We start from the raw sequence: 57,671 nt of genomic DNA, 5'->3' as shown, positions 1-57,671 counted from the left end.
TTCTGGAAGAACGCCGCGATCTCGCCGCCCCCGAATTGTCCTGGCGGCAACGAAATGTTGTGCACCACGAGCAGGTCGGTCGGCGTGTCCGCCGGACGCGCATCGAAGTTGGGGGACGGCAGTCGCTCGGCTTCGCTTACCCAGCCTTCGGCATCGAGCGTGAGCATCGGGACTTGGGTCGGCGCGCTCATGCGTCACCTCGCCGCGGCAAGGCACACGTCGTGACGCGATGACACGACCGGAGCGCAATGTTGGCGCACGCGAATGACTGGGGCATGACGGGCACAGCGGGCTCCCGTAGAGCGAGGGGCGCCATTGTAGCCCACTTGGCGTGACGCCGTCGGCGGCATGTCCGGCGCGGGCAACGCTCGGCCCGTTCGCAAGTCGCCGGCGTTTCGTCAACCGTCGTCATGCGGTGAAAGGGAGTGCCCAATGAAGAAGCCTCCCGCCTTGCCTGGCCGAGAGGCTTCTGTAGGCGTGACCACGCCCAGGGATGATGTCGCTCGCGCGTCGATCGACACGCTCACCATCCCGCGCCGCTCACAGGTGCGACGCTCTTGGCCGTTCCCGGCCGGTGACACTTATCGTCTTCGCCAACGCTGTCATCGCTTTCGATACGGTGCCCTCGCTTATTGCCATGATCGCCATCGATCAAGGAAAGGCAGGAATGGCGGATTCCACCCCTTCCATGTGCGCTTCAGGGTGATGGGCCTTGAGCATCTCGCGAATCTCATCGACGCGACCGTCGCGCACATCCACCATCAGCAGAATCATGCCGCGCTCGAGCGGCTCACGAAACGTCTTGAGTCGCGAGTTCGGCACCGAAACGCCGATCATGCTCGACACCCAGGCGCCAAAGAGCGCACCGAGCGGTGCCGTCACAATCATCAACTCCCACTGGGGACGTGTGCCCACGATGGGGAAAAAGGCGGCGACTGCACCGACTGCCAGACCACAGAACCCGCCGATGACGAGCCCGGCTTCGGCGCCGTGCACGATATCGGAAGTCTGTAGCAGGTTAGCCTCGTGCAGTCCCTCCAGGTCCATTTCGTCACGTGCCATAAAGTGGATGTGACGCTCCTCAACCCGGGCGAGCAGTAAATCGCTCATCGTGCGCTGGGCACTCGCCAGATCGGGAAGCAGAAAATACATCCGTCTGCGCATTAGCATATTGCGCCCTCCTGTCGTCGCGCCCCTCGATGATTATTCTGTTTATGAGCGGGGCCGGTTACTGTGTTTTAGTGCATGCAGCAGGCATGCGCAAGCCGACACGTGCAAGTGCCACGGCGCGAAGGACGGGAGAACGGGATCATCGCTGCGCAGCGTGGCTGCGCAGCGCGACTCAGATGCGGTGTTCGCGCATCCGATAGGCGTCGCGGTGTTCAGCGCTGCAAAAATGCTGGCCGCCTGCGCCAGCGACGGATTCACTCTCGGGAAGGTAGGTATCGCACTCGCTGCATCGCACCATGCGTTCGGCGGGCGGCAGCGCCTGACGCGCCGTCGTGCGCGCATCGTTTGCGCCTGGCGGGCGCATGCGCTCGGTATTGCGCTTGCGCTCGTTGCTTCGCATCCACCACGTGCCAACGATCAGGAGCACCAGTAACAACAGGATATTGCGCATCGCGCTTCAAGTCTCCGTCATGCGATGCAGCACCACCTCAAGCACGAAGCGAGAACCGACATACGCCAACAAAAGCGCCACGAACGACGCCAGAACCCAACGCAGCGCGACCTTGCCGCGCCACCCATAAAAATGCCGACCCAGCAGCACCGCGCCGAACATCAGCCACGACACCCCCGCGAACACGGTCTTGTGATCGATGCGCACCGCGCGCCCGAACAGCGCCTCGGAGAACATCACGCCGGAGATCAACGTCAGGGTCAGCAGCACGAACCCGGCGCCGATCAGCCGGAACAACAGTTTTTCCATCGTGAGCAGCGGCGGCAGCGTCTCGAGCCAGTGCGCCAGCCAGCCGGTCGTCTCGCCGCGTCGCGACGGATGCAGTTGCCGCTCGGCGTAGAGCATCAGCAGCGCGTGCAGCGCCGCGAGCGCGAACAGCCCGTAGGCCATGTTGGCGATGATGAAGTGCGCCTTGAAAATCGGTTCCGCCGCAAAGCCGAGAATGCGCACATCCGGAAAAATCATCGGCAGCACACAGGTCACCGCGGCCACGGGGGTGACCATCAGCCGCAGGCTGTCCAGCGGAAAGAAGAAACTCTCGATCCAGTAGATGCCGACCGAGAGCCACAACATGGCCGAGAGCATGTACGCGAAACCGAAGTGCATACTGTCCGAGCGGAAGATCGTTTGATGCAGCAACACCCCGTGCAGCACGAGCGTGACGAACAGCGAAAGCTGCATCGGCCAGCGCGACGGCGTGCCCGCGACCGGCGCAGGCGCGACCTGCCCGCCCGCCAGTGCGAGCGCAGCGTTGCGTCGGTAGCCTTGCCACGAACAAACCGCCAATCCGGCATAGAGGATGGCGGTCAGCGCATACAGTAAAATAGTCATGTTTGAAGTTTACACCAGCCCATGACGGGCGCGCTGCCGTCCCCGCCACCGCCCCCCTCCGGGGCCGAACGGCAGGGCGAACGGGGCCGCTGCAGGTCTTACAGGATACGTTTCATGCTCGACAATCTCACTACGCGCCTCGCCAAGGTCGTCAAGACGCTGCGCGGCGAAGCCCGCCTGACCGAGGCCAACACGCAGGAAATGCTGCGTGAAGTGCGTCTCGCGCTGCTCGAGGCCGACGTCGCCCTGCCCGTGGTGCGCGATTTCGTCGCCAAGGTCAAGGAAAAGGCGCTCGGCGAGGAAGTCATTTCCAGCCTCTCGCCGGGCCAGGCACTTGTCGGCGTGGTGCAACGCGAACTGACCGCACTCATGGGCGGCGACTACGAAGGCCGCGCCGCCGAACTCAATCTCGCGACCACGCCGCCCGCCATCATCCTGATGGCCGGTCTGCAGGGCGCCGGCAAGACCACCACCGTCGGCAAGCTCGCCAAGCTGCTGCGCGCGCAGAAAAAGAAGGTCCTCACGGTCTCGACCGACGTCTATCGCCCCGCCGCTATTGCCCAGTTGGAGACAGTGACGAAGCAGGTCGACGCCGACTTCTTCCCGTCGCAACCCGATCAGAAGCCGGTCGACATCGCCCGTGCGGCCGTCGACTGGGCGCGACGCCATCACCATGACGTGCTGCTCGTCGATACGGCGGGCCGTCTGGGCATCGACGAAGCGATGATGCAGGAAATCAGCGCCCTGCACGCCGAGCTGAAACCGATCGAAACGCTGTTCGTCGTCGACGCCATGCTCGGCCAGGACGCCGTCAACACGGCCCGCGCCTTCAACGACGCGCTGCCGCTCACCGGCGTGGTGCTCACCAAACTCGACGGCGACTCGCGCGGCGGTGCGGCGCTGTCGGTGCGTCACATCACCGGCAAGCCGATCAAGTTCGTCGGTGTGGGCGAAAAGCTCGACGGCCTCGAGGTCTTCTACCCGGATCGCATGGCGAACCGCATTCTCGGCATGGGCGACATTCTCGCGCTCGTCGAGGAAGCGCAACGCGGTGTCGACGTGCAGGCTGCGCAGAAGCTCGCCGATAAGGTCAAAAAGGGCGGCGACTTCGACCTGAACGACTTCAAGGCGCAAATCGGCCAGATGAAGAACATGGGCGGCCTGTCGTCGCTCATGGACAAGCTCCCCGCGCAATTCCAGGCCGCCGCCAGCCAGACCAATATGGATCAGGCGGAGAAGCAGGTGCGCCGCATGGAGGGCATCATCAACGCGATGACGCCTTCCGAGCGCGCCAAGCCGGAACTGATCAAGGCGAGCCGCAAGCGCCGCATCGCCGCCGGTGCGGGCGTTCAGGTGCAGGAGGTCAATCGCATGCTCAATCAGTACGACCAGATGCGTACCATGATGAAGAAGCTCAAGGGCGGCGGCATGATGAAGATGATGCGCAGCATGAAAGGCATGATGCCCGGGATGCGCTGATCGGATCCGATGCCCGGTTGCCCCTCGTCACGCGGGCGGGCATTCCGTATATACTCCGGGCCGCACATAGCGACATCTCCCCGCAACACGTTCCCCAGGGTCGCCCCATATGAACCGCGAAGAAGCCCTCGAAGTTTTCCGTAATTCCGAAGAGATCGTCTCGGCCGACGAGGTGAGCCAGTCCGTCGACACGATGGCCAAGGCCATCAAGGAGGCCGTTGGCGACGAATTCCCGATGGTGCTCTCGGTCATGGGCGGCGCGGCCGTCTTTACCGGCATGCTGCTGCCGCGCCTGGACTTCCCGCTGGAGTTCGACTACATCCACCTCTCGCGCTACAACAACACCACGACGGGCGGCGCGATGCAATGGCGCGTGGCGCCGCGCGACTCGGTGCGCGATCGCGTGGTGCTCGTGCTCGACGACATTCTCGACGAAGGCGCCACCATGGCGGCAATTCGCGATCGGATCCTGGAGATGGGCGCCTCGAAGTTCTACAGCGCCGTGCTGTGCGAGAAGATCCTGACGAAGGACAAGCCCTCGCATCCGGATTTCTGTGGCTTTACGGTGCCGGACCGCTACGTCTTCGGCTGCGGCATGGATGCCAAGGGCTACTGGCGCAACCTGCCGGCGATCCGCGCCTTGACCACGCCGCGCTGAGCGCCGCCGGCGGGACAACGTTCCGTATCCACCAAACGACAAAGGGGCCTGCGAGGCCCCTTTGTCGTTTGGGTGCGCCGGCGAGCCCTCGCCCACCGGCATGACACCTGATCAGATCGTCTTGGCGACGCGCACCTTGTCGACGACGACATCCGCCACGGCGGCGACGTCGAGCAACTGCGCTTGTGCGTCGCGGCGGCCCTGATACTCGAGCTTGCCTTCCTTCAGCCCCCGGTCGCCGATCACCACGCGATGCGGCACGCCGATCAGCTCCCAATCCGCGAACATCACGCCGGGACGCTCGCCACGGTCATCGAGAATCACGTCGACGCCAGCAGCCACCAGGTCGTCATAAAGCTTATCGGCCGTCGCACGCACGGCGTCGCTGCGGTCATAGCCCATCGGGCACAACACGACTTCGAACGGCGCAATCGATTCCGGCCAGATGATGCCGCGATCGTCGAAGTTCTGTTCGATGGCCGCGCCAAGAATTCGCGTGATGCCAATGCCGTAGCAGCCCATTTCCATCGGCGCAGGCTTGCCGGTCTCGTCGAGGAAGGTGGCATTCATGGCATCCGAATACTTGGTCCCCAACTGGAACACGTGCCCCACTTCGATACCACGGCACAGGGCAATCTCGCCCTTGCCATCCGGCGACATGTCGCCAGGCACGACGTTGCGCAGATCGGCCACGACTTCCGGCTCGGGTAGATCGCGCCCCCAGTTCACACCGGTGATATGGAAGTCGACCTCGTTCGCGCCAACCACGAAGTCGCTCATCTTTGCGACCGTGCGATCGACCACGAGCTTGACGGGCTGCTTCGTACCGATGGGGCCCAGGTAGCCCGGCGGTGTGCCGAACCGATCGACGATCTCGGCCTCGCTCGCGAAGCGGAAGTCCGCCAGTCCCGGCACCTTGCTCGCCTTGATCTCGTTCAGTTCGTGATCGCCGCGCAGCAACAGCAGCCAGACCGTCGTGCCGGCCTCTTCACTGTCGGTGGCGAGCACAATCGACTTGACCGTGCGCGCCAGCGGGATCGAGAGCAGTTCCGCGACGGCTTCGCACTTGGCCTTGCCCGGTGTGGCCGTCTTGGCCAACGCCTCGGCGGGCGCGGCGCGCTCGCCCTGCGGGGCAAGCGCCTCGGCCATTTCGACGTTGGCCGCATAGTCAGACGCCGGGCAGTAGGCGATAGCGTCTTCACCGGTATCGGCGATCACGTGGAATTCGTGCGAGCCCGACCCGCCAATCGAGCCGTTGTCGGCCACCACGGCGCGAAACGCCAGACCCAGACGCGTGAAGATGCGCACATAGGCATCGAACATTTTCTGATAGGAAACCTGCAGGCCGGCACGGTCCTTATCGAAGGAGTAGGCGTCCTTCATGATGAACTCGCGCCCGCGCATCACGCCGAAACGCGGACGAATCTCGTCGCGGAACTTCGCCTGTACCTGATAGAAATTCACGGGCAGTTGGCGATAGCTCTTGATCTCGCGGCGCGCGATGTCCGTCACCACTTCCTCGTGGGTCGGGCCGACGACGAAATCGCGATCGTGGCGATCCTTCAGTCGCAGCAATTCCGGACCGTACTGCTTCCAACGCCCCGACTCCTGCCACAGTTCGGCGGGCTGCACGGCCGGCATAAGGAGTTCGAGCGCGCCGGCACGGTTCATTTCTTCGCGGACGATGGCTTCAACCTTGCGAATCGAACGCAGGCCGATCGGCAGGTAATCATAGATACCGCCGGCCACGCGGCGAATCATGCCGGCGCGCATCATCAGCTTGTGGCTGACGATCTCGGCGTCGGCGGGCGCTTCCTTGAGGGTGCCGATGAAGAAACGAGAGGCTTTCATGCAGATTTCCGGGAAAAATGAGGGTCAACGGCGCGCACAGCGGTTCGGGGTGTTGCCGGGAACGGGGCCGGGGCACGCCCCGACGTCGCGACGGCGCCCAAGACACCCGCCGGCCGTACGCGCCGCCCCGGTCACCCGAGCCGCCGCCGGCCGCCGCGCCGGTGATTATCTGTTTATAATCGAAGCAATTTTAAAGGATTCAAGGGTGGTTGTATGCTTGACCGTGAAGGCTTTCGCCCGAACGTCGGCATCATCCTCTTAAACGCACGCAATGAAGTGTTCTGGGGCAAGCGGCTGGGCGAGCACTCCTGGCAGTTCCCGCAAGGCGGCATCAAGTACGGCGAAACGCCCGAACAAGCCATGTTCCGAGAATTGCACGAAGAAACCGGGCTAAAGCCAGAACACGTCAAAATCATCGGTCGCACGCGCGACTGGCTGCGTTATGAGGTGCCGGACAAATTCATCAAGCGCGAAGTGCGCGGACATTACCGGGGCCAGAAGCAAATCTGGTTCCTGCTGCGCATGGTCGGTCGCGACTGCGATATCTGCCTGCGCGCGACCGAGCATCCGGAGTTCGATGCCTGGCGCTGGAACGAATATTGGGTGCCGCTCGACGCCGTGATCGAGTTCAAGCGCGAGGTCTACCAACTCGCGCTGAACGAACTCTCGCGCTATCTGCGACGCTCGGCGGCGCGCGCGCAGCAGGATCGGCGACGCTTTCCGCGCGCCGGGGCCCGGGTCGGCGAATTGCCGCCGGGCGCGAGCATTGCGGATGACGACACCTGCGACGGCGGCAGTTGTGTCGACGAGGCCGGCGAAATGGCAGGTGCCGCCAGTGTCGGCACACCGCCTCGGGAGCACTGAACCGGGCCGCCGCCGGTTTGTCCCATCATCGGTCGCGGGCGTCATGCCCGCGCCCTCCTTTTGACCTGGCATCCTCCGGGATGCCGCGCGGATCGTCCGCCATCGTTGATCCACTGCCCAACCGACTTCTCGATCCCATTCCATGCGTCTTTCCCTCGCTCGCCGCGCCCCGCGCCTGACCGCCCTGGCCCCTTTGGCCGCACTGGCGCTGATGACCGCCTGTAGCAGCATGATGCAGCCCGTCCAGGACTACGACGAATACGTCGCCCAGCAGGAAGCCTCCAAGGGCAAGTGGAAGGAAGCTGAATTCGCCCTGCCGGCCAAGGCCCCGCAAGACGCCGATCTCGTGAGCTTCCCCACCCTGCCGAGCGCCACGCTCGACTACGCCATCGACACGAAGTCGGTGCAGGTGACAACGGATGGCGTGGTCCGCTACGTCGCTGTGATCCGCAGCAAACAGGGGGCGCGCAACGTCTCGTTCGAAGGCATTCATTGCTCGTCGTTCGAGTCGCGTCTGTACGCAACGGGCCGACCGGATGGCACATGGGTTGCGGCGCGCAACAGCGAATGGCGTCCGATTCGTCCTTATGGTGCCACGGCCTATCAGGGCATCCTGTACCGCGACTATCTCTGTCGGGACAAGGCCCCATTGGGGGATGCCAAGGAAATCGTGCAGAACCTGCGCTACCCGAAGTTCGATCAGAACCAGAACTATCGTTAAGCCGCCGACGCACGGTCGATAACGATTGGCCGTCGAGATGAAAAACGCCGGTCACGCAGTTCGCATTGCGTGCCGGCGTTTTGCCTGTCAGGCGCGAGGCCATCGCCCCGCCGTGGGGCTCAGCGCAAGATCAGATTGTCGCGATGGATCAGCTCGGGCTCGTTCGCAAAGCCCAGCACCTGCTCAATGTCGCTGCTTGGGTGACGCCGAATCAGACGCGCCTCCGAGGCGCTGTAATTCGACAGCCCGCGCGCGACTTCAAGGCCGCCCTCGTCCACGCAAGCAATCACTTCGCCGCGGGCAAACGTGCCTTCGACATCGATCACACCGATCGGCAGCAGGCTCTTGCCCTCCTGCGTCAGCTTCTTGCACGCACCCGCATCGATGACCACGCGACCGCGCACCTGCAAATGATCGGCCATCCATTGCTTGCGGGCGGTGAGCACGGCCGTGCGCGCGACCAACTGCGTGCCGATGGCCTCGCCGCTCGCCAGACGCACAAGCACGTCGTCCTCGCGCCCCGACGCGATCACGGTATGCGCGCCGCTGGTCGCTGCGCGCTTGGCCGCCAGGATTTTCGTCAGCATGCCGCCACGTCCGATATTGGTGCCCGCGCCACCGGCCATCGCTTCGAGACGCTCGTCACCCGCTTCGGCCTCGTGGACGAACTCGGCCTTGGGGTCCTTGCGCGGATCGGCCGTGTACAGGCCCGATTGATCGGTCAGGATGACCAGTGCGTCGCCGTCGATCAGATTCGTCACGAGTGCACCCAACGTGTCGTTATCGCCGAACTTGATTTCGTCGGTCACGACCGTGTCGTTCTCGTTGATGATCGGCACCACGCCCAGACGGAGCAACGTGAGCAAGGTCGTTCGCGCGTTCAGATAGCGTTCGCGGTCGGCCAGATCGGCGTGCGTGAGCAGAATCTGCGCGGTGCGCACGCCGTGTTCGGCGAAGCGCGTCTCATAGACCTGCGCGAGGCCCATTTGTCCCACGGCCGCCGCCGCCTGTAATTCGTCGATGGCGGTCGGACGGCGCGCCCAGCCGAGGCGCTGCATGCCCTCGGCAATGGCCCCCGAGCTGACGAGCACCACCTGCTTTGGCGGGCGAGCATCGCCACCATGCCGCAGCGCGGCGATCTGTTGCGCCCATCGCGCAATCGCGACATCGTCCAGCCCGCGACCGTCGTTGGTCACGAGACTGGATCCCACTTTCACCACGAGCCGCTTGGCATCGGCGATGACCGAACGCATGGAACTGGATTCTCCTGCGAATGTATTGGGAAGTCGGCGCTACCGCAGCCGGATCGCTGGCATTGGCGCGATGACAGGCAGCGCCATCGCCAGCGTTTGAGTGAGACGGAGTTTACGCCTTTGGCACGTCGTCCGGGGGCGTCTGCGGGGCGACGTCGGCCGCCGGGGCGGCACTGCCCGCGCGAAAACGCGGATCCTGCGCAGCGTCTTCCATCGCTTCTTCCACGGCGCCGCGTTGTTGATACAAATACTCTTGCACGGCCAGACACAGCTTCTCGCAACCTTCGCCGGTCAAGGCGGAAATCTCGAACGTCGGGCCGTCCCAGGCGAAGCGCTTCTGGAAGTCGGCAACGCGCTCGGCGCGTTCCGCTTCCGGCACCATGTCGACCTTGTTGAGTACCAGCCAACGCGGCTTCTGGAACAGTTCCTCGTCGTACTTCTGGAGCTCAAGGATGATGGCCTTGGCATCCGCCACCGGATCGACACCCTCGTCGAACGGCGCAATGTCAACGATGTGAAGCAACAGGCCCGTGCGTTGCAAGTGACGCAGGAACTGGTGACCGAGGCCGGCCCCATCGGCCGCGCCTTCGATCAGGCCGGGAATATCCGCAATCACGAAGCTCTTGCCCGGCGCGGTGCGCACGACCCCCAGATTCGGGTGCAGCGTCGTGAACGGATAATCGGCAATCTTCGGGCGCGCGTTCGACACCGAAGCGATGAACGTCGACTTGCCCGCATTGGGCATGCCGAGCAGACCGACGTCCGCGAGCACCTTCAGCTCGAGCTGGAGCATGCGACGCTCGCCCGGCTTGCCGTCCGTCTTCTGACGGGGCGCGCGGTTCGTGCTCGACTTGAAATGGAGGTTGCCCAGACCACCCGCACCGCCTTGTGCGAGCACGACTTCCTGACCGTGCTCGGTCAGGTCGGCGATGGTCTCGCCGGTGTCCATGTCGCTGATGATGGTGCCGACCGGCATGCGCAGGTAGACATCCTCGCCCCCCTTGCCATAGCAATCTGCGCCTCGACCGGATTCCCCGTGCTTTGCGAGGTGCTTCCTCGCGTAGCGGTAATCGATCAGGGTGTTGATATTGCGATCCGCCACGGCAAACACGCTGCCGCCACGACCGCCGTCGCCGCCGTCGGGTCCGCCGAACGGCACGAATTTCTCGCGGCGCATCGATGCCGAGCCGTTGCCGCCGTTCCCGGCGATCACCTCGATACGCGCTGCGTCAATGAATTTCATGGGGGTCCGTTCCGCTCAATCGACCGTCCGCAGACGATCCTAACTCTGTGTAATGGCCCGACCGACGCGCAAAATGCTCGCCGCGCACCGGCGGGAAAAACAAAAAAGGCTCCGCATGGGAGCGGAGCCTTTTGGTGGCAAAAGGCTTAGCTTACGCTGCCGGCACCACGCTAACCACTTGCTTCTTCGCTGCGCCCTTGATGGCGAATTGCACGTGGCCGTCGGCCAGTGCAAACAGCGTGTGGTCCTTACCAATACCGACATTTTCGCCGGCATGCATACGAGTACCACGTTGGCGAACGATGATGCCGCCAGCCAGGATCGCCTGACCGCCGTACACCTTCACGCCGAGGCGCTTCGACTCTGAATCGCGGCCGTTACGGGACGATCCGCCTGCTTTTTTGTGTGCCATGACTTAACTCCTTACCTAGCTCGATCGATTAGCCGTTGATGCTGTCGATACGCAGCTCGGTGTAGTTTTGGCGATGGCCTTGACGCTTTTGGTAGTGCTTGCGACGGCGCATCTTGAAAATCTTCACCTTGGGGTGACGACCCTGGGCGATAACGGTAGCCTTGACGGAAGCCCCACTGACCAACGGCGCACCGAACTTAATCGATTCGCCCTCGCCTACGGCGAGAACCTGGTCGATGGTGATTTCAGCGCCAATGTCAGCCGGTATCTGTTCTACTTTAAGTTTTTCGCCAGCAGCAACCTTATATTGCTTGCCGCCGGTTTTTATGACCGCGTACATTGTTGAACCTCACTCATAAACAAGAGAATTTTCCGCGCAGGCCGAGGGTCCCGAAAGGACTCGACTTACCAGCCCATCGCACCGCCGCAGACCGTCATACCCAGGTATTCTCGGACTTGACGCAACGAATGCGCGCACGAAAAGCGGGAATTATACAGACTTTCTCCTTTTGCGTCAAAGACTTCCGTGAAACCTGTCAAACCGCGGGGCTGGTCCCCGAAAGTCGCCGCGCCCACTATATAATTTGGGGCGAAATTTTCCTCACCCGAGCCTTGTCTTGACTGCTTCGACTTCTTCCCAGAACGTACTGGCCGCCATCGCCGACGACATGCGTGCCGTCGACCAGCTTATCCGCCACCGGCTGGCCTCCGAGGTGGTCCTGATCAATCAGATCTCGGAATACATCATCAATTCGGGCGGCAAACGGCTGCGCCCGGCGTTGCTGCTGCTCGTGTCCGGCGCGCTTGGCGTGAGCTCGCCGCATCGCTTCGAGTTGGCGGCGGTCATCGAGTTCATTCATACCTCGACACTGCTTCACGACGACGTCGTCGACGAATCCGACCTGCGTCGCGGCAAGCAAACGGCGAATGCGCTGTTCGGCAACGCGGCTTCGGTATTGGTGGGCGACTTCCTGTATTCACGCTCCTTCGAAATGATGGTGAGCGTGGACAACATGCGCGTGATGCAAATTCTCGCGCGCGCCACCAACGTGATTGCCGAAGGCGAAGTGTTGCAGTTGCTGAACATGCACGACCCGGACGTCGACGAAGCGCGCTATCTGCAGGTCATCCAGTACAAGACGGCCACGCTGTTCGAAGCGGCAACGCAACTCGCTGCCGTGCTCGCCAACGCCGACGCGCAAACCGAAGCGGCCGTGCGCGAATACGGCGGACGTCTCGGCACCGCATTCCAGTTGATGGACGATTGGCTCGACTACGCAGGCGACACCGACGCGATGGGCAAGAACGCCGGCGACGATCTGCGCGAAGGCAAGCCGACGCTACCGCTCATTCACGTGCTGCAACATGGCACCGACGACGAGCGTGCACTCGTGCGTGAAGCCATCGAGAATGGCGGCACCGACAAGTTCGAACCGATCCTCGCTGCGATCACGCGCACGGGCGCGCTCGATTACACGCTGGCACGTGCCAAGGAAGAAGCCGACGCTGCGGCACAAACAATTTCAGCGCTACCCTCTTCCCAATACAAAAATAGCCTGCTAGAATTGTGTTCTTACTCGATAGCGCGACGCACTTAACGGCGAAGTAGCAGTATCGAAAGCGGGGTGTAGCTTAGCCTGGTAGAGCGCTACGTTCGGGACGTAGAGGCCGGAGGTTCGAATCCTCTCACCCCGACCAGAATGACCTTTGCTCGCGAGCAAAGCAAAAAAGCCGCCGGACGTGTCCGGCGGTTTTTTTATGCCTGTTGCACACGTCATCGACGCATCATCGCGATGCGTCCAGGCATCAAGTGCAGTGCGCGAATCGCTTGGCGTCCAACGCATCAGGCTTGCACAGCGCACCCGGTGCCCGACGCGGCCGACCGCCGCATCCCCTCTGCTATAGTGGCAACTCATTGCCACCCGCCCGTGCCATTTGCGCACCCAAACGCTTGGAAGCCCTGCCCTTGTGGGCGCAGATTTGCGCCGTCGCCCTCCTGATCATCTGTTCGGGATTCTTCTCCATTTCCGAAACGAGCATGATGGCGCTCAACCGCCATCGCCTGAAACACCTCGTCCGGATGAACGCGCACGGTGCCAGGACAACGCAAGGCCTGCTCGCTCGCACCGAAGACCTGCTCTCGACGATTCTCGTCGGCAATAACGTCATCAATACCGTCGTCCCCGTGCTCACCACGTCGATCGCGGTGCGCTACTTTGGCAACGACGCCATCACGCTCTCGGTCGCGACGGCACTCATTGCGCTGCTCATCATCATCTTCGCCGAGATCGGGCCAAAGATTGTCGGTGCGACGTATCCCGAACGCATTGCACTGCCGACGAGCCGATTGCTCAAGCCGATCGTGACGCTGGCCGCGCCGCTCGTGTGGGTGCTCAACGGCTTCGTGCGCGGCATGCTGCGCGTGCTGCGCATCGACACACGTCGCGCAGCCGGCGAAGTTCGTCTCACGACGGAAGAACTGCGCACCATCGTGCTCGAGGCCAGCAACTACATGCCGACCAAGCCGCGCAGTGTGCTGCTCAATCTGCTCGATCTAGAAAACATCGCGGTCGACGACGTGATGGTGCCGCGCGCGCGCATCGAGGCACTCGACATCTCGGCACCGCTCGACACGCTGCTCTCGCAGCTCGCGACCTGCTATCACAACAAGCTGCCGGTCTACGACGGCGACATCGATCGCGTCATCGGCATTCTGCCGGTGCGCCGCACGCTGGCCGCCCTGCAACACCCGGACGATCTCTCGGCCGACACGTTACGCGCGTTGCTCGTCGAGCCGTATTTCATCCCGAGCGACACGCCCGCGTTGCGGCAACTGCAGTATTTCCAGGAGAACCATCGGCGCATCGGGCTGGTCGTCAACGAATACGGCGAAGTCGAAGGACTGCTCACCACCGAGGACATCATCGAGGAACTCATCGGCGAGTTCACGACGAGCACGCCGGGTACGGGCGGGAGCCGGTCAGGCTGGACCTCGGATGACGATTGCCTGGTCAGCGGCGGCGTAGGGCTGCGCGACCTGAATCGCCGGTTGAACCTGCATTTGCCGACCGACGGTCCGAAGACGCTCAATGGACTGATCCTCGAAGTGCTGCGCGAGATCCCCGAGGCCACCGTCAGCCTCGAGATCAGCGGTGTTCGTATGGAAATCGTGCAAATCGACAATCAGGCGATCAAAATGGTGCGCCTGTTCAAGCCGGGCACACGAACGCCGTCGCAGGATTGAGTCGCCCTCGTTCACTGCACGTGACACCCGCCCATTTTTCGGGCAATTCCGATTGAGCCGCTCCAGGGTTTTGACGAGACTGACGTTTCACGCAGCACTCGTCAGACCCTGTCATGTCATTTCATTCTTCTGAAGTCTCCGCCACGGCGACAACCACCGAGCCGCTCGCGTCAACGTCGCGCGCATCGCACGACGCCACCACCCCCTTGCAGTTTCTCGAACAGATGCTGGGCGAGGCGGTTCGGGCTGGCGCGTCCGATGTGCACTTCGAACCGATGGCACAACGCTTTCGCATTCGACTGCGGATCGACGGCCACCTTTACGAGCACTGCGATGTGCCGCTGCCGTGGCGCGACATGCTCGTCTCACGCCTGAAGGTGCTCGCCAATCTGGATATCGCCCAGAAGCGTCTGCCGCAGGACGGGCGCATGGTGTGGCGCGAAGCGGGCGAACCCGTGGAGTGCCGCGTCAGCGCATTGCCCACGCTGCACGGCGAGAAGCTTGTCGTGCGTCTGCTCGATGGCGCGAAGGTTCCGCTCTCGCTGGAAGGACTCGGCTACACGCCAAAGCAGTACCTCGCGCTCACGCGCGCCATTGCTCGGCCACACGGCATGATTCTGCTGACCGGCCCAACCGGCAGCGGCAAGACCGTCTCACTTTACAGTTGCCTCAAGCGGCTCAACGACACCTCGCGCAATATCGTCACCATCGAAGACCCGGTCGAAATCCGCTTGCCGGGGGTCACGCAGGTCAATCTCAACGAGCGCGCCGGGCTCGACTTCGCGACCGCCTTGCGCGCGTTTCTTCGACAGGATCCGGACGTGCTCGTCGTCGGCGAGATTCGCGATACCCAAACCGCCGAGATCGCCGTGCAGGCGGCGCAGACCGGACACCTCGTATTCGCAACCGTCCATGCGAACGACGCGACGAGCACACTCGCCCGACTGTTCGATCTCGGGGTCGCACCGTTCAATCTGTCGTCGACGCTGCTGCTCATCAGCGCACAGCGCTTGCTCAGGCGTCGGTGCCCGGCGGGTTGCGAACCCGGTCGTGCGCCAGAGGACATCGTCCGGGCCGGCCCGCCCTGCATGCGCTGTCACGGCACGGGCTTCGCCGGGCGCATCGGTGCGTTCCAGGTCATGCCGATCAGCGCGGTGCAGGCGACCAACATTGCACAGGCCCGAAGCCCGCACGCACTCGCGGCGCAAGCGCAGCGCGAAGGTGTGATGACCCTGCGCGAAGCCGGTCTCTGGCATTGCGCAACAGGCACCGTAAGCGAGGAGGATGTCGATGCGACCACGCCCGCCTGATGCTCAGCTACCGCGCGCGCGGCATAACGCGTCGATTCCATCGGCACATGCCGCGCGTCACAGTGCGCAGGGGTGAACCATGTCGCGTATAGCGCAGCCCCGCCGCTGGCACTGGCAAGGTCGCGATGCCCAGGGGCAATGCCGGCGCGGCGAGGTGCTCGCCCACGGCGAAGCCGCCGCGCGTTTGCTGCTGCGCGGCCAGCCCGTGACGATCACGCATTTGCGGCCGGGTCGCCGGCATACGCCCTCCAGACGCGTCGGAACCGCCGATGCCACCGATCTGGTTCGGCGCCTCGCCACATTGCTCGGTGCGGGGGTGCCGCTCACGTCAGCCCTCGACGTACTCGCGCGTGGCGCCCATACGCGAGGGCTCAAGCGGCTCGCGTCCGATATTGGACTGGACGTCGGGCGCGGGCATCCGTTGGCGCACGCTATGGCGCAGGCCAGCCGCCGTTTCAGCGGCGTCGACTGTCAATTGATTGCCGCCGCCGAACTGAGCGGTCAGCTCGGCCCAACGCTGGCACGTCTGAGTGCGCATTACGATCACACGCGAACGGTGCGAGAGAAGCTCCAGCGCGCGCTTGCCTACCCGCTGACGGTGCTGGTCGTCGCACTGGCCGTCGTGATGGCGCTGCTGCAGTGGGTGATCCCGGAGTTCGAGCGACTGTTCGCCAGCGCCGCCGGTGGCGGCATGCCCCTGCCGCCGCTCACGCGATGGCTCATCGACCTCTCGCGAGCGTCGCTGACAAACGGCCCGTGGCTGCTGGTCGGCCTGGGCATCGCCGGGCTGGTCGTCGCGGCGGCATTGCGCCGCAGTCCCCGAACGCGGCGTCTCCGGGATCGCCTGCTCTTGCAACTGCCCGGCGCCGGACGCATCCTGTGCATGCTGAGCGCTGCCCGGTGGGCCAGAACCCTTGGCACGTTGCTCGACGCGGGCGTCGCGCTTCCCGACGCGATGGACGCCGCCGCGAGCGCATGCGGCAACCTCGTCATGCAGCGCGCGGCGCACGACGTGCACCGGGAAGTCGCCCGAGGTGCGCGTCTGGCGACCTCGCTCGAGGCCGATGCACACTGGCCCCTGATCATCGCGCAACTGACCGTGATCGGGGAGGAATCGGGTACACTCGGGCGCATGCTCAACCAGGCCGCCGGCCTGCTCGACGAAGACGCTTCGCACGCGCTGGTCAGTGCCTGTGCGGCGCTCGAACCCATCATGATTACGTTTCTTGGCCTGCTGATCGGCGGCATGGTCCTCGCCATGTACCTGCCGATGTTCCAACTCGGATACGGTGTCGCATGAACGGTTACGCAGAGCTGCTACCGGTCGATTGGCTGGCGCAACTGGCACCTCACTGGCGCTTTGTGCTGTTCGCCGCCTTGGGCGTCGTCGCCGGGCTCGGTCTCGATGTCGTCGTGCGGCGCGTGCCCGCGGCGATCGAACGGGCGTGGCTGGAAGAGATGCGGGCGGTCGATGCCACGAACGCATCGGCCCTGCGCGCTCCTTTTCATCAAGCTGCCCCGCCATCCGCCTCGATGGCGCTCAGCGCCCCACTCGCAGCACCTCCCGCCCCGTTGGCGGACGCTGCCGCGCCTCGCCGCTGGCAACTCTCGCTCCTCAGCGGCGCGCTGAGCGTCGCCGTGGCGTGGCGCTTCGGCCCGACCTGGCAGAGCCTCGGCGCACTCGGACTCGTCTGGACACTCGTTGCGCTCGCATACATCGATCACGATACGCAGCTCCTGCCTGACATCCTCACGCTGCCGCTGTTGTGGGCAGGCCTGCTGTGCAACCTCGGGCACTGGTTCGCCGCGCTCCCGGCGGCGGTCGTCGGGGCCGCGACCGGCTACCTGAGCCTGTGGGCGTTGTATTGGGTGTACTGGTGGCTGCGTCGGCGCGAGGGCATGGGCTTCGGCGACTTCAAGCTCTACGCGGCGCTGGGTGCGTGGTTCGGTTGGACCGCCCTGCTACAGATCCTGCTGCTCGCCTGTGTGCTCGCCATCGTGATTGCCGGCACCGCCTGGCTCACCGGACGACTGCGCAGCGATCAAATGTTTCCTTTCGGCGCCTTTCTCGCCGCCGCGGGCATCGCCACGCTGTTTGGCGGCAATGGCCTGTTGATCTGGATTGGAGGAACGCCATGACTTACGCCATCGGCCTGACCGGCGGCATCGGCAGCGGCAAGACGACGGTCGCCAACCTGTTCGCCACGCACGGCATCGCCATCATCGACACCGATGCCATCGCGCACAGCATCACCGCTCCGGGCGGCGCGGCCATGCCCGCGATCCGGCGCGAGTTCGGCGACGCCTTTGTTGCCCCGGACGGAGCGCTCGACCGCGCACGCATGCGCGACGCCGTCTTCACGGACGATGCGGCCAGAGCACGTTTGGAGGCCATTACCCACCCGTTGATTCGCACGGAGTGCGAGCGTGCCGCCAGCGACGCCAAAGGGCCCTATCTGATTTTCGTCGTGCCCCTGCTGGTGGAATCCGGGAAGTGGCGAGAGCGCGTGCAGCGCGTGCTCGTCGTCGATTGCACTGAGCAGACGCAGATCGCGCGCGTCATGTCCCGTAACGGCTTCACGCGCGACCAGGTGCAGGCGATCATGGCGCGTCAGGCAAGTCGGGCGCAGCGGCTCGCCGCCGCCGACGACGTCATCGACAACGATGCCCAGCATGCCCCACTCGCCCCACAGGTCGACCGTTTGCATGCGGCGTATCTGAAGTTTGCGGCGCAGGCCGAAGGGCGTTGATCGACGCCGGCGTTCGCATGAACAGCGCCGCTCGCACGCCCCACCTTCGAATGAGCGCCCATGCGCGTTGCGCCTCGACAGATTCCGGCATTAGAATGTCGCCATTACGCTGAAAAGCGCCAACTTCTGGGCCACCGCGCTTGATCCTGTACGAATATCCGCTCAACGAACGCATTCGCACGCTGCTTCGGCTGGAAGAGCTGTTCGGGCGCTTTGCCTTTTTCGTCGGGCAGGATCAGCCGCTCGATCATCACGCGGCGCTGATCACGATGTTCGAGATTGCCGACATCGCCGGACGCACCGACCTGAAGAACGAACTGGTCAAGGAACTCGACCGGCAACGTCAGACGCTGACCACCTATCGCGGCAATCCCGATATCGCCTCCGACGCGCTCGAACAGTTCATCGGCGAAGTCGAGGTGGCGATCGCGAACCTCAACCAGATTCCCGGCAAGCCCGGCCAGCATCTGAACGACAACGAATGGCTAGCCAGCATTCGCAGCCGCTCGGTGATCCCCGGCGGCACGTGCCGCTTCGACCTTCCGTCGTATTACGCCTGGCGTCACAACGATGCCGAGCAGCGCCGTCAGGACATCGATAAATGGATCGGCCCGCTGTTTCCGATACGCGACGCCCTTGGCATCGTGCTGGGGCTCGCCCGGGAGTCCGGTCACGCCAGCAAGGCGATGGCGCAGCAAGGCAGCTACCAGCAGATGCTGACCGGCCGTGTCTATCAACTGATGCAGGTGAGAGTGGCGCCCGAGTTGCGGGTCATTCCCGAAGCCAGCGCCAACAAGTACATGCTGTGGGTGCGCTTCACCACTCAGGACGGCGATCTCAAACCGCGTCCGGTCGACAGCGACGTGCCGTTCCTGCTCACGCTCTGCAATCTCTAAATCCATGACGACCGTCGTCAACTGCCCGACCTGCGGCAAGAAAGTGGTTTGGGGACCCGAGGCGAAATTCCGCCCGTTCTGCTCGGAGCGTTGCAAGCAGATCGACATCGGCGCTTGGGCGGCAGAGAAGTACACGATCCCCGCCGACTCGCCCGACGATCCCTCGCAAGACGCCCCGCTCGATCCGACGCAGCGCTGATGCGCTGATGCCGCACAGCGCGCACGGACGACCATCATCCCACCCAACGCAAAAGGCACCCTCGCGGGTGCCTTTTGTGCGTCTGGGAGCGCGCTCGGAAGCGCGGCGACCAGTCAATCGGTCAATCGGCAGCGTCGCGATCCGCCGCTACGGCCGCCCTCGACGACTTCGTGGCGAGCTCCTCCGAGAGCCAGCTCAGCGGCGGCAGAGCCGCCGGCAGCAACGGCTCCACGCTCACCGGCGGGCGCTGCCATGCCAGTGCCTGCCCTTCCTTGCCGTGCGGCTCGCCCTGCCATGCGGTGACTTTGCAGAAATGCAGACGCACATAGGCATGGGGGTAATCGTGTTCGAGGACGCGCCACGGCGCGCAACGCTCCACCGTCACCCCCAGTTCCTCGTGCAGTTCACGCGCGAGCGCCGCGGCGACCGACTCGCCCGCCTCCAGCTTGCCCCCCGGAAACTCCCAATAACCCGCGTACGGTTTGCCCGCCGGGCGCTGACCGAGGAGCACCGAGCCATCCGCGCGCACCATCACGCCGACGGCCACTTCCGTGATGGGACGCCCGTCGGGCGCATATCGTTTCGACACTGTCATAATCCTTCGCCATCCTTGCGCCATCTGCGCCATCTGCGCTGCCTGCGAATTTCCCGGTCGAGCGGTGCATGGCTCATGGCCGATGGGCCACGGCGCCCCGCTCACCCGCACATCACGAGGCGTGTGACGCGCTCCGAAGCTTGCCCGCCCAGTCGCGAGCGAACTGGAAAGCCACGCGCCCCGAACGCGAACCGCGCTCGAGCGCCCAGATCAGGGCCTCATGACGCGCCGATTCCGTTTGATCCGCCGGCACGCCAAAATGCTGCAACCAGTGACCGACGATCGTCAGGTAGTCGTCCTGCTTGAACGGGTAGAAGCTCACCCACAGCCCGAATCGCTCGGACAACGAGATCTTCTCTTCGATCACTTCGCCCGGATGAATCTCACCGTCCTCGGTGTGGCGATAGCTTTCGTTGTCCTTCATGTACTCGGGCAACAGATGACGGCGATTCGACGTCGCGTAGATCAGCACATTGTCCGACTGCGCGGCCACCGAGCCGTCGAGCGCGACCTTGAGCGCCTTGTAACCCGACTCACCATCTTCAAACGACAGGTCGTCGCAGAACACGACGAAGCGCTCGGGGCGCTGCGAAATCAAATCGACGATATCGCCCAGATCGACCAGGTCATCTTTGTCGACTTCGATCAGACGCAGGCCTTCCGAGGCGTACTGATTCAGGCAAGCCTTGATCAGTGACGACTTGCCCGTGCCGCGCGCACCGGTGAGCAACACGTTGTTGGCCGGCTCGCCACGCACAAACTGACGCGTATTCTGTTCGATCAGCCCTTTCTGGCGCTCGATATTCTGCAGATCGCCCAGCGTGATCGTCGATACATGCGCCACGGGCTGCAGAAATCCGCGCCCCTGCTTCTTGCGCCAGCGAAAGGCCACCGCGGCGCGCCAGTCGATCTCGGGAGCCGCCGGCGGCAACATGACCTCCAACCGGGCCAGCACGCCTTCGGCGCGCGTGAGGAACTGCTCCAACTTGTCCATGCTTCGAAATCCCCGCGCCGCTCATAGGCGCTTGTGTCGATGCTTCGTCGTGTTGTCGTTTCCTTTCGCTGCCCGCCGCGGTGCTTTTGCCACCTGCCGGCGATGGGCCGATACTGCCGGCCAGTGCCGCTAACGCAGGGCCGACGCCGATCGGGCATCGACACGCGGCGCCCCCGGTGGGAGGCGCGCGGCGCTCGCGTCAGGGCTTAGGAACGGTAATCCGCGTTGATGCTCACGTAGTCGTGCGAGAGGTCGCAAGTCCACAACGTGGCGGCGGCGCCGCCGCGGCCGAGCACCACGCGGACCGTGATTTCGCTTTGCTTCATCACGCGCTGTCCCTCTTCCTCGCGATAGTCGGCATTGCGGCCGCCCGCGCGGGCGACCAGCACGTCGTCGAGATAGAGGTCGACCTTGCTGACGTCGAGGTCGTTCACCCCCGCATAACCGATGGCGGCCAGAATGCGGCCCAGATTCGGATCGGACGCGTAAAACGCCGTCTTCACCAGCGGCGAATGCCCGATGGCATAGGCGATCTGACGGCACTCCGCCACATCACGGCCGCCCTCGACCGTCACGGTGATGAATTTGGTCGCGCCTTCGCCGTCACGCACGATCAATTGCGCCAATTCCTGCGAGATCGACAGCAAGGCGTCGCGGAACGCGGCAAAGGCGGGCGTGTCCGTGCTGGCGATTTCCGGCAGATCGGTCTGGCCCGTGGCCGCGACGATAAACGAATCGTTGGTCGACGTATCGCCGTCGATGGTGATGGCGTTGAACGAACGATCCGCCACGTACTTGACGAGCGCGTCGAGCACCGGCTGCGCCACGCGCGCATTGGTGCCCACGAAGCCGAGCATGGTTGCCATGTTCGGCTTGATCATGCCCGCCCCCTTGCTGATGCCGGTGAGGACGAGGGTCTTGCCTTCGATCACGATCTCACGCGAGGCGGCTTTCGGCAGCGTATCGGTCGTCATGATCGATTGCGCTGCCTCGTACCAGTGTGCGGACGCCAGATTGGCAATGGCTTGCGGCAGACCGGCGACCAGACGGTCAACCGGGAGCGGTTCGAGGATCACGCCGGTCGAGAACGGCAGAATCTGGTTCGGATTGACCGACAGCAGCTTGGCGAGCGCGTCGCACGTTGCCCGCGTGGCGACCATGCCCGGTTCGCCGGTGCCCGCGTTGGCGTTGCCCGTGTTGACGACAAGCGCACGAATGCCCGCCTGCGCGGCCAGATGGGTCTTGCAGACCGTCACCGGCGCCGCGCAGAAGCGGTTTGTCGTGAAAACGCCTGACACCGTGCTACCGGGGGCCAGTCGCATGACCAGCACGTCCTTACGGTTCGGCTTGCGGATATTGGCTTCGGCCCAGCCCAGTTCGACGCCGGGCACGGCGCGCAGTTGGGAGGCTTCGATCGAGGGGAAATTGACGGCCATGTGGGTTCGCCCGCGAGAGATGAGCGTTACAGCTCCCGCCCTGGCGATGTCGGCACGACACTCCGCCGGGGCGGCGGTTGATCGGTGCGGCCGGTCGAAAAACCGGCGCTACAAACGACGCGGCGCCGATCCTGAGTCGGCGCCGCGTCGATCGGTTCACATCTTAAGACAGTTTGCCGTGGCAGTGCTTGAATTTCTTGCCGCTGCCGCACGGGCAGGCATCGTTGCGGCCAACCTTCGGCAACAAGTCGCCGCCGGCCATCGCCGCGCTTGCCGCCTGGGCCAGCGCCGAAACCACCGGACGCCCCGCGTCTTCGTCGATCTCGCCGTCGCCGCCCACCGTCTCGAGTTCGTCGTGCTTGAACTCGACGTTGATCAGACCGCCCGCGCTGTCGTCGAGCGCTTCCGTTGCCTGTTCGAGCTCTTCCTGCGACTGGATACGCACGTTCATGATGACGCGCGTGACTTCGAGCTTGATGGTCTCAAGCAGTTGGGCGAACAATTCGAACGCTTCGCGCTTGTATTCCTGCTTCGGATTCTTCTGCGCGTAACCGCGCAGATGGATGCCTTGACGCAGGTGATCCAACGCGGCCAGATGCTCGCGCCAGTTGGAATCCACGCTCTGAAGCATGACCGAGCGCTCGAACCCCGAGAACGACTCGCGTCCCACCAGTTCGACCTTGGCCTGATATGACGCTTCGGCGGCGTCCATCACTTCCTTGAGGATGTCCTCGTCGTCGATTTCTTCCGAGCCTTCGATACGCGACTGCAGCGGCAAATCGAGCTGCCACTCTTCGCGCAGCACCGTCTCCAGCCCCTTGAGGTCCCACTGTTCTTCGACCGTGCCGGCCGGCACGCAGGTGCGCACCAGATCCTGGAATACGCTCTGACGCATGCCTGCGATGGTGTCCGAGACGTCTTGCGCTTCGAGCAGTTCATTCCGCTGCTGGTAGATCACCTTGCGCTGATCGTTGGACACGTCGTCGTATTCGAGCAGCTGCTTGCGCACGTCGAAGTTGCGTGCTTCGACCTTGCGCTGTGCCGACTCGATCGAACGCGTGACAATGCCCGCCTCGATGGCTTCGCCTTCCGGCATCTTCAGACGATCCATGATCGAACGAACGCGGTCGCCGGCGAAGATGCGCAGCAGCGGATCTTCCAGCGACAGGTAAAAACGCGACGAGCCCGGATCGCCCTGACGGCCCGAACGGCCGCGCAACTGGTTGTCGATACGGCGAGATTCGTGGCGTTCGGTACCAATGATGTGCAAACCGCCTGCCGTCTTCACCTGCTCATGCAGACCCTGCCATTCGTCCTGCAATTGCTGGATGCGGGCTTGCTTGTCCGCGTCGGACAGGCTCGCATCCATTTCGATGAAACCCGATTGCTTCTCGACGTTGCCACCGAGCACGATGTCGGTACCACGACCGGCCATGTTGGTGGCGATGGTGATGACGCCCGGACGCCCCGCCTGCGCGACGATCTCGGCTTCGCGCGCGTGTTGCTTGGCGTTGAGCACCTGGTGCGGCAGCTTCGCGCTCGTGAGCAGTTGCGACAGGTACTCCGACGTCTCGATCGACGTCGTGCCCACCAGCACCGGCTGGCCACGCTCCACGCAATCGCGAATGTCCTTGATGACCGCGTCGTACTTTTCCTTGGCCGTCTTGTAGATCTGATCCTGACGGTCGATCCGCTTGGGCGGGCGGTTGGTCGGGATCACCACCGTCTCGAGACGATAGATCTCGTTGAATTCGAACGCTTCGGTATCCGCCGTCCCGGTCATGCCCGAGAGCTTGGCGTACATGCGGAAGTAGTTCTGGAACGTGATGGAGGCCAGCGTCTGGTTCTCGTGCTGGATCGAGACGCGCTCCTTCGCTTCCACCGCCTGGTGCAGACCTTCGGACCAGCGGCGACCGGCCATCAGACGGCCGGTGAACTCGTCGACGATGACGATCTCGTCGTTCTGCACCACGTAATGCTGGTCCTTGTGGAACAGCGTGTGCGCGCGCAGGGCGGCGTACACATGGTGCATGAGGGTAATGTTCTGCGGCGCATAAAGACTGTCGCCCTCGGCGATCATGCCCCACTCGGCGAGCAGTTGCTCAGCCTTCTCGTGGCCGCGCTCGGTCAGAAAGACCTGACGCGCCTTCTCGTCGAGCGTGTAATCGCCCGGCACTTCGACGCCCGTGCCGTCCGACTTCTCTTCACCGATCTGACGCTCGAGCATCGCCGGCAAGCGATCCATCTTCACATACAGCTCGGTGTGATCTTCGGCCTGGCCGGAGATGATGAGCGGCGTGCGTGCCTCGTCGATCAGGATCGAGTCCACTTCGTCGACAATGGCGTAGTTCAGTGTGCGTTGCACCCGCTGCTCGGTCTCGTAGACCATGTTGTCGCGCAGGTAGTCGAAGCCGAACTCATTGTTCGTGCCGTACGTGATGTCGGCCGCGTACGCTGTCTGCTTCTCGTCATGCGGCATCTGCGACAGGTTGATACCCACCGACAGGCCGAGGAAGTTGTACAGACGTGCCATCCACTCGGCGTCGCGCTGGGCCAGGTAATCGTTGACGGTCACGACGTGCACGCCCTTGCCCGAGAGCGCGTTCAGATAGGCGGGCAATGTCGCGACGAGCGTCTTGCCTTCGCCCGTGCGCATTTCGGCGATCTTGCCGAAGTGCAGCACCATGCCGCCAATGAGCTGAACGTCGAAGTGGCGCATCTTGAGGACGCGCTTGCCGGCTTCGCGGCACACCGCAAAGGCTTCGACCAGCAACGAATCCACGCTCGCCCCCTGGGCGATACGCTGCTTGAATTCCTCGGTCTTGCCGCGCAGTTGCTCATCGCTCAGCTGGGCGATCTGCGGCTCGAGGGCGTTGATCGCCAAGACGGTTTTCTGGTACTGCTTGATAAGCCGCTGGTTACGGCTGCCAAATACTTTTTTAAGAAGACCGGGAATCATCGGATCACTGGTTAGGGCGGCAAATGTCGTTCGCAATCGTGCAGTCGGTCGGCAAACTTTGCAACGCTTCAGGGGTTTTGCCCCACGCGTGCCGAATCGCCCAACGCGCCTGCGCGCTACGGGTCACCGGTGTTTGGCACTCAGGCCTCTCGCCGGTTCGATACCTATACTAAAAAAAGGATTCTAGCATGCTGTCATGGCGCGTCCCGCTGGCCTCGGGCGCGGGCCGTCCGGCGTTTTCGGCGTTCGGACCGAGGCGACGCCCGATGGCGGGGTAAAATACGCGGCAACCTCTGTCTCATCATATGAAACGACCCAAAGCTCCCCGCGTTGCCCGCCCGCTCACCGATCTGCTGTGCGCCTCCGACGGCGCCGGCTCGTTGCTGGCCGCCGCCGAACAACTGGGTCGACTCGAGCGAGACGTGCACGCGTTGTTGCCCGCCGCGCTCAGCGGCAGCGTCCGGCTAGCGCCGCCGCGCGAGGGCGCCCTGGTCTTCCTTGTCGCCAATAATGCACTGGCGGCTCGGCTGCGCCAGCAAACACCGTCGCTGATCGAGGGTCTGGCGACGCGCGGTTGGCTGATTCGCACGATCCGGATTCGCGTGAGCATCACGGCGCCCGAACCCCAGAAGCCGCCCAAGGAGGCCCGCCTGTCCCGGCAGGGCCTCGTCAGCCTGCGCGATCTGCGCGACGCGCTGGAGCCATCCCCGCTTCGCGATGCCCTGGCTCGCCTGGTGGCCCGCCATTCCTACGGCGGTCCGCGCAAGCCTTGAATCCGTCGGTCGCCATGGCGCGACGCATTCAAGCGCAACGCCGATTTGGCGCGCGCGTCAAATAAAAAAGCGCCGCAGAGTCGGCGCTTTCGTTTTGTTACATCCGCGCCCCACCCGCTGGCGCTTCCTATGGCCTGCGTGATTTACGCGAACTGCGTCTGCGGCTCGAACTGGAAGCCGCGCGGTGCGTCTTCGGCGTGCTCGAACGTGACAATCTCGTAGGCCTCTTGTGCGAGAAGCTCGCGCAAGAGCTGGTTGTTCAGTCCGTGCCCCGACTTGTACGCTGTGTAAGACGCCAGCAGCGGATGGCCAATCACGTACAGGTCGCCGATGGCGTCGAGCATCTTGTGCTTCACGAACTCGTCGTCGTAACGCAGGCCATCGTTGTTCAGGATGCGGTACTCGTCGAGCACGATGGCGTTGTCCATGCTGCCGCCGCGCGCCAGGCCCAGTTCGCGCAGCATCTCGACCTCATGCGCAAAGCCGAACGTACGGGCGCGCGCAATCTCCTTCGCGTAGGACGTATCGGCAAAGTCGATCTCCAGCGCCTGACCGGTGCGATCGACCGCCGGGTGACGAAAATCGATGGTGAACTTGAGCTTGAAGCCTTCGTAAGGCTCGAGACGGGCGAACTTGTCGCCTTCGCGAATCTCGACCGGCTTCGTCACACGAATGAATTTCTTGGCGGCCGCCTGCTCTTCGATGCCCGCCGATTGAATCAGGAAGACGAACGTTGCTGCGCTGCCGTCCATGATTGGAATTTCTTCGGCCGTCACATCGACATACAGATTGTCGATGCCCAGCCCCGCGCATGCCGACATCAGGTGCTCCACGGTGGAGACCCGCGCGCCCTCTTTCTGCAGCACCGACGCAAGACGCGTGTCGCCAATCGCCATCGCCGACGCCGGAATCTCGACAGGAGGATTCAGATCGGTACGGCAGAAGACGATGCCCGTGTTGGGCGGCGCCGGACGCAGCGACAACTCGACCTTGCGACCGGAGTGCAAGCCGATGCCGACTGTCTTGGCGATGGATTTGAGAGTGCGCTGCTTGAGCATGCTATTTATTTAAACTATCGAACGCTAGTGACCATAGATGCAATTATACCAGATGGAAGCCTTCATCGCTGTGCCACAAACGCAACGCTTCGTTACTAAACATTCCGAATTCTGCCGCATCGATTCGTCCACACTCCTATCGCGAAACGCAATAGGCCGTTTCAGAAATCGACATCAGGCCGAAGCCCGGGCATCGCCCATCGTCGGGGCACCCCGGCCGCCGCGACGGAGGCATGCCGCAGCGGTCGGGGGACAGATCCGCGAGACCGGGTCAGGGATCCGAACGCTTACCCGTAACGTTCGTGACCTGTGAAGCGTAGACACCGCTTGCGACGCTGGTTGTCGCAGCGATACGGCATCTCGCGTCTTCACAACCTCGCCGTATCGTCATGCGGACTCGTACTGCGGCGCGCCATCCCCACGCCACACGGCATGGTCGTTGGAGCGACGACGAATCCTCACGACGACCTGCATAGGTCTCGCGATTCCCAAGGTGCGGCGGCACCAGGCACTGGCACCTGGTCCGCGCGCGACCCTGTCAGTCGGCTTGCTTGCGCAGGAAGGCCGGAATGTCGTACGTGTCGACACCCTTTTCCTGCAATGCCGCAACGTGCGACGCCGCGGTCTCGCGCGTGCTGCGCCACACGGCCGGCGTATCGAGCGCGCCGTAGTCCGTACCGCCCGCCTGACCGACATTCGGCACGTGGCCGGTGGCGATCGGCATATTGTCGGTACCGGTCTTGAGCAACGTCATCGGTGCGGCAGCCTTCTTCGCGACTGCGCGGCCCAGGCCGGTTGCCACAACAGTCACGCGCAGCGCATCGCCCATCTTGTCGTCGTAGACGGTACCGAAAATCACGGTCGCGTCTTCGGCGGCGTAGCTCTTGATGGTGTTCATCACTTCACGCGTTTCCGACAGACGCAGCGAACGCGATGCCGTGATGTTGACCAGCACGCCGCGCGCACCCGACAAGTCCACACCCTCGAGCAGCGGGCTCGCCACGGCTTGCTCGGCCGCCAGACGCGCACGATCGACACCTGCCACCGTCGCCGTCCCCATCATGGCCTTGCCTTGTTCGCCCATCACCGTCTTCACGTCTTCAAAGTCGACGTTCACCAGACCGTCGACGTTGATGATTTCGGCGATGCCGGCCACGGCGTTATGCAGCACGTCGTCGGCGCACTGGAAGCACTTGTCCATCTCGGCGTCGTCGCCCATGACTTCGAACAGCTTGTCGTTGAGCACGACGATCAGCGAATCGACGTTGTCTTCCAGCTCCTGCGCCCCCGTCTCCGCCACGCGCATGCGCTTGCCGCCTTCGAACTCGAACGGCTTCGACACCACGCCGACGGTCAGAATGCCCATTTCCTTGGCAATCTGCGCCACCACCGGTGCCGCGCCCGTGCCCGTGCCGCCGCCCATACCGGCGGTGATGAACACCATGTGCGCCCCACGCAGGGCGTCGGCCACGCGCTCACGGGCTTCCTCAGCCGCCGCACGTCCCATCTCCGGCTTGGCGCCTGCGCCCAGACCGGTCTTGCCGAGCTGGATGCTCACGCTGGCCTGCGAGCGGCCGAGTGCCTGAGCGTCAGTGTTCATGGCGATGAAGTCCACGCCCTGCACACCCCGGTTGATCATGTGCTGGACGGCATTGCCGCCAGCGCCACCAACACCCACCACCTTGATGATGGTGCCGTTGGTTTCCGTTTCCAACATTTCAAAGTTCATAGCGCCTCCAGTGATATAAAAGCAGATCCGGTATTGCGGGTCACGGTCAGCTCGGGTAAGCCAAGCGTGTTTTCAACACCGAATCCACACCCCTCAAAAAACACCATTAAAAATTGCTGAAGAACCAGTCGCGCATGCGCGACCAGACCTGATTCGCCTGCCCCGACTGCACCGCGACCTTGCGCCCGCGCATGCGTTGGGAACGTCCTTCGAGCAGCAGCCCCATCGCGGTCGCGTAGCGCGGGCTGCGCACCACGTCGGCCAGGCCGCCCGCATACTCCGGCACGCCAATGCGCACCGGCTTGAGGAAGATGTCCTCGCCCAGCTCGACCATGCCCGGCATCATCGCCGCGCCGCCGGTGAGCACGATGCCCGAGGACAGCAGTTCTTCGTACCCCGACTCGCGCACCACCTGCTGCACCAGCGAGAACAGTTCTTCGACGCGCGGCTCGATCACCGCCGCCAGCGCCTGACGCGAGAGCGTGCGCGGACCGCGTTCGCCCAGCCCCGGCACTTCAATCATTTCGTCCGGATCGGCCAGCGACTGCTTGGCGATGCCGTGCTGAATCTTGATGTCTTCCGCATCCGGCGTCGGCGTGCGCACCGCCATCGCGATGTCGCTCGTGATCTGATCGCCCGCGATCGGAATCACGGCCGTGTGCCGAATCGCGCCTTCGCTGAAGATCGCGATATCGGTCGTGCCGCCGCCGATGTCGATCAGCACCACGCCCAGTTCCTTCTCGTCTTCCGTGAGCACCGAAATGCTCGACGCGAGCGGTTGCAGAATCAGGTCGTTCACTTCGAGGCCGCACCGGCGCACGCACTTCACAATGTTCTGCGCCGCCGAGACGGCGCCGGTCACGATGTGCACCTTCACTTCAAGGCGGATGCCGCTCATGCCGATCGGCTCGCGCACGTCTTCCTGACCGTCGATGATGAATTCCTGCGTGAGGATATGCAGCACCTGTTGGTCAGTCGGGATGTTGATCGCCTTGGCCGTCTCGATGACGCGCGCCACGTCGGCCTGCGTCACCTCCTTGTCCTTGATCGCCACCATGCCGCTCGAATTGAAGCTGCGAATGTGACTACCGGCAATGCCCGTGAACACGTTGGTGATCTTGCAGTCGGCCATCAGCTCGGCTTCTTCGAGTGCACGCTGAATGGACTGCACCGTGGCCTCAATGTTCACCACGACACCTTTTTTCAGCCCGCGCGATTCGCTCTGGCCGAGGCCAATCACTTCATAGCGGCCTTCAGGGCGCAGTTCGGCCACCACCGCCACGACTTTCGACGTGCCGATATCGAGGGCGACCAACAGATCCTTGTAATCTTTGCTCATAGCGTGTGTAAGTCCTGAAGTCTCACTGGCTTCGCTTCTGCCGCGCGGCAGGTTGCGCAACTGCCGGCTTTTGCGAATCCCGCTTTTGCACCGGTGCCGTGGCAAGCTTCTTGGCCTGTTCTTCGCTCAAGAAACGCATGCCCGCGGCACGCACGGCAAAACCGTTCGGGTAACGCAGATCGGCGTACTCGATCTGATTTCCCCAGCGCGCCGCTACCTGCGGATACGCTTGTACGAAACGCCTGCTGCGTGTGGCGAGGGACTCGGCGGTACGCTCTCGTCCCAGCGCCAGTTGCACTCCCCCGGAGAGCCGTACGCTCCATGCGTAACGATTCGACAGCGTGACCGCTTCGGGTTTCAATTTCAGCGGCGCGAACCACCTCACGAAGTCGTAGTACCGCGCCGTCACATCCTTTTCGCTGCCCGGCGGGCCGGCGAACTCGGGCAGCTTGCCGTCGTCCTCGGCTTCGGCCAGATTCGCCGCGAACAGCTCGCCGTCCACACTCACCAGACGGCCGTCGTTCCACGTGGCCAGCGGCTTGTATTCCTCGATCGTGACCGAGAGCTGGTTCGGCCACACACGTCGCACGCTTGCATGGCGCACCCACGGCACGGCCTCGAACGCCGCTCGCGTGGCGTCCAGATCGATCGTGAAAAAATTGCCCTTCAGGCGCGAGACGGCATTCGCGCGCAAGGTCGGACCGTTGATGTGAGACACGTCCCCATCGATCTGCACCGCCGTCAGCGTGAAGATCGGCCGCTGAATCAGCCAATGGCCGCCCGCAGCGAGCGCCGCCAGCACGACGAGTGCGACGAGCGCACTCGCGATGGCGTTGAGCAGGCGTACGTTTTGCCACATGGCGATTTGCTTTCCGTATCGGGGCGTTCTTCAACGCGTTCAAGGTTTTACTCGGGTTTCCACTGCGCGTTCGGATGCAGATCGAGCGTCGCGGTGGCCAGGATTTCGACAACCAGGTCTTCGTACGACAGCCCCGCCGCTCGTGCCGACATCGGCACCAGCGAATGGCCTGTCATGCCCGGCGAGGTATTGATCTCCAGCAGGAACGGCTTGTTGTCACGCTTGCGCAGCATCACGTCGGCGCGCGCCCAACCGCGACAGCCCAGCACGAGATAGGCGCGCAGCACCAGGCGCTGCACCTCCTCCTGCAACGACACCGATAGCGGCGGCGGGCATTCGTAGCGCGTGTCGTCCTTGAAATACTTGTTCTGGTAGTCGTAGTTCGCGTCTGGCGCCACAATGCGGATCACCGGCAGCGCACGCGCGGCCGCCGCGCCCTTCGTGCCCACGCCAAGCACCGGCACGGTCAGTTCGTCGCCATCGATGAACTCTTCGGCGAGGACGTCCGGATCCAGGGCGACGGCCTTCTCGAAGGCCGCCTTCAGTTGCGACGCCTCGGTGACCTTTGTCAGGCCAATCGTCGAGCCTTCACGCGACGGCTTGACGATAAGCGGCAGGCCGAGATCGCGGGCCACGGCATCGAAGTCGCTGTCGGCGCTCAGCATCGCGAAGCGCGGCGTCGGCAACCCTTCGTTGATCCACACGCGTTTGGTCATCTCCTTGTCCATCGCCAGCGCGGAGGCCAACACGCCGCTGCCGGTGTACGGAACCCCCAGATGCTCGAGCACGCCTTGCAGCGTGCCGTCTTCGCCATAGCGGCCATGCAGCGCGATGAACACCCGGTCGAACTTCTGCGCGGCGAGCGCCGCGAGGTCGTGCATGCCGGTATCGAACGCATGCGCATTCACCCCGCGCGAGCGCAGGGCTTCGAGCACGCCATTGCCCGAAATCAGCGAGATCTGACGCTCGGCCGAGCGCCCGCCCATCAGGACGCCCACCTTGCCGAAACGTTTCGGATCGAAAGCACTCACTTCAAACTCCTTGCTGAACTTGCAACTTGCCGGGCACCGCGCCGATGGAGCCGGCACCCATGGTGATAACGACGTCGCCCGCACGGGCGACTTGCAGAACGGCGTCGGGCAATTGCGCAACGTCTTCCACGAAAACCGGCTCTACCTTGCCCGCCACGCGCAGGGCACGCGACAGTGCGCGACCGTCGGCCGCCACGATGGGCGCCTCACCGGCCGAATAAACTTCGCCGAGTACCACGGCGTCAGCGTCGGACAGCACCTTCACGAAGTCTTCGAAGCAATCGCGCGTACGCGTGTATCGATGGGGCTGGAAGGCCAGCACGATGCGACGTCCCGGGAACGCGCCGCGGGCGGCCGCGAGCGTTGCCGCCATCTCGACCGGGTGATGTCCGTAGTCGTCGATCAACGTGAACGTGCCGCCGCCGCTCGACTTCGGCAGCGCGATGTCGCCGTAGCGCTGGAAGCGCCGGCCCACGCCGTTGAATTCGGCCAGCGCTTGCTGGATTGCAGCGTCCGGCACTTCAAGTTCGGTCGCGATCGCAATCGCCGCCAGCGCGTTGCGCACGTTGTGCTCGCCCGGCAGGTTCAGTGTGATGTCGAGTGGTGCGGCACCGGCACCGAACCGGCGCAGCACGGTGAAGCGCATCTGGCCGGCGTCCGCACGCACATCGATGGCGCGCACCTGTGCGTCTTCCGACAGGCCGTAACGCACGATCGGCTTGGAGACGAACGGCAGGATCTCGCGCACGTTCGAATCGTCCACGCACAGCACGGCGATGCCATAGAACGGCAGGCGCTGCGTGAACGCCACGAACGACTGCTTCAGACGGGCGAAGTCGTGTCCGTAGGTGTCCATGTGATCGGCATCGATGTTCGTGATGACCTCGATGACCGGATTCAGGTTCAGGAACGAGGCGTCCGATTCGTCGGCCTCGACCACGATGAAGTCGCCCGTGCCGAGCTTGGCGTTCGCGCCGGCGCTGTTCAGTCGGCCGCCAATCACGAACGTCGGATCGAGCCCGCCCTGCGCAAGCACGCTCGCCACGAGACTCGTCGTGGTTGTCTTGCCGTGCGTGCCGGCGATGGCGATGCCCTGCTTCAGGCGCATGAGTTCGGCGAGCATCAGCGCGCGCGGCACGATGGGGATCTGGCGGGCACGCCCGGCGAGCACCTCCGGATTGTCCGCCGTGATGGCGGTGGACACGACGATGGCGTCCGCCCCTTCGATGTGCTCGGCCGCGTGGCCGCGGGCGACGCGCGCGCCAAGACTGACGAGGCGCTGCGTCACCGCGTTGTCGCCGAGATCGGAGCCGCTCACCTGATACCCCAGGTTGAGCAACACCTCGGCAATGCCGCTCATGCCCGAGCCGCCAATGCCGACGAAGTGAATGTGTTTGACGATGTGTTTCATTTCAATCCTTGGCCAGAGCCGCGCACACGCGCGCCACTTGTTCGGTGGCGTCCGGCTTGGCGAGCGCCCTGGCTTTCTCTCCCATCGCGAGCAGCGATTCGCGCGTCTGACGGCGCAGCCACTCGGCCAGGGTCTCGACCGACAGCTCGCGCTGGTCGATCAGCGTCGCCGCGCCCTTGTCGGCGAGGAAACGCGCATTGGTTGTCTGATGGTCGTCGACCGCATGGGGGAACGGCACGAACAACGCCGCCACGCCCGCTGCCGCGACTTCGGCCACCGTCATCGCCCCTGCCCGACAGATCACCAGATCCGCCGCCGCATAGGCCGCGACCATGTCATCGATGAACGGCACCGCATCGACCGTTACGCCCGCTGCCGCGTAATTGGCCTGCAGCGTCTGAATATGTTTAACGCCCGCCTGGTGCGTGACTTGCGGACGCGCGTCGCGCGCCAGCTTCGCCAGCGCCTTGGGCACGATTTCGTTGAGCACCGTCGCGCCGAGACTGCCGCCCACCACCAGAATACGCAGCGGCCCGGTGCGCGCGCGGTAGCGCTCGGCCGGCGGCACCATCTCGTCGAAGTCGGCACGGATCGGATTGCCGACCCATTCGCCCCCGGCGATGGTGTCGGGGAACGCGAGCAGCACCTTGTCGGCCACGCGCGCAAGGACCTTGTTCGCCATGCCGGCCACCGAATTCTGCTCGTGCAGCACGAGCGGACGCCCCAGCAGCGACGCCATCATGCCCGCCGGGAACGTGATGTAGCCGCCCATCCCGAGCACCACGTTCGGCTTGACGCGGCGGATCGCGCGCAGGCTCTGCCAGAACGCGCGCAGCAGATTGAGCGGAAGCAGCAGCTTGGTCATCGGGCCCTTACCGCGCAAGCCGCCGAACTTCACGAACGCCATCGGAATGTCGTACTTCGGCACGAGCGTCGCTTCCATGCCTGCCGCATTCCCAAGCCACACCACGCGCCACCCCTGCACACGCAGGAAATTGGCGACCGCGAGCCCCGGGAAGACGTGACCGCCCGTGCCGCCGGCCATCACCAGCAGCGTGCGCGTCTTCGTTTCCGGTGCCGGCATCGCGGTGGCGCGCTCGGTCATACTTTCCCTCCCCGCATCAGCACGCGGTTCTCGTAATCGACCCGCAGCAGAATCGCCACGGCCACACAGTTGAGCAAGATGCCCGAGCCGCCGTAGCTGACCAGCGGCAGCGTGAGGCCCTTGGTCGGCAGCAAGCCCAGATTCACGCCCATGTTGATGAAGGTCTGCGAAGCGAGCCACACGCCCACGCCCTTCGCGAGCAAGCCGGCGAACGTGCGTTCGAGCGCCAGTGCCTGACGCCCGATCTCGAACGCGCGGCGCACCATCCAGTAAAAGAGCAGGATGACGACCAGCACGCCCACGAAGCCGAACTCTTCGCCGATCACCGCGAGGATGAAGTCGGTGTGCGCTTCGGGCAGGTAGTGCAGTTTCTCGATGCTCCCGCCCAGCCCCACGCCCGTCCATTCACCGCGTCCGAACGCGATGAGCGAGTGTGTAAGCTGATACGCCTTGCCGAGCGCGTAGTCCTCGCGCCACGGATCGAGATACGCGAAAATCCGCTCGCGACGCCACGGCGACAACCAGATCAGCATGGCGAACGTGCCCACGGCCGTGAGCGCCAGCCCGCCGAACAGGCGACCGTTCACGCCGCCGAGGAACAGCACCCCCATCGCGATGGCCGCGACCACCATGAAGGCGCCCATGTCCGGCTCGAGCAGCAGCAACATACCGACGAACACAACGGCGATGCCCATCGGCAAGAAGCCCTTGCGGAAGCTCTGCATGAATTCCTGCTTGCGAACGGTGTAGTTCGCGGCGTACAGCGTGACCGCGAGCTTCATGATTTCCGACGGCTGCAGATTGAGCACCCCGAATGGAATCCAGCGCTTCGAGCCGTTCACGCCCTTGCCCAGGTGCGGGATCAGCACGATCACGAGCAACATCAGCGCCAGCAGAAAGACTTTGGGCGCGAGCTTGTCGAGTGTCTTGACCGGAATGCGCAGCGTAATGAGGGCCGCGACCAGTCCGATCGTCAGCGAGACGATGTGACGCACGAGAAAGTGGTACGTCGTGTATCCGCTGTACTTCGGCGAGTCCGGCAGCGCGACCGATGCCGAATACACCATCACCAGCCCCAGCGACAGCAGCGAAATCACCACCCAGACGAGCGCGTGATCGTATTCGAGCATGCGCGAGCGGGTCGGCTTGATGCTGCCGAGCGTACGGCTCGCGGCATGGGTCGCGGCGCCCGGAGCGGCGGCCGCCGTACCTGCCCCGGCAAAGCCGGCCTGACGCTTCTTGCTGAAGAACGACTTGATACGGTTCATAGCATCACCCCCGCGTCGGCGGCCAGATCAACCACGGTGTCGCGAAACACTTGCGCGCGATGCTCGTAGTTGCGGAACATGTCGAAGCTCGCGCAGGCCGGCGAGAGCAGCACCGCGTCGCCCGGCTGGGCCAGCTTCGCAGCGTCTCGCGTGGCGGCTTCGAGCGTCGGGGCATCGATCAGATCGACACCCGTGTCGGCCAGCGCTTCGCGCAGCCGCGGCGCGTCGCGGCCGATCAGCAACACGGCGCGCGCGTGATGCGCCACAGGGTTGGCCAGCGGCGAGAAGTCCTGCCCCTTGCCGTCGCCGCCGACGATCAGGAGCAACGTCTTCTGCAGGCCGTTGATGGCCGCGACCGTCGCGCCCACGTTGGTGCCCTTGCTGTCGTCGTAATACTCGACTTCGTTGATCGCGCCGACGAGCTGCACACGATGCGGCTCGCCCGGGTATTCGCGCAAGCCGTGCAAGAGCTTGGCCATCGGCAGGTCGATGGCGCGCGTGAGCGCGAGCGCCGCCAGCGCGTTGGCGGCATTGTGCTGACCGCGGATGCGCAGCGCGTCGGCGGGCATGAGGCGTTTGCCGATCACCTCGAGCGTCGCCTCCACGGCGCCGGCCTTGCGGCGCTTCGGCGCCGGCGGGGCGTCGTCGCGCGAGAAGCCCTCGACCAGCCACGACATCCCGCCCTCCATCTCCAGGCCGAAGTCGCCGACAGCCTCGGGCTTGCCGGTGCCGAAGGTCACGACATTGGCCTCGGGCGTGGCGAAACTCATCACGCGCGCATCGTCGCGGTTGAGCACGCGAACGGTCTGCGGGCCGAAAATGCGCGCCTTGGCCTTGGCATAGGCGTCCATATCGCCATGCCAGTCCAGATGGTCCTGCGTGATATTGAGAATCGCGGCCGCATCGGGCGCGAGGGAATGCGTGGCCTCGAGCTGAAAGCTGGAAAGTTCAAGCACCCAGACATCGGGCAACGTGGCGTCGGCGATACATTCGCTCAGACGGTCGAGCGCGGTCGGACTGATATTGCCCGCGACCGCCGTGCGCTTGCCGGCGCGACGGCACAGCAACCCCGTCAGACTCGTGGTCGTCGTCTTGCCGTTCGTGCCGGTAATGGCCAGCACCTTGGGCGCGTAGCCGCTCGTCGCGTGCATGTGGCGCAGCGCCTGCGCGAAGAATTCGATCTCGCCCCACACGGGAATGCCCCGCTCGGCCGCCACCGTCAGCAGCGCCGCCACATCGGCGGCGAGCGGCGACAGGCCTGGGCTGATACCGATCAGTTCGATGTCGGCGAGCAACGTGTCGACCTGGGCCCCGAATGCACCGCCGACGAATTCGGCCTGCGCGGCGTCGGCACGCAAGGCGAGAACATTCGGCGGTGTCTCCGACGACGCAAAGCGCGTGTCGGCCGCCCGCACACGGCAGCCGTAACGCGCGCACCAACGTGCCATCGCCAGGCCGGACTCTCCCAGACCCAGGATCAGGACACGCGGTTGCCAGGATTCACCAAACTTCTCGCCGAACACGTCGCTCTTTCCCTTTTATCGATTCAAACCACCGACGAATGCGTCACCTCAACGTCGCCGATATTCCGCTATCGGCGCGAGCGGCCTTACCTTGAGTCCTGCTTTGCGAAAAGGCGACATTGTCATTTCACAAGGTCGCCGATTCGCGGGCCCCGGGCCTCGTCAGCGCAGCTTCAGCGTCGACAGACCGATCAGCACCAGCATCAGCGTGATGATCCAGAAGCGAACCACCACCTGCGTTTCCTTCCATCCGGACAATTCGAAGTGGTGGTGCAGCGGCGCCATCTTGAAGATGCGTCGTCCTTCTCCGAAGCGCCGTTTCGTGTACTTGAACCAGGTCACCTGCAGCATCACCGACAACGTTTCCACCACGAACACGCCCCCCATCACAAAGAGCACGACTTCCTGACGTACGATCACGGCCACCGTGCCGAGCGCGCCGCCGAGCGCCAGGGCCCCCACGTCGCCCATGAACACCTGGGCCGGGTGTGTGTTGAACCAGAGGAACGCAAGCCCCGCGCCCGACATCGCCGAACAGAACACGAGCAATTCGCCCGCGCCCGGAATGTGCGGGAACAGCAGGTATTTCGAGTACACGACGTTACCCATCACATACGCGAACACGCCGAGGGCCGCGCCGACCAACACGACCGGCATGATGACGAGACCGTCGAGACCGTCGGTCAGGTTCACTGCGTTGGACGAGCCGACGATGACGAAGTACGTGAGCGCGATGAAACCGAACACGCCCAGCGGGTAGCTCATCGTCTTGAAGAACGGCACGATGAAGTCGGCCTTCGGGGGCAGATCGAGCGGGAAGCCGTTACGCACCCAACTGATGAACAGCTCGAAGACCTTCAGGTTGCTCGTCTCCGACACAGAGAACGCCAGATAGATCGCGGCAAACAGGCCAATGATCGACTGCCAGAAGTACTTCTCGCGCGACGACATGCCGCGCGGGTCCTTGTAGACGACCTTCCGGTAATCGTCGATCCAGCCGATGATGCCGAAGCCCAGCGTAACGGTCAGTACGATCCAGATGAAGCGGTTGCTCAGGTCCGCCCACAGCAGCGTGGCGACCGTGATGCCGATGAGAATCAGCACCCCGCCCATCGTGGGCGTGCCCGACTTCACCAGGTGAGTCTGCGGGCCATCGGTACGCACCGCCTGGCCCACCTTCATTTCGGCGAGCTTGCGGATGACCATCGGCCCGAACGCGAGCCCGATCACCAGCGCCGTGAGGCTTGCCATCACGGCCCGAAACGTCAGGTAGTTGAACACGCGCAAATAGCTCGCATCCGCTTGCAGCCATTGCGCCAACGTCAGCAACATTCCATCAATCCTTTATCACTTGGCAGGGGCGTTGCCGCCCCCGCTTTCACTCGTCGCGCGCAACTGCTCAAGCACGCGCTCCATCCGCATGAAGCGGCTTCCCTTGACCAATATCGTGGCCGGCGCGCTCAACGTGGCATTCAGCTCGGCCACGAGCGGCGCCACATCCGTCACGTCGGAAAAATGCTCGCCGCCGTCGCCGAAGGCCGCGACACTGGCTGTCGTTTGCTCGCCCATCGCGAGCAAACGATCGATACCGCGCTGGGCGGCGTACTCGCCCACCTCGCGGTGAAACGCCGGTCCGTTGTCGCCGACTTCGCCCATGTCGCCGAGCACCAGCACCCGTGGGGCCGGCGTCTGCGCCAGAACGTCGATCGCGGCGCGGACCGAATCGGGGTTCGCATTATAGGTGTCATCGATCAATGTGACACCCGCGAGCGGCCCCTTGGAGAGCGTTGACACCTGGAGACGGCCTTTGACGGCGGAAAACCCTTCGAGTGCCCGCACGATCGAGCCAATGTCGACATGCGCCCCCAACGCACAGGCAATCGCAGCCAACGCGTTACGCGCGTTGTGCTCGCCGAGCAGCGGCAATGCGAGCGAGAACTCACCGGCCGGCGACGCCACACGTAGTACGCGCGTGGCGACGTCGTAGCGTCCCGTGACAGCGGCGCGGCCATCTAGCGCGAAGTCGAGTACACGGCGCTTGCCTGCGATCTCGCGCCACATCGGCGCAAATTCGCTCTCCGCCGGGAATACGGCAACCCCGTCGTGGGACAGCGCTGCCAGCACGGCTGAATGCTCTTCGGCGACAGCGGCCACGCTCACCATGAACTCTTGATGTTCTCGCTGCGCGTTGTTGATGACGGCCACCGTCGGTTGTGCAATCGCCGCGAGATACGCCGTTTCGCCGGGGTGATTCATGCCCAGTTCCAGCACCGCCAGCTTGTCGCTGTCCTTCAGACGGAACAGCGTGAGCGGCAGGCCAATGTCGTTGTTCAGGTTGCCGGCAGTCGCCAGACGCGCCTCGGCCCCCACCGCCTCGGCGAAGATCGCCGAGATCATTTCCTTGACGGTCGTCTTGCCGTTACTGCCGGTGACGGCGACCACGGGAATCGCAAAGCGGCGGCGCCACGCGGCCGCCAGCTCGCCCAGCGCGATGCGCGTGTCGGGCACGATGAGCGCCGGCGTCGCGAACCCCTCCGGCACGCGCGACGCGACCACGGCGGCCGCCCCTGCACGCGCCACGTCGGCCAGGAAGTCGTGCGCGTCGAAGCGCTCGCCCTGGATCGCCACGAACAGATCGCCCGGCTGCACCGAGCGGCTGTCGGTCACGATGCGCGCAAAGGCGGTCGCTGGTGCGCCCGTCACGCGCGAATCGCGCACGGCGGCCTGGGCATCGCTCAATCGCCACATCATCGTCATTCGCCACCTCCGCGCACGGTGGTCGCACGCGCGGCGAGTGCCAGACGTGCATGCTCCTGATCGGAGAACGGCCGTTTCTTACCCATGATTTCCTGCGTACTTTCGTGTCCCTTGCCGGCGATGAGCACGACATCGGCGCCTTGCGCACCGCGCACGGCCTGCAGAATCGCGCTCGCCCGGTCTTCGATACAGCGTGCCGCGTCCGGGTGCGCAAGGCCCGCGGCGATTTGCGCCATGATGTCGGCCGGCACTTCCGTGCGCGGGTTGTCGCTCGTGAGCACGACGGCGTCGGCCAGGCGCTCCGCCACTGCGCCCATTTGCGGACGCTTGCCCGTATCGCGGTCACCACCGCAGCCGAACACACAGACGAGCTTGCCGCCACGCGCCGAAGCGACCGGCCGCAACGCGTCGAGCGTCTTGTCGAGTGCGTCGGGGGTGTGCGCGTAGTCGATGACGACCAGCGGCTGCCCCGGCTGTCCGATTTGCTCCATACGCCCGGACACGGGGGTGAGTGCGGCGAGCCCGGCAATGGCGGCGTCTTGCGGCACCCCGGCGGCGAGCGCCGCACCCAGCACGGCGAGCGCGTTGCTCACATTGAATTCGCCGATGAGCGGCACGGTGATCTGCTGACTGTGATCGCCGAGATACAGCGTGAAGCGCGTACCTGCAGTGGTCGCGCGGATATCCTCGGCGCGCAGCACAACGTTGCCATGCGCCGACTTCGCGTCGCCATGCAGGCCGTATTCATAGACCGGCGTCTTCCCGGCCAGACGCGCGAGCAGGCGTTGCCCCATCGCATCGTCGCGATTGATGACGGCCGCCTTGAGGCCCGGCCAGTCGAACAGACGTGTCTTCGCCGCCTCGTACTCGGCCATCGTGCCGTGGTAATCGAGATGGTCTTGCGTCAGATTGGTAAAGACAGCGATGTCGAAGGCCACGCCGTTCACGCGTCCCTGGTGGAGACCGTGCGACGACACTTCCATCGCGACCGCCGCCGCACCCTGCGCCCGCAGGTCGCTCAGGCTGCGTTGCAACTGGACCGCATCGGGCGTGGTGAATCCGGTCACCGTCAGATGCCCGGGAAAACCGCTGCCCAGCGTGCCGATCACCGCGCTGCGCTTGCCCGCTTTCGACAACAGTTGCGCGATCCACTGGCTGCACGATGTCTTGCCGTTCGTGCCGGTTACGCCCAGCGTCGTCATGCCAACGCTCGGCTCACCGCACCAGAGCGCCGCCAGCGGGCCCGCCAGCCAGTCAAGTCGCGGCACGCCGAACGCCGGCACGTTCGCGAGGCTGGCCAGCGACGCCGGCCAGGTGAAGTCATCGCTCTGCCAAAGCACTGCGGCAGCGCCGCGCTCCACGGCGTCGGCGATGAAACCGCGGCTGTCGGCGCCTTTGACGGCGTACGCGACGAAAACATCACCCGACGTCACGCGACGGCTGTCGGCCTGCAGCGCCGCACCGGCCGGCACTGTCAGGCGCAGCCAGTCCCACGCCTGCGTCAGCGTGGCGCGCTCGGCGGCATCTGCGATGAGCGCGAGCGTGGCGGGGTTATGCGGCGTCGGGGTCACGGTGCCCATGGCTCGCTCTCCTCTACCTTGTCGCTCACGACGAGCTTCGTGACCGGCGAATCCGGCACCACATTCAACGCGCGCAACGTGCCGCCCACGATCGCCGCGAACGCCGGACCGGCGGCCACGCCACCGTAGTGCGACCCGCGCCCCGGCTCGTCGAGCGTGACGGCCACGATGATGCGCGGCTCGGACATCGGCGCCATGCCAACGAACGACGCGCGATATTTGCTCTTGTCGTATCCCTTGCCCGACTGCTTGTACGCCGTGCCGGTCTTGCCACCGACGCGATAGCCGATCACTTGCGCCCGCGTGGCGGTACCGCCGGGCGACGTCACCATTTCCAGCATCTTGCGCACTTCGCGGGCCGTCGCGGGAGAAATCACCGGCGTGCCCTTCACGACGCTGCCATCTGTCTTGTAGATGGAGATCGGCAGCAGCTCGCCGTCATGCGCGAACACGGTATAGGCGCGCGCCAGTTGAATCAGCGACGCCGACAGGCCATAGCCGTAGCCCATCGTCGCCTGCTCGATCGGACGCCAGCTCTTGGCCGGACGCAAACGCCCCGCCACCGCGCCGGGGAAACCGATCTTCGGCGCTTGGCCGAGGCCGACGCTCGTGAACATGTCCCACATTTCTTGCGGCCTCATCTGCAGCGCGATCTTGGCCGTGCCGATGTTGCTGGACTTCTGGATGACGCCCGCCACGGTAAGCAGACCGTAGTCGTGCGTGTCCGTGATGTTCGCCCCGAAGAAGTTCGCCCGGCCGGTCGTCATGACGGTCGACGTCGGCGTCACGTGCCCATTTTCGAGGGCAGCGGCGATGGTGATCGGCTTCATGATCGAGCCCGGCTCGAACGTGTCGGTCATCACCCGGTTGCGCAACTGCGCGCCGGTCAGGTTGGTGCGGTTGTTGGGGTTGTACGTCGGCAGGTTCGCGAGCGCCAGCACTTCACCCGTGCGTACATCGAGTACCACGGCGCTGCCGGCCTTCGCACCCGTGCGCTCGATGGCGTCTTTCAGTTCGCTGTAGGCGAGGAACTGGATCTTGCTGTCGATCGAGAGCGTGATGTCATGGCCGTCGCGCGGCTGCGCCAGGATGTCGACCCCTTCGACCACCCGGCCGAGACGGTCCTTGATGACGCGACGGCTTCCCGGCGTGGCCGCCAGATCCTTCTGCATCGACAACTCGACGCCTTCCTGCCCGATGTCTTCCACGTTCGTGAAGCCGACCACGTGGGCCGTGATCTCGCCTTCCGGATAGAAACGCTTGTATTCCTTGCGCTGGTACACGCCCGGGATGTCCAGATCGGCGACCTGCTTGGCCACGTCCGGCAACACCTGGCGCTTCACATAGACGAAGCTCTTTTCCTGATTCAGCTTCCGGCGCAGATCCGGCTCGCCCATCTCGAGCAGACGCGCGAGCTGGCGCACCTGTTGCGTCGAGATATCGTCGGGCACGTCTTCGGGAATGGCCCAGATGGCCTTGACGGGCAGACTGGTGGCAAGCACCTGTCCGTTACGGTCGAACACTTTTCCGCGCGTGGCGGACATCTCCAGTGTGCGTTCGTAACGGCTCTCACCCTGGCGCTGATAGAAGGCGTTGCCCGGGCCCTGAATCCAGAAGGCGCGCGCGACCAGCGATCCGAACGCACCGAATATCACGAAGACGAGCATCTTCGATCGCCACATCGGCAGACGCACGGACAGGACCGGGCTGGCAGAGAACTGCACATCCTTGGTCTTGGCCTTGGCGTCCTTGCGGCGATTCATCGCTTGCCTCCGCTCTCGGGCGCGGACGCGGCACTCGCGCTCGGCACCGGCACGTCGACCATCGCGCCGGCGCTACCGGCCGGTGCGGACAGATATTGCGTGCGACCGGGCGAGACGGCCTGCATTTTCAGGTCGTTGCGCGCAACGCTTTCGATGCGGGCGCTCTTGCTTTGTGCGCTCTGTTCGTACTGGAGGCGATCCCAGTCCTGCAACAATTGATGCTCGAGCGCCTGCTCGCGATTGAGTTCGACGAACGTACCGCGTGCCCGATACTGGGCATTGATCAGCGACAGCGCGCAGCCGATGAGCAACACGAGCAGAAGCGCATTGAGCCGGCTCATGGCGACACCCGCTCCATGACCCGCATGATCGCCGAGCGCGAACGCGGGTTTGCCTCCACCTCGGCGGCGGACGGCTTGATCTTGCGGCTGGCCTTGAACGGCGGCTCGGGAATTTCGTGGGCGCGCAAGGGCACGCGGCGATCCACCACCGGCGCACTCGAGCGCGCTTGCATGAAGCGCTTCACGATGCGGTCTTCCAGCGAATGAAAGCTGATCGCCACGAGTCTGCCTCCCGTTTCGAGGACATCGGCTGCTACCTCGAGGGCTATCTGCAAGTCCGCAAGCTCTTGATTGACGTGAATCCGTAGAGCCTGAAAGGTGCGTGTTGCCGGGTCCTTGCCCTTCTCACGGGTCTTGACGGCGCCCGCCACGATCTCGGCAAGCTCGCGTGTGCTGACGAGTGGACCGAGGCGATCGGCGTTTGCCCGGCGAGCAACAAGCGCCTTTGCAATCTGAAAAGCAAACCGTTCTTCCCCATAGTCCTTGATGACCTCCGTCATGTCTTCCAGCGTTGCCCGGGCCAGCCAATCGGCGGCCGACTCACCGCGCGTGGGATCCATGCGCATGTCGAGCGGGCCGTCGAAACGAAAACTGAATCCGCGCGCGGGGTCGTCGACCTGCGGTGACGACACGCCCAGATCCAGCAACACCCCCGACACCTTGTCGATACCGCGGCGGGCTAGCGCCTCGCGCAACGTCGCAAAGCTGTCGTGTTCAATCGAAAATCGCGGATCGGCAATTTTTGCCGCCTCCGCGATCGCTTGGGGATCCTTGTCGAACGCGATCAGCCTCCCCTTGGCGCCCAGCCGCTCGAGAAGCCTGCGACTGTGCCCGCCGCGGCCGAAGGTGCCGTCGACGTAGACGCCGTCGTCGCGCCACAGCAAGGCATCCACGGCCTCCTCAAGCAGGACCGTGCGGTGCTGCATAACCGTTTCCACCGCGTGCGTCATGCTCGTCGGACCACCTGATCTGTCAAAAAGTGAAGTTTTTCAATGCATCCGGCATGCCTTGCGCCATCGCTGCCTGTTCCTTGGCGGCGTACGTCGCGGCATCCCAGAGTTCAAAGTGACTGCCCATGCCCAGCAGCATGACTTCCTTGTCCATGCCCGCGGCCGCGCGCAACTCGGGCGCCACCAGGACACGGCCCGCCGAATCCATCTCGACGTCGGCGGCGTTGCCCAGGAAGATGCGTCGCCACCAGTGCGCGTCCATCGGCAGTGCGGCGATCTTGCCGCGGAAGATTTCCCATTCGGGACGCGGGAACAGCAGCAGACATCCGTCGGGGTGCTTGGTGATCGTCACCTTGCCTTGCGCATCGCCTTGCAGCACGTCACGATGCCGGGCCGGAATCGACATCCGTCCCTTCGCATCCAGTGAAAGTGCCGAGGCTCCCTGAAACACATGCGCTCCCGTGAGGTTTCGTCCGCCTGCCCGTCATGCCGAAAGAGAAAGATTTTGTGCCCTACACCACACAAAAATACACTTTCTCACACTATTTCCCACTTTAGAGGAGAGTGTTTGGGCGGTCAAGCGTTTCACCGGAATTTCGGAGGGAATTTGTCAGACAGAACAATGACTTAGCTCACTTTCCTAAAGCCGGAAAACGGAATTTTGTCAGGAAAATTAAAGACATAACTGCGATAGTGAATGTGGAACCTCAAACTTTAGATGCCGCCTCGCGGGAGGCCCGCCAGCACTATCGCTAGCGAGTAGTGCGCACTTACGCCGAGCCAAAGCGCGGCAACTGCCGGTTGGCGCGCGCCACACGAGGGGAAGATCGACACGGGAGGTAGGGGTCAATCGAGGAAACGCTTCAGGGGCTCTATTCAAGTGCTCTATTTCGGGTGCTCAATTCCAACTGCTCTATATATAGTAGGCCGTCGTCGTCATGACTTTCGCGGCAGCACGCATTACGTGCTGTACGGGGGCGGGCAGTTCAATCCCGCCGGCGTCGCGCGCCGCCTGACCGTGCGCGATCTCGTCGCGTCGCATCTGGTCGACGATGGCGCGCGAGCGCAGGTCATGCGACGGCAAGTCGTCGAGATGGCTATCCAGATGGTGCTCCACCTGCCGCTCCGTCTCCGAGACGAACCCCAGGCTAACCCTGTCGCCGCACTTGCCTGCGACAAACCCAATGGCAAACGCGCCGGCATACCAAAGCGGGTTGAGCAGGCTCGGGCGCGAGCCGAGTTCCGAGAGACGGTGCGCCGTCCAGGCGAGGTGATCTTCTTCCTCCTTGCCGGCGTGCTCGAAGGCGGAACGCAGCTCCGGGCGTTTTGTCGCCAGCTTCTGTGCCTGATAAAGCGCCTGCGCGCAAACCTCCCCCACGTGATTCACGCGCATGAGACCCGCCACATGGCGCCGCTCTTGCGGCGTCAATGCGTCGTCGCCGATCGATGCGTCACCCGATATAGATGCGGGAGAAGCATCGGCAGCAGGTGTCGGGCGAGAGGCTTGCGTAACGCCGGCGATCGCTCGCAGGCCGCGGTCAAGTTCGGAGATCAGGCTGTCGGAAAACATCGTACTTTCAACTCACTTCGTTTTTTCACTATGTGGGACGTCAGACGATTGCATCACGTCCGTCACGGATGATACGCGCCTTTGTCCGGCGCGCCTTGCGCGGGCGCAAAGGCACGAAAGCCCCGCTGGACGCCGGTTTGCGGGCTGTTGCGTAAACGAAACAAAGGACGCCGCAAACCCGCGCAAAACGGGCCTTTTCCTTTGCCGCCCACAGTGAATTTGTTACATTACGTCCAACTTCTCGCGAAGTTGATTAGCAAGGACGTTATCACTAGTGACCTTGTTAAACAAATCTCACAATCCTTTGGAGATCACTCAATGAAAAAGTCGCTTCTCGCTCTGGGTGTGCTCGGCGCATTCGCTGGCGCTGCTCACGCTCAAAGCAGCGTGACCCTGTACGGTATCATCGACGGTGGCTTCACGTACGTGAACAAGACGGGCGGCAACATTGCCGGCACCGCGCAAACCGCCAAGAACATCTCGCTGAACAGCGGCAACCTGCAAGGTTCGCGTTGGGGCCTGAAGGGCGCTGAAGATCTGGGCGGCGGCCTGAAGGCGATCTTCGTGTTGGAAAGCGGCTTCAACGTCAACAACGGCATGTCGGCTCAAGGCGGTCGCCTGTTCGGTCGTCAAGCTTACGTTGGCCTGAGCAGCGCAACGGCTGGCACGGTGTCGATCGGTCGTCAGTACGACTCCGTGGTTGACTTCGTTGGCCCGTTCGCTTCGGGTAGCCAATGGGCAACGTATTCGGGCGCTCACCCGTTCGATAACGACAACCTGAACAACTCGTTCCGCGTCAACAACTCGATCAAGTACACGACCGCCAACTACAACGGCTTCAGCGCTGGCGCTCTGTACGGCTTCTCGAACTCGGCTAACAACGGTTCGACGGGCACGGGCTTCGCGAACAACCGTGCATGGTCGGTTGGTATGGGCTACGCCAACGGTCCGTTGACCTTGGGCGCTGGCTACTTGTACCTCGGCGCACCGGGCAGCAACTCGAGCGGCGTGCTGCTGAGCGGCGACCAGAACACTGCGATGTCGGCTGGCGGCACGAGCGACAAGGCATACATTGCTTCGGCAGGCGGTTCGTACGCCTTCGGCCCGGCCACGGTTGGCCTGGTCTACAGCCACAGCAAGTATGACTACATCGGCGGTGGCAGCTGGAAGTTCGACAACGTCGAACTGAACGGCAAGTACATGCTGACCCCGGCTCTGCAACTGGGCCTGGCTTACACGTACACCTGGACGAAGCTGGCATCGGGCACGACCGACCTGTCGCCGAAGTACCACCAAGTCAACCTGGGCGTCGACTACTTCCTGTCGAAGCGCACGGACACGTACCTGGTTGGTCTGTGGCAACACGCCAACAACGACGCTCCTGGCGGCGCGTCGATGAACGGCCAAGGTTTCGCGCAAAGCACGAACCAGTTCGCCGTTACGGCTGGTATCCGTCACAAGTTCTAAGCTGACTGCTTCTGTCACTTAGGCTTTGACGAAAGGGCACCTTCGGGTGCCCTTTTTTTATGGGTGCTGGCGAAGAAGCAACTGCTGCCGCCGTTTGCCGTTTGCCGTTTGCCGTTTGCCGTTTGCCGTTTGCCGTTTGCCGTTTGCCGTTTGCCGTTTGCCGTTTGCCAGCATAGCGTACGCCAGAACTTCGTATCGACCCCAGCTTGACCGATGGTTTATTTCAAACCTAAAATTTCCATACTGTAAATTTTACGTTGCCCACCATGAGCCTCGCCGATGCCGACTCTCTCGATCTCGAAACCCGAGCCCACGATCGCGAGCACGATGCCCTGCGGCTATGGCTGCGCCTCCTCACCTGCGCCAATATGATCGAGACGGATATCCGCTCGCGTTTGCGCCAGGATTTCGATTGCACGCTGCCTCGCTTCGATCTGCTCGCACAACTCGACCGACATCCCGAGGGGCTGAAGATGGGGGAGCTTAGCAAGCGGATGATGGTCACCGGCGGAAACGTCACGGGCATTACCGATCAGTTGGAAAAGGAAGGCTGGGTAACGCGCCAGACGGTCGCCAACGACCGGCGCGCCTTTCTGATCAAGCTCACGCCACGCGGCAAGAAGGCGTTCTCCGATATGGCTCGTGCTCATGAACAGTGGATCGAGCAGCGCCTGGGAAAGCTGTCGGAAGACAGGCAGAAGCAACTATATGCCCTGCTGGGCGACCTGAAGTCGGTGATTGCCTGAGAGGGGTGCGAGGCGCCGTGTTCCATTTGAAACGGCGATACCTACGTTCACTATGGATCCGGGATCTCCAACGTTCGACCTGTGCCGCGTTAACGCTCAAGGCTCGGCGTCGCACCTCGCCCTTCGCCCTTCGCCCTTCGCCCCTAGCCCCTAGCCCCTAGCCCCTAGCCCCTAGCCCCTAGCCCCTAGCCCTTCGCCCGTCGCCCTTCGAGCGTCAAGCGTCGAACGCCGGGCTCTGATGCTCGGATCCGGATTCTGCGGTATTCCTCAGACAGTCTATCGCCGCGCCTGCATCGGCTTGTCGAGCAAGTCGCGCGCTGCGGCGGCCGCCGGGGTGCTGTCTAGCGCGGTGAGCGCTGCAATGCGCTCGGCCTCTGACCGCTTCGATAAGGTTTTGACGGCGGCATAAAAGGCCGGCAGGTCGTCATGCTCTTCCGCCAGCATCGCCATGAACGCCGGCACCCACTGGTTATACGTCGCGAACGATCCGATTTTGGCGTTATTCAAGTGCGAGGCAAACCAAAGGTCAAACCCCTTGTATCCCCCCCAGGACGCCTTCAACCGCTCGTAGTCAGCGCGCATGCTGGCGAACAGCGCGTCCTTGGTCGCGATCTTCTGCGCGTTCGTTTCCGAGCCGTCGTACAGGGTTTCCAAGCGCTTGCGATAACCCTCCACCAATTGACGGAACTGGCGTCGGTGCGCGTCGTATCGCTCGTATTCCATGGCCGCGTCGGGGTGCGCCGCGAGCCAGCGCCGGACGCCCACGGTTTCCACCGTCACGGCGAAAGACTCGTTGAATGCCGTATCGCCTCGAACAAATAGAATCTGATGCGCGAGTTCATGGAAAATCATCCGAGCCACTTCCGCCCGCGGAAGATAGATGAATGTGTTGAGCAGCGGATCGTCGAAATAGCCCAGCGTCGAATACGCCGGAATCCCCGCGACGAACGTCTCCCAGCCGTCGCGGTGCAACTCGGCCGCATAAGCCTCGGCGGATTCGCGAGAGTAATAGCCCCGATACTCGACGCATCCGACGACCAGCAGGCAGGACTCGCGAAGCTTCAGCGACAGCGCGGGCGCGGCGAAGACGTTGTAGACGACGAACGGTCGCTTGAGGTCCGCATAGCTGCGATAACTTCCGTTGTCCGGCTCACCGAGCGCGGACACGGCATAGCTTCGGATTTGCTCGGCGTCTATCAACCGTGTGCGCAAATGCGGGGCAACCGATGGGTCGGCAAGCAAATCGGACACCGGCTGCGCTTGATGCAACACGGTGAAGTGCCCGTTAATCGACTGCGCGTAGTAACCGACCTGGCCGCATCCGGCAAGACCGAACAGTACCGCCCAACCGGCGCCTAAACCCACGGCGGCGCGAAACATCGAACGCCGGCATGCCGAGAACACCGGGAACGGAGTGAGCATCGCAGCAGGGTTACGCATCGCGGGCTCCTCGGCGTCAGCTCGGCATCGGCAGGCGTGACGACCGGCCTTATGCCGGCGCGACTTCGACCAGGCAATCGTAGAACGTTGGCGCTCGTCCCAGATCGGTCAGCTGCTGGCTGGTGACCTCGTTGGCATTCTTGCCGTCCGGAGCGAGCTTCTTCCACCAGATAGACAGACCCACCACGACGCCTTCACGCGCCTTCTCCGTCACCCGAGCCTTTGCGCTCAAGATGCCTCGATCGTTGAAGATTCGCACATCGCCACCATTCTCAATGCCTCGTGGCGCGGCATCTGAGGGATGAATATCGAGCGTCGGCTCTCCCACCGAGGCGCGCAGGCTATCGACATTCACGAAGCTCGAATTCAGGAAGTGACGGGCGGGCGGTGAAATCATTGCCAGGGGATAGCGTGCCGCCAGATCCGGATTGCTCGCCACTGATTCGTACGGCGGCACCCAGTCGGGTAGCGGATCGAAACCTTCCTGCAACATGCGCTCGGAATAAAACTCACACTTGCCCGATGGCGTGTAGAACTGCCCGTTCGCAAAAGGCGCGTCCGGCAGATCGTATCGGATCCATCCATCACGCTTGAGGGTCTCCCAGTCACTCCCTGCCATGCGAGCATCGTCCCAGCGAATGGATTGCGCGGCCAATTGATCGTCGGTATCGGAGAAACAGGTCTCCTGCCATCCCATGCGCCCCGCCAACAGACGAAAGATTTCCGAGTTGGGCTTGGCTTCGCCGAGCGGCGCAATGGCCGGATTGTTCGCCAGCAGATAGGTATGGCCGTAAGCCTTGTGGATATCCAGATGCTCGAGCTGCGTCGTTGCCGGCAGCACGAAGTCCGCATAATCGGCGGTATCGGTCTGGAAATGTTCCAACACCACGGTGAAGAGATCTTCCCGGGCGAAGCCCGCTGCCACCTTGCCCGACTCCGGTGCCACCGCCACTGGATTGCTGTTGTAGACCACCAGCGCCTCGATCTTCGGCCCGAACGAATCGTCGCCCGGATGGCAAAGAGCATCACCGATCGCGCTCATGTTCACCACGCGGGCCGGTTTTTCCTGATGTGGCCGCAGATCGGGGCGTGCCTGCGCCACCGAATCAACGGGTGCGTAACCCGACGCCGACATCAGCAGCCCGCCCGCCGGATCGCGCCACGCGCCAATCAGCGCCGGCAGGCAGGCGACCGCGCGGGTCGCCTGCCCGCCGCCTCTGGCTCGCTGCATGCCGTAGTTCAGTCGGATCGCCGCAGGCTTCGCGTTCGCATACTCGCGCGCCAATGTCCTGATTGTGTCTTCGGGGATAGCGCAAATTTCCGCGACGCGGGCCGGCGTGTAGCGTCGTACGCGCTCCTTGAGCTGCGCGTAGCCCACTGTGTGTCGCGCAATGTATTCGTGATCAACCAGATCCTCATCGATCAGGACATGCATCATGCCCAATGCCAGCGCCGCGTCCGTGCCTGGCAGCAAGGCAATATGCTGATGGCATTTTTCCGCCGTGAGCGAGCGATAGGGATCGATGGCGATCAACTTCGCACCGCGACGCTTGGCCTCCTGCGCGATGGCCCAGAAATGCACACTCGACGTAATCGGATTGCTGCCCCAGATAAGAATCAGCTTGCTGTCGACAAAGTGTTCGACGTGCATGCCGACGCCAGCACCGTACGTGTATCGCAGGCCCGCAGCACCTGCGCTCGCACAGATCGTGCGATCGAGATCGGACGCGCCGAGCTTGTTGAAGAACCTTGCCGCCATCGACTCGCCTTGGACGAATCCCATCGTGCCAGCATAGCTGTAGGGGAGAATCGCTTCGGGCTCGCGTGCCGCAATCGCCCCCAGTCGCGAGGCGATCTCGTCAAGCGCCTCATCCCAACTGACTGGTACGAATTGCCCGCTACCCTTCGGTCCGACGCGCTTGAGCGGATGCAACAAGCGATCCGGATGATAGGTTCGTTCAGTGTATCGAGAGACTTTCGTACACAAGACGCCCTTGGTCGTCGGATGGTCCGGATCGCCCTGGACCTTGATAGCGACGCCATTTTCCACCGTAACGTGCATGGCGCACGTATCGGGACAGTCATGCGGGCATGCGGCCCGAACGACGCGGGTGTTGGTCGTCATGAAACGACTCCTCTCTTTACGAAATTGCCGCGACCGCCAACGGCGCGACGTTGACGACATTGTATTACGTTCACCCCGCCTAACCCCGCGACACGGTCACTTGCGACATTTTCCAGACGTATCCGATGCAGCGCTCGGACGTTTCCTACCAAGGTGTCAGATCAGGTCATTAGGGGTAAGATGGACTATTGCGCCCCGCAGGAAACCCGAACATGAAGCTCATTCCAGAAATCGACGCCGCTCGCGGCGAAATCCAGACCATCCGACGTGATATTCACGCGCATCCCGAACTGTGCTTCGAAGAGAAGCGCACTTCGGACGTGGTGGCGGATACGCTGACCCAATGGGGTATCCCCATTCATCGCGGACTCGGCAAAACCGGCGTTGTCGGCATCATCAAGCAAGGCAGCAGCGACCGCGCGATCGGTCTGCGCGCCGATATGGATGCGCTGCCGATTCGTGAGGCCAATACGTTCGACCACGCATCAAAACATGAAGGCAAGATGCACGCCTGCGGTCACGATGGTCACACGGCCATGCTGCTTGCCGCCGCGCAGTATCTCCAGACGCATCGCCATTTCGACGGCACCGTCTACCTGATTTTCCAGCCGGCCGAGGAAGGCGGCGGCGGTGCGCGTGAAATGATCAAGGACGGACTGTTCGAGCGCTTCCCCATGCAGGCGGTGTTCGGCATGCACAACTGGCCGGGCGCACCGACTGGCACCTTCGCAGTGACGCCCGGCCCCATGATGGCCTCGAGCAACGAATTCAAGATCACGCTTCGCGGCAAGGGAACCCATGCGGGTATTCCGAATGCCGGCATCGATCCGGTGATTGCGGCCGTTCAGGTGGCGCAGGCGTTGCAAAGCATCATCACGCGCAACAAGCGGCCGATCGACGCCGCGGTGCTCTCCATTACGCAGATCCATGCGGGTGACGCCACAAACGTGGTTCCCGATGTGGCATGGTTGGGCGGCACGGTTCGCACGTTTTCGATCGAGGTACTGGATCTCATCGAGACACGTCTGCGAGAGATTGCCGAATTCGTGGCCAAGGGGTTCGGCTGCTCAGCGGAAATTGAATTCCTTCGCAATTACCCGCCGACGATCAATGATCCGGGCATGGCGGCGCTGTGTGCCGATGTGATGCGCGAGGTAGTCGGCAACGAGAACGTCAACGACGAGGTGGAACCGACGATGGGGGCGGAGGACTTCTCGTTCATGCTCCTGAAGAAGCCGGGCGCGTACGTGTTCATCGGAAACGGCGATGGCACGCACCGGGACAACGGCCATGGCCTGGGTCCGTGCAACCTGCACAATGCCAGTTATGATTTCAACGACGATCTGCTCCCGCTTGGCGGCACTTACTGGGTCAAGCTGGTCGAGACCTATTTTGGACGCAATCCGTAAGCTGCATTGGTCCGCGAGTCAGGCAACAATGAGAAAAGCCGACAAGTGATACTTGCCGGCTTTTTCGCTTTTGATTCGAACGAGATCGCGCTATTTCGCGGCCGTTGTCGTGGGAACACCCTCCGTTTCGAGACGAATGTCACCGTACCACGCGGTGAATTTCGATCGAGTATTGTCGCCGTCGCTCATGATTGCAATGCCGATCAGACGCCCGGGAGGTTCGCCAAACGCTTTCTCGTAATCCCTGGCGATATCGCGAGAATACGTCTGCCATCTTCCAAGGCGCTCCTCACCGCGCTCGACAACGAGGGAGCGAATACGACCGGTATAAGGATTGGTGACGATATCGTCCACCGAGAGTTTATCATCGCCCCAGGTGTACATCAGGGTCGCAAACGGTAAGTCGCGACCGCTGACCATACGCGCCAATTCGCGATGAAGTTGATCTTGCATGGTGAGTTTTGCGGGATCGCCATCGAACGCAAGGGCGATACGTACGGGTGCGTCGTCGAATGCCTTCGTGCGAATGTCGGCACTCGCGGGGATGGCATCCGCACGCCAGCGCCACGTCAGCTTGGCGCCTGGGTACACCGGGATGTCGAGCGTCTGTGCGATGCCAGACGCAGATTTGTCGACCGAGGCGCGAATCACCGCGATGCCGTGGCTATCGATCGTTTGTTCGTAATGGGTGGGCCGTTTGTTGCGGGTGACGAGATACGTCTCCCAGTGCGGGGGCAAACCGTCGGGATTCACAGCGGCGGAAAGGGGAGCAATGTCATCGCTTTGTACCGGCGAAGACAATGCCGAGGCATGTTTCGACGAGGGTCCCGGCAACGTACATCCACCAATTCCCCAGATAACCACGGCGGTTACAACCCATGCCGCTCCCGCACGCCATCTTGCATGGCGCTTGCTTCGATCCTGATTGACCACCTGTTTCGCTCCCCGAACTTCCCCGAACCCCGAGGCCAAATGCTAAGCGAGAAATGGATATCGATCCAGGCGGAATTTCCCAGAAAAGCAAAAACCCCTTGCTACACGAGTTAGCAAGGGGTTTTTAAGGGGAGCCTGACGATTACCTACTTTCACACGGGTATCCGCACTATCATCGGCGTGGAGTTGTTTCACGGTCCTGTTCGGGATGGGAAGGGGTGGTTCCAACTCGCTATGGTCATCAGGCATAACTTGTGTGTTCTGCTGAGCGGGGCTCAACAAAACCAATTCGGAAGAAGCGTAGTACTACGTTGGTTGGGTTGTGAGTTGTATCGGCACATTGCACGACACTCACACCAGGAAAACACACTGGTTATAGGATCAAGCCTCACGGGCAATTAGTATCAGTTAGCTTAACGCATTACTGCGCTTCCACACCTGACCTATCAACGTCCTGGTCTTGAACGACCCTTAAGGGGAATCGAGTTCCCAGGGAAGTCTCATCTTAAGGCGAGTTTCCCGCTTAGATGCTTTCAGCGGTTATCTCTTCCGAACATAGCTACCCGGCGATGCCACTGGCGTGACAACCGGTACACCAGAGGTTCGTCCACTCCGGTCCTCTCGTACTAGGAGCAGCCCCCTTCAAACTTCCAACGCCCACGGCAGATAGGGACCAAACTGTCTCACGACGTTTTAAACCCAGCTCACGTACCTCTTTAAATGGCGAACAGCCATACCCTTGGGACCGGCTACAGCCCCAGGATGAGATGAGCCGACATCGAGGTGCCAAACACCGCCGTCGATATGAACTCTTGGGCGGTATCAGCCTGTTATCCCCAGAGTACCTTTTATCCGTTGAGCGATGGCCCTTCCATACAGAACCACCGGATCACTATGACCTGCTTTCGCACCTGCTCGACTTGTCAGTCTCGCAGTTAAGCACGCTTTTGCCATTGCACTATCAGCACGATTTCCGACCGTACCTAGCGTACCTTCGTACTCCTCCGTTACACTTTGGGAGGAGACCGCCCCAGTCAAACTGCCTACCATGCACTGTCCCCGATCCGGATTACGGACCTAGGTTAGAACCTCAAACAAACCAGGGTGGTATTTCAAGGACGGCTCCACAGAAACTAGCGTTCCTGCTTCAAAGCCTCCCACCTATCCTACACAGACCGGTTCAAAGTCCAATGCAAAGCTACAGTAAAGGTTCATGGGGTCTTTCCGTCTAGCCGCGGGTAGATTGCATCATCACAAACACTTCAACTTCGCTGAGTCTCGGGAGGAGACAGTGTGGCCATCGTTACGCCATTCGTGCAGGTCGGAACTTACCCGACAAGGAATTTCGCTACCTTAGGACCGTTATAGTTACGGCCGCCGTTTACCGGGACTTCAATCAAGAGCTTGCACCCCATCATTTAATCTTCCGGCACCGGGCAGGCGTCACACCCTATACGTCCACTTTCGTGTTTGCAGAGTGCTGTGTTTTTATTAAACAGTCGCAGCCACCAGTTTATTGCAACCCTTTCACCCTCCTGGCGCAGGCCAGTCAAGCTACAAGGGCGTACCTTATCCCGAAGTTACGGTACCAATTTGCCGAGTTCCTTCTCCCGAGTTCTCTCAAGCGCCTTAGAATACTCATCTCGCCCACCTGTGTCGGTTTGCGGTACGGTCTCGTATGACTGAAGCTTAGAGGCTTTTCTTGGAACCACTTCCAATTGCTTCGTACCCGAAGGTACTCGCCCCACAGCCTTGAATTACGCGCCCGGATTTGCCTAAGCGCCTTCTCCACTGCAGGGACCGGGACTTCCAACACCCGGACAACCTTCCGCGATCCGTCCCCCCATCGCATCATACGACGGTGCAGGAATATTAACCTGCTTCCCATCAGCTACGCATCTCTGCCTCGCCTTAGGGGCCGACTCACCCTACGCCGATGAACGTTGCGTAGGAAACCTTGGGCTTACGGCGAGGGGGCCTTTCACCCCCTTTATCGCTACTCATGTCAGCATTCGCACTTCTGATACCTCCAGCATCCTTCACAAGACACCTTCACAGGCTTACAGAACGCTCTCCTACCATGCGAGCAAGCTCGCATCCGCAGCTTCGGTATATTGCTTAGCCCCGTTACATCTTCCGCGCAGGACGACTCGATCAGTGAGCTATTACGCTTTCTTTAAAGGGTGGCTGCTTCTAAGCCAACCTCCTGACTGTTTTAGCCTTCCCACTTCGTTTCCCACTTAGCAATATTTAGGGACCTTAGCTGGCGGTCTGGGTTGTTTCCCTCTTGACACCGGACGTTAGCACCCGATGTCTGTCTCCCGTGATTGCACTCTTCGGTATTCGGAGTTTGCTATGGCGAAGTAATCCGCAATGGACCCTTCAACCATGACAGTGCTCTACCCCCGAAGGTGATACACGAGGCACTACCTAAATAGTTTTCGGAGAGAACCAGCTATTTCCAAGTTTGTTTAGCCTTTCACCCCTATCCACAGCTCATCCCCTAATTTTTCAACATTAGTGGGTTCGGTCCTCCAGTACGTGTTACCGCACCTTCAACCTGGCCATGGATAGATCACTTGGTTTCGGGTCTACACCCAGCGACTGAACGCCCTATTCGGACTCGCTTTCGCTACGCCTTCCCTATTCGGTTAAGCTTGCCACTGAATGTAAGTCGCTGACCCATTATACAAAAGGTACGCAGTCACCCCTTGCGAGGCTCCTACTGTTTGTATGCATGCGGTTTCAGGATCTATTTCACTCCCCTCCCGGGGTTCTTTTCGCCTTTCCCTCACGGTACTGGTTCACTATCGGTCGATTACGAGTATTTAGCCTTGGAGGATGGTCCCCCCATCTTCAGACAGGATTTCACGTGTCCCGCCCTACTTTTCTCAAGCTTAGTTCCACACCAGGGTTTTCTCATACGGGGCTATCACCCACTATGGCCGGACTTTCCATTCCGTTTTGATAACACCGGTGCTAAATCTTGAAGGCTGGTCCCATTTCGCTCGCCACTACTTTGGGAATCTCGGTTGATTTCTTTTCCTGCAGCTACTTAGATGTTTCAGTTCGCCGCGTTCGCTTCACTAGACCTATGTATTCAGTCTAGGATGACCCA

At 62.8% G+C, this 57,671-nt stretch carries 49 protein-coding genes, 1 tRNA gene and 2 rRNA genes (1 of these 52 running past the window's edge); 17 read left to right on the top strand and 35 right to left on the bottom strand.

The features are described 5' to 3' along the window. From ampD to PCE31107_RS05135, 4 genes are all read right to left on the bottom strand, one after another. Positions 1–191 carry the beginning of a 1,6-anhydro-N-acetylmuramyl-L-alanine amidase AmpD gene (ampD, locus tag PCE31107_RS05150; protein ID WP_150606982.1) on the bottom strand. The gene continues 409 nt to the left of window position 1, outside the view, so only the first 191 of its 600 coding nucleotides appear in the window; its start codon is at positions 189–191; its stop codon lies beyond the left edge, outside the window. 460 nt (positions 192–651) lie between these two features. Next, positions 652–1,164 carry a DUF1269 domain-containing protein gene (locus PCE31107_RS05145; RefSeq protein ID WP_026132105.1) on the bottom strand — a complete coding sequence of 171 codons (513 nt, stop codon included), beginning with the start codon at positions 1,162–1,164 and terminating at the stop codon, positions 652–654. A gap of 178 nt (positions 1,165–1,342) precedes the next feature. Beyond that, positions 1,343–1,621, bottom strand: a complete 279-nt coding sequence (locus PCE31107_RS05140; protein WP_150606980.1) for a PP0621 family protein — start codon at positions 1,619–1,621, stop codon at positions 1,343–1,345. Between the two features lie 6 nt (positions 1,622–1,627). After that, positions 1,628–2,512 carry a cytochrome C assembly family protein gene (locus PCE31107_RS05135; protein ID WP_017234727.1) on the bottom strand — a complete coding sequence of 295 codons (885 nt, stop codon included), beginning with the start codon at positions 2,510–2,512 and terminating at the stop codon, positions 1,628–1,630. Between the two features lie 114 nt (positions 2,513–2,626). On the opposite strand from PCE31107_RS05135, the gene ffh reads away from it, so the two are divergent. Further along, positions 2,627–3,991 carry a signal recognition particle protein gene (ffh, locus tag PCE31107_RS05130; RefSeq protein ID WP_130027157.1) on the top strand — a complete coding sequence of 455 codons (1,365 nt, stop codon included), beginning with the start codon at positions 2,627–2,629 and terminating at the stop codon, positions 3,989–3,991. 109 nt (positions 3,992–4,100) lie between these two features. Beyond that, positions 4,101–4,649: a hypoxanthine-guanine phosphoribosyltransferase gene (locus tag PCE31107_RS05125; RefSeq protein WP_130027159.1), complete on the top strand. Its 549-nt coding sequence runs from the start codon at positions 4,101–4,103 to the stop codon at positions 4,647–4,649. 111 nt (positions 4,650–4,760) lie between these two features. Here the strand turns inward: PCE31107_RS05125 and PCE31107_RS05120 are convergent, their stop codons facing one another. Beyond that, on the bottom strand, positions 4,761–6,500 hold the full coding sequence (locus tag PCE31107_RS05120) for a proline--tRNA ligase (RefSeq protein ID WP_150606977.1): 1,740 nt from the start codon (positions 6,498–6,500) through the stop codon (positions 4,761–4,763). Positions 6,501–6,713: 213 nt separating this feature from the next. Between PCE31107_RS05120 and PCE31107_RS05110 the strand changes: the two genes are divergently transcribed. Both PCE31107_RS05110 and PCE31107_RS05105 read left to right on the top strand, forming a co-directional pair. Beyond that, positions 6,714–7,364, top strand: a complete 651-nt coding sequence (locus tag PCE31107_RS05110) for an RNA pyrophosphohydrolase (protein WP_130027162.1) — start codon at positions 6,714–6,716, stop codon at positions 7,362–7,364. 142 nt (positions 7,365–7,506) lie between these two features. Continuing rightward, a complete protein-coding gene (locus tag PCE31107_RS05105; RefSeq protein ID WP_130027164.1) occupies positions 7,507–8,085 on the top strand; it encodes a CNP1-like family protein in 579 nt (192 codons plus the stop codon). Between the two features lie 119 nt (positions 8,086–8,204). Here PCE31107_RS05105 and proB read toward each other — a convergent pair whose 3' ends face one another. From proB to rplU, 4 genes are all read right to left on the bottom strand, one after another. Beyond that, a complete protein-coding gene (proB, locus tag PCE31107_RS05100) occupies positions 8,205–9,338 on the bottom strand; it encodes a glutamate 5-kinase (RefSeq protein ID WP_150606975.1) in 1,134 nt (377 codons plus the stop codon). Between the two features lie 112 nt (positions 9,339–9,450). Further along, on the bottom strand, positions 9,451–10,581 hold the full coding sequence (gene cgtA / locus PCE31107_RS05095; protein ID WP_150606973.1) for an Obg family GTPase CgtA: 1,131 nt from the start codon (positions 10,579–10,581) through the stop codon (positions 9,451–9,453). 151 nt (positions 10,582–10,732) lie between these two features. Beyond that, positions 10,733–10,993 (bottom strand): 50S ribosomal protein L27, encoded by a 261-nt coding sequence (gene rpmA, locus PCE31107_RS05090; RefSeq protein ID WP_017234735.1) that lies wholly within the window; start codon positions 10,991–10,993, stop codon positions 10,733–10,735. A gap of 28 nt (positions 10,994–11,021) precedes the next feature. Then, positions 11,022–11,333 (bottom strand): 50S ribosomal protein L21, encoded by a 312-nt coding sequence (gene rplU / locus PCE31107_RS05085; RefSeq protein WP_010803930.1) that lies wholly within the window; start codon positions 11,331–11,333, stop codon positions 11,022–11,024. Between the two features lie 328 nt (positions 11,334–11,661). Here rplU and PCE31107_RS05080 point away from each other — a divergent pair, with 328 nt between their 5' ends. The 9 genes from PCE31107_RS05080 to yacG all read left to right on the top strand — a co-directional run bounded on the left by PCE31107_RS05080 (position 11,662) and on the right by yacG (position 19,392). Further along, the gene (locus PCE31107_RS05080) at positions 11,662–12,591 is read left to right on the top strand and encodes a polyprenyl synthetase family protein (protein ID WP_083902357.1); all 930 of its coding nucleotides are present in this window, start codon (positions 11,662–11,664) and stop codon (positions 12,589–12,591) included. A gap of 23 nt (positions 12,592–12,614) precedes the next feature. Beyond that, positions 12,615–12,691: transfer RNA gene (locus PCE31107_RS05075), tRNA-Pro, on the top strand. Positions 12,692–12,944: 253 nt separating this feature from the next. Then, complete coding sequence (locus tag PCE31107_RS05070) at positions 12,945–14,237, top strand: HlyC/CorC family transporter (protein ID WP_165385377.1); 1,293 nt, start codon at positions 12,945–12,947, stop codon at positions 14,235–14,237. 113 nt (positions 14,238–14,350) lie between these two features. After that, positions 14,351–15,547, top strand: coding sequence for a GspE/PulE family protein (locus PCE31107_RS05065; RefSeq protein WP_150606971.1), 1,197 nt, complete (start codon positions 14,351–14,353; stop codon positions 15,545–15,547). A gap of 79 nt (positions 15,548–15,626) precedes the next feature. Beyond that, positions 15,627–16,847 carry a type II secretion system F family protein gene (locus tag PCE31107_RS05060; RefSeq protein WP_150606969.1) on the top strand — a complete coding sequence of 407 codons (1,221 nt, stop codon included), beginning with the start codon at positions 15,627–15,629 and terminating at the stop codon, positions 16,845–16,847. Beyond that, on the top strand, positions 16,844–17,686 hold the full coding sequence (locus PCE31107_RS05055; RefSeq protein WP_150606967.1) for a prepilin peptidase: 843 nt from the start codon (positions 16,844–16,846) through the stop codon (positions 17,684–17,686). Before PCE31107_RS05060 ends, PCE31107_RS05055 begins: the two co-directional genes overlap by 4 nt. Further along, on the top strand, positions 17,683–18,297 hold the full coding sequence (coaE, locus tag PCE31107_RS05050) for a dephospho-CoA kinase (RefSeq protein WP_150606965.1): 615 nt from the start codon (positions 17,683–17,685) through the stop codon (positions 18,295–18,297). Before PCE31107_RS05055 ends, coaE begins: the two co-directional genes overlap by 4 nt. Before the next feature lie 140 nt (positions 18,298–18,437). Further along, positions 18,438–19,193 carry a cell division protein ZapD gene (gene zapD / locus PCE31107_RS05045; RefSeq protein ID WP_130027177.1) on the top strand — a complete coding sequence of 252 codons (756 nt, stop codon included), beginning with the start codon at positions 18,438–18,440 and terminating at the stop codon, positions 19,191–19,193. 4 nt (positions 19,194–19,197) lie between these two features. Then, a complete protein-coding gene (gene yacG, locus PCE31107_RS05040) occupies positions 19,198–19,392 on the top strand; it encodes a DNA gyrase inhibitor YacG (protein WP_017234743.1) in 195 nt (64 codons plus the stop codon). Positions 19,393–19,513: 121 nt separating this feature from the next. Here yacG and PCE31107_RS05035 read toward each other — a convergent pair whose 3' ends face one another. The 4 genes from PCE31107_RS05035 to secA all read right to left on the bottom strand — a co-directional run bounded on the left by PCE31107_RS05035 (position 19,514) and on the right by secA (position 25,376). Then, positions 19,514–19,987, bottom strand: coding sequence for an NUDIX domain-containing protein (locus tag PCE31107_RS05035; protein WP_150606963.1), 474 nt, complete (start codon positions 19,985–19,987; stop codon positions 19,514–19,516). Positions 19,988–20,099: 112 nt separating this feature from the next. Continuing rightward, complete coding sequence (locus PCE31107_RS05030) at positions 20,100–20,981, bottom strand: ATP-binding protein (RefSeq protein ID WP_150606961.1); 882 nt, start codon at positions 20,979–20,981, stop codon at positions 20,100–20,102. A gap of 206 nt (positions 20,982–21,187) precedes the next feature. Then, positions 21,188–22,417, bottom strand: a complete 1,230-nt coding sequence (gene argJ, locus PCE31107_RS05025; protein ID WP_150606959.1) for a bifunctional glutamate N-acetyltransferase/amino-acid acetyltransferase ArgJ — start codon at positions 22,415–22,417, stop codon at positions 21,188–21,190. A gap of 163 nt (positions 22,418–22,580) precedes the next feature. Next, on the bottom strand, positions 22,581–25,376 hold the full coding sequence (gene secA / locus PCE31107_RS05020) for a preprotein translocase subunit SecA (protein ID WP_150606957.1): 2,796 nt from the start codon (positions 25,374–25,376) through the stop codon (positions 22,581–22,583). 305 nt (positions 25,377–25,681) lie between these two features. Here secA and PCE31107_RS05015 point away from each other — a divergent pair, with 305 nt between their 5' ends. Continuing rightward, entirely contained in the window at positions 25,682–26,149 is a 468-nt protein-coding gene (locus tag PCE31107_RS05015; RefSeq protein WP_017234748.1) for a DciA family protein, read from the top strand. Between the two features lie 143 nt (positions 26,150–26,292). Here the strand turns inward: PCE31107_RS05015 and lpxC are convergent, their stop codons facing one another. The 17 genes from lpxC to coq7 all read right to left on the bottom strand — a co-directional run bounded on the left by lpxC (position 26,293) and on the right by coq7 (position 46,433). Continuing rightward, positions 26,293–27,207 (bottom strand): UDP-3-O-acyl-N-acetylglucosamine deacetylase, encoded by a 915-nt coding sequence (lpxC, locus tag PCE31107_RS05010; RefSeq protein ID WP_130027179.1) that lies wholly within the window; start codon positions 27,205–27,207, stop codon positions 26,293–26,295. Positions 27,208–27,745: 538 nt separating this feature from the next. After that, positions 27,746–28,936, bottom strand: a complete 1,191-nt coding sequence (ftsZ, locus tag PCE31107_RS05005) for a cell division protein FtsZ (protein WP_017234750.1) — start codon at positions 28,934–28,936, stop codon at positions 27,746–27,748. 106 nt (positions 28,937–29,042) lie between these two features. Continuing rightward, positions 29,043–30,275, bottom strand: coding sequence for a cell division protein FtsA (gene ftsA, locus PCE31107_RS05000; protein WP_017234751.1), 1,233 nt, complete (start codon positions 30,273–30,275; stop codon positions 29,043–29,045). A gap of 22 nt (positions 30,276–30,297) precedes the next feature. Next, the gene (locus PCE31107_RS04995; RefSeq protein ID WP_150606955.1) at positions 30,298–31,134 is read right to left on the bottom strand and encodes a cell division protein FtsQ/DivIB; all 837 of its coding nucleotides are present in this window, start codon (positions 31,132–31,134) and stop codon (positions 30,298–30,300) included. A 47-nt stretch (positions 31,135–31,181) separates the two neighbouring features. Continuing rightward, complete coding sequence (locus PCE31107_RS04990) at positions 31,182–32,165, bottom strand: D-alanine--D-alanine ligase (protein WP_150606953.1); 984 nt, start codon at positions 32,163–32,165, stop codon at positions 31,182–31,184. Between the two features lies 1 nt (position 32,166). Next, complete coding sequence (murC, locus tag PCE31107_RS04985; protein WP_130027184.1) at positions 32,167–33,576, bottom strand: UDP-N-acetylmuramate--L-alanine ligase; 1,410 nt, start codon at positions 33,574–33,576, stop codon at positions 32,167–32,169. 1 nt (position 33,577) lies between these two features. After that, positions 33,578–34,681 carry an undecaprenyldiphospho-muramoylpentapeptide beta-N-acetylglucosaminyltransferase gene (gene murG / locus PCE31107_RS04980; RefSeq protein WP_150606951.1) on the bottom strand — a complete coding sequence of 368 codons (1,104 nt, stop codon included), beginning with the start codon at positions 34,679–34,681 and terminating at the stop codon, positions 33,578–33,580. Continuing rightward, complete coding sequence (gene ftsW / locus PCE31107_RS04975; protein WP_130027186.1) at positions 34,678–35,949, bottom strand: putative lipid II flippase FtsW; 1,272 nt, start codon at positions 35,947–35,949, stop codon at positions 34,678–34,680. Before ftsW ends, murG begins: the two co-directional genes overlap by 4 nt. After that, positions 35,946–37,472: a UDP-N-acetylmuramoyl-L-alanine--D-glutamate ligase gene (murD, locus tag PCE31107_RS04970; RefSeq protein WP_130027188.1), complete on the bottom strand. Its 1,527-nt coding sequence runs from the start codon at positions 37,470–37,472 to the stop codon at positions 35,946–35,948. Before murD ends, ftsW begins: the two co-directional genes overlap by 4 nt. 162 nt (positions 37,473–37,634) lie before the next feature. Then, complete coding sequence (gene mraY / locus PCE31107_RS04965) at positions 37,635–38,804, bottom strand: phospho-N-acetylmuramoyl-pentapeptide-transferase (RefSeq protein WP_017234757.1); 1,170 nt, start codon at positions 38,802–38,804, stop codon at positions 37,635–37,637. 15 nt (positions 38,805–38,819) lie between these two features. Continuing rightward, positions 38,820–40,229 carry a UDP-N-acetylmuramoyl-tripeptide--D-alanyl-D-alanine ligase gene (locus tag PCE31107_RS04960; protein WP_150606949.1) on the bottom strand — a complete coding sequence of 470 codons (1,410 nt, stop codon included), beginning with the start codon at positions 40,227–40,229 and terminating at the stop codon, positions 38,820–38,822. Continuing rightward, positions 40,226–41,809: a UDP-N-acetylmuramoyl-L-alanyl-D-glutamate--2,6-diaminopimelate ligase gene (locus tag PCE31107_RS04955; protein WP_150606947.1), complete on the bottom strand. Its 1,584-nt coding sequence runs from the start codon at positions 41,807–41,809 to the stop codon at positions 40,226–40,228. Before PCE31107_RS04955 ends, PCE31107_RS04960 begins: the two co-directional genes overlap by 4 nt. Continuing rightward, on the bottom strand, positions 41,797–43,572 hold the full coding sequence (locus tag PCE31107_RS04950) for a peptidoglycan D,D-transpeptidase FtsI family protein (RefSeq protein WP_150606945.1): 1,776 nt from the start codon (positions 43,570–43,572) through the stop codon (positions 41,797–41,799). Before PCE31107_RS04950 ends, PCE31107_RS04955 begins: the two co-directional genes overlap by 13 nt. Beyond that, the gene (ftsL, locus tag PCE31107_RS04945) at positions 43,569–43,913 is read right to left on the bottom strand and encodes a cell division protein FtsL (protein ID WP_017234761.1); all 345 of its coding nucleotides are present in this window, start codon (positions 43,911–43,913) and stop codon (positions 43,569–43,571) included. Before ftsL ends, PCE31107_RS04950 begins: the two co-directional genes overlap by 4 nt. Further along, positions 43,910–44,839 carry a 16S rRNA (cytosine(1402)-N(4))-methyltransferase RsmH gene (rsmH, locus tag PCE31107_RS04940; protein WP_425494711.1) on the bottom strand — a complete coding sequence of 310 codons (930 nt, stop codon included), beginning with the start codon at positions 44,837–44,839 and terminating at the stop codon, positions 43,910–43,912. Before rsmH ends, ftsL begins: the two co-directional genes overlap by 4 nt. Positions 44,840–44,885: 46 nt before the next feature. Continuing rightward, positions 44,886–45,314 (bottom strand): division/cell wall cluster transcriptional repressor MraZ, encoded by a 429-nt coding sequence (gene mraZ / locus PCE31107_RS04935; protein ID WP_026132111.1) that lies wholly within the window; start codon positions 45,312–45,314, stop codon positions 44,886–44,888. A gap of 462 nt (positions 45,315–45,776) precedes the next feature. Beyond that, positions 45,777–46,433 (bottom strand): 2-polyprenyl-3-methyl-6-methoxy-1,4-benzoquinone monooxygenase, encoded by a 657-nt coding sequence (coq7, locus tag PCE31107_RS04930; RefSeq protein ID WP_150606941.1) that lies wholly within the window; start codon positions 46,431–46,433, stop codon positions 45,777–45,779. A gap of 318 nt (positions 46,434–46,751) precedes the next feature. Here coq7 and PCE31107_RS04925 point away from each other — a divergent pair, with 318 nt between their 5' ends. Next, entirely contained in the window at positions 46,752–47,900 is a 1,149-nt protein-coding gene (locus PCE31107_RS04925) for a porin (RefSeq protein WP_130027195.1), read from the top strand. Positions 47,901–48,166: 266 nt separating this feature from the next. Continuing rightward, the gene (locus PCE31107_RS04920; protein WP_150606939.1) at positions 48,167–48,646 is read left to right on the top strand and encodes a MarR family winged helix-turn-helix transcriptional regulator; all 480 of its coding nucleotides are present in this window, start codon (positions 48,167–48,169) and stop codon (positions 48,644–48,646) included. A 276-nt stretch (positions 48,647–48,922) separates the two neighbouring features. Here the strand turns inward: PCE31107_RS04920 and PCE31107_RS04915 are convergent, their stop codons facing one another. After that, complete coding sequence (locus tag PCE31107_RS04915) at positions 48,923–50,086, bottom strand: aminopeptidase (protein ID WP_246181724.1); 1,164 nt, start codon at positions 50,084–50,086, stop codon at positions 48,923–48,925. Positions 50,087–50,135: 49 nt separating this feature from the next. Continuing rightward, positions 50,136–52,211, bottom strand: coding sequence for a molybdopterin-containing oxidoreductase family protein (locus PCE31107_RS04910; RefSeq protein WP_150606937.1), 2,076 nt, complete (start codon positions 52,209–52,211; stop codon positions 50,136–50,138). A gap of 212 nt (positions 52,212–52,423) precedes the next feature. On the opposite strand from PCE31107_RS04910, the gene PCE31107_RS04905 reads away from it, so the two are divergent. Continuing rightward, entirely contained in the window at positions 52,424–53,620 is a 1,197-nt protein-coding gene (locus PCE31107_RS04905; RefSeq protein ID WP_130027202.1) for a M20 aminoacylase family protein, read from the top strand. Positions 53,621–53,710: 90 nt separating this feature from the next. On the opposite strand, the gene PCE31107_RS04900 is transcribed toward PCE31107_RS04905, so the two are convergent. The 3 genes from PCE31107_RS04900 to PCE31107_RS04890 all read right to left on the bottom strand — a co-directional run. Beyond that, positions 53,711–54,553, bottom strand: coding sequence for a DUF3047 domain-containing protein (locus PCE31107_RS04900; protein ID WP_174966552.1), 843 nt, complete (start codon positions 54,551–54,553; stop codon positions 53,711–53,713). Between the two features lie 133 nt (positions 54,554–54,686). Continuing rightward, positions 54,687–54,799, bottom strand: a 5S ribosomal RNA gene (gene rrf, locus PCE31107_RS04895). 131 nt (positions 54,800–54,930) lie between these two features. Continuing rightward, positions 54,931–57,671, bottom strand: a 23S ribosomal RNA gene (locus tag PCE31107_RS04890); the annotation flags it as partial.

It is taken from the genome of Pandoraea cepalis (genome assembly GCF_902459625.1).
Lineage (GTDB): Bacteria > Pseudomonadota > Gammaproteobacteria > Burkholderiales > Burkholderiaceae > Pandoraea > Pandoraea cepalis.
The sequence above is the reverse complement of the archived record's forward strand: the minus strand, read 5'-3'. Positions and strand labels throughout refer to the sequence as shown.

Coding starts and splice junctions, on each gene's coding strand:
- PCE31107_RS05145 (WP_026132105.1), bottom strand. CDS start 1,164: ATGCGCAGACGGATGTATTTTCTGCTTCCCGATCTGGCGAGTGCCCAG.
- PCE31107_RS05140 (WP_150606980.1), bottom strand. CDS start 1,621: ATGCGCAATATCCTGTTGTTACTGGTGCTCCTGATCGTTGGCACGTGG.
- PCE31107_RS05135 (WP_017234727.1), bottom strand. CDS start 2,512: ATGACTATTTTACTGTATGCGCTGACCGCCATCCTCTATGCCGGATTG.
- ffh (WP_130027157.1), top strand. CDS start 2,627: ATGCTCGACAATCTCACTACGCGCCTCGCCAAGGTCGTCAAGACGCTG.
- PCE31107_RS05125 (WP_130027159.1), top strand. CDS start 4,101: ATGAACCGCGAAGAAGCCCTCGAAGTTTTCCGTAATTCCGAAGAGATC.
- PCE31107_RS05120 (WP_150606977.1), bottom strand. CDS start 6,500: ATGAAAGCCTCTCGTTTCTTCATCGGCACCCTCAAGGAAGCGCCCGCC.
- PCE31107_RS05110 (WP_130027162.1), top strand. CDS start 6,714: ATGCTTGACCGTGAAGGCTTTCGCCCGAACGTCGGCATCATCCTCTTA.
- PCE31107_RS05105 (WP_130027164.1), top strand. CDS start 7,507: ATGCGTCTTTCCCTCGCTCGCCGCGCCCCGCGCCTGACCGCCCTGGCC.
- proB (WP_150606975.1), bottom strand. CDS start 9,338: ATGCGTTCGGTCATCGCCGATGCCAAGCGGCTCGTGGTGAAAGTGGGA.
- cgtA (WP_150606973.1), bottom strand. CDS start 10,581: ATGAAATTCATTGACGCAGCGCGTATCGAGGTGATCGCCGGGAACGGC.
- rpmA (WP_017234735.1), bottom strand. CDS start 10,993: ATGGCACACAAAAAAGCAGGCGGATCGTCCCGTAACGGCCGCGATTCA.
- rplU (WP_010803930.1), bottom strand. CDS start 11,333: ATGTACGCGGTCATAAAAACCGGCGGCAAGCAATATAAGGTTGCTGCT.
- PCE31107_RS05080 (WP_083902357.1), top strand. CDS start 11,662: ATGCGTGCCGTCGACCAGCTTATCCGCCACCGGCTGGCCTCCGAGGTG.
- PCE31107_RS05065 (WP_150606971.1), top strand. CDS start 14,351: ATGTCATTTCATTCTTCTGAAGTCTCCGCCACGGCGACAACCACCGAG.
- PCE31107_RS05060 (WP_150606969.1), top strand. CDS start 15,627: ATGTCGCGTATAGCGCAGCCCCGCCGCTGGCACTGGCAAGGTCGCGAT.
- PCE31107_RS05055 (WP_150606967.1), top strand. CDS start 16,844: ATGAACGGTTACGCAGAGCTGCTACCGGTCGATTGGCTGGCGCAACTG.
- coaE (WP_150606965.1), top strand. CDS start 17,683: ATGACTTACGCCATCGGCCTGACCGGCGGCATCGGCAGCGGCAAGACG.
- yacG (WP_017234743.1), top strand. CDS start 19,198: ATGACGACCGTCGTCAACTGCCCGACCTGCGGCAAGAAAGTGGTTTGG.
- PCE31107_RS05035 (WP_150606963.1), bottom strand. CDS start 19,987: ATGACAGTGTCGAAACGATATGCGCCCGACGGGCGTCCCATCACGGAA.
- PCE31107_RS05030 (WP_150606961.1), bottom strand. CDS start 20,981: ATGGACAAGTTGGAGCAGTTCCTCACGCGCGCCGAAGGCGTGCTGGCC.
- argJ (WP_150606959.1), bottom strand. CDS start 22,417: ATGGCCGTCAATTTCCCCTCGATCGAAGCCTCCCAACTGCGCGCCGTG.
- secA (WP_150606957.1), bottom strand. CDS start 25,376: ATGATTCCCGGTCTTCTTAAAAAAGTATTTGGCAGCCGTAACCAGCGG.
- PCE31107_RS05015 (WP_017234748.1), top strand. CDS start 25,682: ATGAAACGACCCAAAGCTCCCCGCGTTGCCCGCCCGCTCACCGATCTG.
- lpxC (WP_130027179.1), bottom strand. CDS start 27,207: ATGCTCAAGCAGCGCACTCTCAAATCCATCGCCAAGACAGTCGGCATC.
- ftsZ (WP_017234750.1), bottom strand. CDS start 28,936: ATGAACTTTGAAATGTTGGAAACGGAAACCAACGGCACCATCATCAAG.
- ftsA (WP_017234751.1), bottom strand. CDS start 30,275: ATGAGCAAAGATTACAAGGATCTGTTGGTCGCCCTCGATATCGGCACG.
- PCE31107_RS04995 (WP_150606955.1), bottom strand. CDS start 31,134: ATGTGGCAAAACGTACGCCTGCTCAACGCCATCGCGAGTGCGCTCGTC.
- murC (WP_130027184.1), bottom strand. CDS start 33,576: ATGAAACACATCGTCAAACACATTCACTTCGTCGGCATTGGCGGCTCG.
- murG (WP_150606951.1), bottom strand. CDS start 34,681: ATGACCGAGCGCGCCACCGCGATGCCGGCACCGGAAACGAAGACGCGC.
- ftsW (WP_130027186.1), bottom strand. CDS start 35,949: ATGAACCGTATCAAGTCGTTCTTCAGCAAGAAGCGTCAGGCCGGCTTT.
- mraY (WP_017234757.1), bottom strand. CDS start 38,804: ATGTTGCTGACGTTGGCGCAATGGCTGCAAGCGGATGCGAGCTATTTG.
- PCE31107_RS04960 (WP_150606949.1), bottom strand. CDS start 40,229: ATGACGATGATGTGGCGATTGAGCGATGCCCAGGCCGCCGTGCGCGAT.
- PCE31107_RS04955 (WP_150606947.1), bottom strand. CDS start 41,809: ATGGGCACCGTGACCCCGACGCCGCATAACCCCGCCACGCTCGCGCTC.
- PCE31107_RS04950 (WP_150606945.1), bottom strand. CDS start 43,572: ATGAATCGCCGCAAGGACGCCAAGGCCAAGACCAAGGATGTGCAGTTC.
- ftsL (WP_017234761.1), bottom strand. CDS start 43,913: ATGAGCCGGCTCAATGCGCTTCTGCTCGTGTTGCTCATCGGCTGCGCG.
- rsmH (WP_425494711.1), bottom strand. CDS start 44,839: ATGCAGCACCGCACGGTCCTGCTTGAGGAGGCCGTGGATGCCTTGCTG.
- coq7 (WP_150606941.1), bottom strand. CDS start 46,433: ATGTTTTCCGACAGCCTGATCTCCGAACTTGACCGCGGCCTGCGAGCG.
- PCE31107_RS04925 (WP_130027195.1), top strand. CDS start 46,752: ATGAAAAAGTCGCTTCTCGCTCTGGGTGTGCTCGGCGCATTCGCTGGC.
- PCE31107_RS04920 (WP_150606939.1), top strand. CDS start 48,167: ATGAGCCTCGCCGATGCCGACTCTCTCGATCTCGAAACCCGAGCCCAC.
- PCE31107_RS04915 (WP_246181724.1), bottom strand. CDS start 50,086: ATGCGTAACCCTGCTGCGATGCTCACTCCGTTCCCGGTGTTCTCGGCA.
- PCE31107_RS04910 (WP_150606937.1), bottom strand. CDS start 52,211: ATGACGACCAACACCCGCGTCGTTCGGGCCGCATGCCCGCATGACTGT.
- PCE31107_RS04905 (WP_130027202.1), top strand. CDS start 52,424: ATGAAGCTCATTCCAGAAATCGACGCCGCTCGCGGCGAAATCCAGACC.